Origin of the sequence: Massilia hydrophila (genome assembly GCF_020208145.1) — a bacterium.
GTDB lineage: Bacteria > Pseudomonadota > Gammaproteobacteria > Burkholderiales > Burkholderiaceae_D > Telluria > Telluria hydrophila.
Window position 1 is genome coordinate 171,527 of sequence record NZ_JAHYBX010000004.1, and the last position, 56,471, is coordinate 227,997.

49 protein-coding genes (2 of these 49 running past the window's edge) are annotated in these 56,471 nt (G+C 67.3%); 22 read left to right on the top strand and 27 right to left on the bottom strand.

Translation table 11 applies throughout. From position 1 onward, the window contains the following. Both LE190_RS12710 and LE190_RS12715 read left to right on the top strand, forming a co-directional pair. Window positions 1-171, top strand: partial view of a glutamine synthetase family protein gene (locus tag LE190_RS12710; RefSeq protein ID WP_225239049.1) — the end only. Its footprint begins 1,200 nt before the window's first position; only the last 171 of its 1,371 coding nucleotides appear in the window; its start codon lies off the left edge, out of view; it ends in the stop codon at window positions 169-171. A gap of 43 nt (window positions 172-214) precedes the next feature. Continuing rightward, entirely contained in the window at window positions 215-1,669 is a 1,455-nt protein-coding gene (locus tag LE190_RS12715) for an aspartate aminotransferase family protein (protein WP_225239050.1), read from the top strand. Window positions 1,670-1,686: 17 nt separating this feature from the next. On the opposite strand, the gene LE190_RS12720 is transcribed toward LE190_RS12715, so the two are convergent. From LE190_RS12720 to LE190_RS12730, 3 genes are all read right to left on the bottom strand, one after another. Beyond that, on the bottom strand, window positions 1,687-2,151 hold the full coding sequence (locus LE190_RS12720) for a hypothetical protein (protein ID WP_225239051.1): 465 nt from the start codon (window positions 2,149-2,151) through the stop codon (window positions 1,687-1,689). Between the two features lie 16 nt (window positions 2,152-2,167). Beyond that, a complete protein-coding gene (locus tag LE190_RS12725) occupies window positions 2,168-2,881 on the bottom strand; it encodes a hypothetical protein (protein ID WP_225239052.1) in 714 nt (237 codons plus the stop codon). Window positions 2,882-2,965: 84 nt separating this feature from the next. Next, window positions 2,966-4,426: a high affinity choline transporter 1 gene (locus tag LE190_RS12730; RefSeq protein WP_225239053.1), complete on the bottom strand. Its 1,461-nt coding sequence runs from the start codon at window positions 4,424-4,426 to the stop codon at window positions 2,966-2,968. 129 nt (window positions 4,427-4,555) lie between these two features. On the opposite strand from LE190_RS12730, the gene LE190_RS12735 reads away from it, so the two are divergent. The 5 genes from LE190_RS12735 (at window position 4,556) to LE190_RS12755 (ending at window position 12,975) form a co-directional block, all read left to right on the top strand. After that, window positions 4,556-6,043 (top strand): aldehyde dehydrogenase, encoded by a 1,488-nt coding sequence (locus tag LE190_RS12735; protein WP_225239054.1) that lies wholly within the window; start codon window positions 4,556-4,558, stop codon window positions 6,041-6,043. A 109-nt stretch (window positions 6,044-6,152) separates the two neighbouring features. Next, window positions 6,153-8,651 carry a PAS domain-containing protein gene (locus tag LE190_RS12740; protein WP_225239055.1) on the top strand — a complete coding sequence of 833 codons (2,499 nt, stop codon included), beginning with the start codon at window positions 6,153-6,155 and terminating at the stop codon, window positions 8,649-8,651. 14 nt (window positions 8,652-8,665) lie between these two features. Continuing rightward, the gene (locus tag LE190_RS12745) at window positions 8,666-9,154 is read left to right on the top strand and encodes a response regulator (RefSeq protein WP_225239056.1); all 489 of its coding nucleotides are present in this window, start codon (window positions 8,666-8,668) and stop codon (window positions 9,152-9,154) included. A gap of 10 nt (window positions 9,155-9,164) precedes the next feature. After that, a complete protein-coding gene (locus tag LE190_RS12750) occupies window positions 9,165-10,652 on the top strand; it encodes a sensor histidine kinase (protein ID WP_225239057.1) in 1,488 nt (495 codons plus the stop codon). Next, window positions 10,645-12,975: a hybrid sensor histidine kinase/response regulator gene (locus LE190_RS12755; protein WP_225239058.1), complete on the top strand. Its 2,331-nt coding sequence runs from the start codon at window positions 10,645-10,647 to the stop codon at window positions 12,973-12,975. The genes LE190_RS12750 and LE190_RS12755 overlap by 8 nt, the downstream gene beginning before the upstream one ends. A 17-nt stretch (window positions 12,976-12,992) precedes the next feature. On the opposite strand, the gene LE190_RS12760 is transcribed toward LE190_RS12755, so the two are convergent. From LE190_RS12760 to LE190_RS12770, 3 genes are read right to left on the bottom strand one after another with little or no spacing between them, the layout of a single operon-like run. Then, a complete protein-coding gene (locus LE190_RS12760; RefSeq protein ID WP_225239059.1) occupies window positions 12,993-13,748 on the bottom strand; it encodes a LytR/AlgR family response regulator transcription factor in 756 nt (251 codons plus the stop codon). A gap of 1 nt (window position 13,749) precedes the next feature. Beyond that, window positions 13,750-14,892, bottom strand: coding sequence for a sensor histidine kinase (locus LE190_RS12765; protein WP_225239060.1), 1,143 nt, complete (start codon window positions 14,890-14,892; stop codon window positions 13,750-13,752). A gap of 31 nt (window positions 14,893-14,923) precedes the next feature. Then, complete coding sequence (locus tag LE190_RS12770) at window positions 14,924-16,492, bottom strand: response regulator (protein WP_225239061.1); 1,569 nt, start codon at window positions 16,490-16,492, stop codon at window positions 14,924-14,926. A 164-nt stretch (window positions 16,493-16,656) separates the two neighbouring features. On the opposite strand from LE190_RS12770, the gene LE190_RS12775 reads away from it, so the two are divergent. Further along, entirely contained in the window at window positions 16,657-17,049 is a 393-nt protein-coding gene (locus tag LE190_RS12775; RefSeq protein ID WP_224947446.1) for a VOC family protein, read from the top strand. A 61-nt stretch (window positions 17,050-17,110) separates the two neighbouring features. Here the strand turns inward: LE190_RS12775 and LE190_RS12780 are convergent, their stop codons facing one another. The 9 genes from LE190_RS12780 to LE190_RS12820 all read right to left on the bottom strand — a co-directional run bounded on the left by LE190_RS12780 (window position 17,111) and on the right by LE190_RS12820 (window position 26,131). After that, entirely contained in the window at window positions 17,111-19,837 is a 2,727-nt protein-coding gene (locus LE190_RS12780) for a DUF4214 domain-containing protein (RefSeq protein ID WP_225239062.1), read from the bottom strand. A 187-nt stretch (window positions 19,838-20,024) separates the two neighbouring features. Continuing rightward, window positions 20,025-20,534, bottom strand: a complete 510-nt coding sequence (thpR, locus tag LE190_RS12785) for an RNA 2',3'-cyclic phosphodiesterase (protein ID WP_225239063.1) — start codon at window positions 20,532-20,534, stop codon at window positions 20,025-20,027. A 7-nt stretch (window positions 20,535-20,541) separates the two neighbouring features. Then, a complete protein-coding gene (panB, locus tag LE190_RS12790; RefSeq protein ID WP_225239064.1) occupies window positions 20,542-21,390 on the bottom strand; it encodes a 3-methyl-2-oxobutanoate hydroxymethyltransferase in 849 nt (282 codons plus the stop codon). Between the two features lie 65 nt (window positions 21,391-21,455). Next, complete coding sequence (locus LE190_RS12795; protein ID WP_225239065.1) at window positions 21,456-21,803, bottom strand: DMT family protein; 348 nt, start codon at window positions 21,801-21,803, stop codon at window positions 21,456-21,458. A 3-nt stretch (window positions 21,804-21,806) separates the two neighbouring features. Further along, window positions 21,807-22,280, bottom strand: coding sequence for a 2-amino-4-hydroxy-6-hydroxymethyldihydropteridine diphosphokinase (folK, locus tag LE190_RS12800; RefSeq protein WP_225239066.1), 474 nt, complete (start codon window positions 22,278-22,280; stop codon window positions 21,807-21,809). Continuing rightward, entirely contained in the window at window positions 22,277-23,668 is a 1,392-nt protein-coding gene (pcnB, locus tag LE190_RS12805; RefSeq protein ID WP_225239067.1) for a polynucleotide adenylyltransferase PcnB, read from the bottom strand. The genes folK and pcnB overlap by 4 nt, the downstream gene beginning before the upstream one ends. Then, window positions 23,661-24,335 (bottom strand): HAD family hydrolase, encoded by a 675-nt coding sequence (locus LE190_RS12810; RefSeq protein ID WP_225239068.1) that lies wholly within the window; start codon window positions 24,333-24,335, stop codon window positions 23,661-23,663. The genes pcnB and LE190_RS12810 overlap by 8 nt, the downstream gene beginning before the upstream one ends. Then, window positions 24,332-25,015 (bottom strand): DnaA regulatory inactivator Hda, encoded by a 684-nt coding sequence (hda, locus tag LE190_RS12815; RefSeq protein WP_224947439.1) that lies wholly within the window; start codon window positions 25,013-25,015, stop codon window positions 24,332-24,334. Before hda ends, LE190_RS12810 begins: the two co-directional genes overlap by 4 nt. A 33-nt stretch (window positions 25,016-25,048) precedes the next feature. Then, window positions 25,049-26,131 carry an AI-2E family transporter gene (locus tag LE190_RS12820; protein ID WP_225239069.1) on the bottom strand — a complete coding sequence of 361 codons (1,083 nt, stop codon included), beginning with the start codon at window positions 26,129-26,131 and terminating at the stop codon, window positions 25,049-25,051. Between the two features lie 128 nt (window positions 26,132-26,259). Here LE190_RS12820 and purM point away from each other — a divergent pair, with 128 nt between their 5' ends. Next, window positions 26,260-27,303, top strand: coding sequence for a phosphoribosylformylglycinamidine cyclo-ligase (gene purM, locus LE190_RS12825; RefSeq protein ID WP_225239070.1), 1,044 nt, complete (start codon window positions 26,260-26,262; stop codon window positions 27,301-27,303). 57 nt (window positions 27,304-27,360) lie between these two features. Here the strand turns inward: purM and LE190_RS12830 are convergent, their stop codons facing one another. From LE190_RS12830 to LE190_RS12860, 7 genes are all read right to left on the bottom strand, one after another. Further along, window positions 27,361-29,349: a S9 family peptidase gene (locus LE190_RS12830; RefSeq protein WP_225239071.1), complete on the bottom strand. Its 1,989-nt coding sequence runs from the start codon at window positions 29,347-29,349 to the stop codon at window positions 27,361-27,363. 78 nt (window positions 29,350-29,427) lie between these two features. Further along, window positions 29,428-31,455 carry a S9 family peptidase gene (locus LE190_RS12835; protein ID WP_225239072.1) on the bottom strand — a complete coding sequence of 676 codons (2,028 nt, stop codon included), beginning with the start codon at window positions 31,453-31,455 and terminating at the stop codon, window positions 29,428-29,430. 33 nt (window positions 31,456-31,488) lie between these two features. Next, the gene (locus LE190_RS12840) at window positions 31,489-33,564 is read right to left on the bottom strand and encodes a S9 family peptidase (RefSeq protein WP_225239073.1); all 2,076 of its coding nucleotides are present in this window, start codon (window positions 33,562-33,564) and stop codon (window positions 31,489-31,491) included. A gap of 138 nt (window positions 33,565-33,702) precedes the next feature. After that, window positions 33,703-35,763, bottom strand: coding sequence for a sodium:solute symporter family protein (locus LE190_RS12845; protein WP_225239074.1), 2,061 nt, complete (start codon window positions 35,761-35,763; stop codon window positions 33,703-33,705). Then, window positions 35,760-36,056 carry a DUF4212 domain-containing protein gene (locus LE190_RS12850; RefSeq protein WP_225239075.1) on the bottom strand — a complete coding sequence of 99 codons (297 nt, stop codon included), beginning with the start codon at window positions 36,054-36,056 and terminating at the stop codon, window positions 35,760-35,762. Before LE190_RS12850 ends, LE190_RS12845 begins: the two co-directional genes overlap by 4 nt. Continuing rightward, window positions 36,034-37,644 (bottom strand): sensor histidine kinase, encoded by a 1,611-nt coding sequence (locus LE190_RS12855; RefSeq protein ID WP_225239076.1) that lies wholly within the window; start codon window positions 37,642-37,644, stop codon window positions 36,034-36,036. Before LE190_RS12855 ends, LE190_RS12850 begins: the two co-directional genes overlap by 23 nt. Further along, the gene (locus LE190_RS12860) at window positions 37,641-38,342 is read right to left on the bottom strand and encodes a response regulator transcription factor (RefSeq protein ID WP_225239077.1); all 702 of its coding nucleotides are present in this window, start codon (window positions 38,340-38,342) and stop codon (window positions 37,641-37,643) included. Before LE190_RS12860 ends, LE190_RS12855 begins: the two co-directional genes overlap by 4 nt. Window positions 38,343-38,579: 237 nt before the next feature. Between LE190_RS12860 and recA the strand changes: the two genes are divergently transcribed. The 6 genes from recA (at window position 38,580) to LE190_RS12890 (ending at window position 44,092) form a co-directional block, all read left to right on the top strand. Beyond that, on the top strand, window positions 38,580-39,662 hold the full coding sequence (recA, locus tag LE190_RS12865; protein ID WP_225239078.1) for a recombinase RecA: 1,083 nt from the start codon (window positions 38,580-38,582) through the stop codon (window positions 39,660-39,662). 16 nt (window positions 39,663-39,678) lie between these two features. Next, window positions 39,679-40,137, top strand: a complete 459-nt coding sequence (gene recX / locus LE190_RS12870) for a recombination regulator RecX (protein WP_224946749.1) — start codon at window positions 39,679-39,681, stop codon at window positions 40,135-40,137. Window positions 40,138-40,596: 459 nt separating this feature from the next. After that, window positions 40,597-41,166 carry a DUF2889 domain-containing protein gene (locus tag LE190_RS12875; protein WP_224946748.1) on the top strand — a complete coding sequence of 190 codons (570 nt, stop codon included), beginning with the start codon at window positions 40,597-40,599 and terminating at the stop codon, window positions 41,164-41,166. A 72-nt stretch (window positions 41,167-41,238) separates the two neighbouring features. Beyond that, window positions 41,239-42,408, top strand: coding sequence for an ADP-forming succinate--CoA ligase subunit beta (gene sucC / locus LE190_RS12880; RefSeq protein WP_225239079.1), 1,170 nt, complete (start codon window positions 41,239-41,241; stop codon window positions 42,406-42,408). An 18-nt stretch (window positions 42,409-42,426) separates the two neighbouring features. Further along, window positions 42,427-43,308, top strand: coding sequence for a succinate--CoA ligase subunit alpha (sucD, locus tag LE190_RS12885; protein ID WP_027865436.1), 882 nt, complete (start codon window positions 42,427-42,429; stop codon window positions 43,306-43,308). 334 nt (window positions 43,309-43,642) lie between these two features. Beyond that, on the top strand, window positions 43,643-44,092 hold the full coding sequence (locus tag LE190_RS12890; protein WP_307727728.1) for a pilin: 450 nt from the start codon (window positions 43,643-43,645) through the stop codon (window positions 44,090-44,092). A gap of 73 nt (window positions 44,093-44,165) precedes the next feature. On the opposite strand, the gene LE190_RS12895 is transcribed toward LE190_RS12890, so the two are convergent. Further along, complete coding sequence (locus tag LE190_RS12895; protein WP_439847491.1) at window positions 44,166-46,217, bottom strand: S9 family peptidase; 2,052 nt, start codon at window positions 46,215-46,217, stop codon at window positions 44,166-44,168. 239 nt (window positions 46,218-46,456) lie between these two features. Between LE190_RS12895 and LE190_RS12900 the strand changes: the two genes are divergently transcribed. Beyond that, window positions 46,457-47,200, top strand: coding sequence for a DUF4386 domain-containing protein (locus LE190_RS12900; protein ID WP_225239080.1), 744 nt, complete (start codon window positions 46,457-46,459; stop codon window positions 47,198-47,200). On the opposite strand, the gene moaC is transcribed toward LE190_RS12900, so the two are convergent. Then, window positions 47,197-47,697 (bottom strand): cyclic pyranopterin monophosphate synthase MoaC, encoded by a 501-nt coding sequence (gene moaC, locus LE190_RS12905; RefSeq protein ID WP_225239081.1) that lies wholly within the window; start codon window positions 47,695-47,697, stop codon window positions 47,197-47,199. The two genes, LE190_RS12900 and moaC, sit on opposite strands and share 4 nt — an antisense overlap. A gap of 124 nt (window positions 47,698-47,821) precedes the next feature. On the opposite strand from moaC, the gene LE190_RS12910 reads away from it, so the two are divergent. Beyond that, window positions 47,822-49,363 carry a M48 family metalloprotease gene (locus LE190_RS12910; protein WP_225239082.1) on the top strand — a complete coding sequence of 514 codons (1,542 nt, stop codon included), beginning with the start codon at window positions 47,822-47,824 and terminating at the stop codon, window positions 49,361-49,363. A 171-nt stretch (window positions 49,364-49,534) separates the two neighbouring features. Here LE190_RS12910 and LE190_RS12915 read toward each other — a convergent pair whose 3' ends face one another. From LE190_RS12915 to LE190_RS12925, 3 genes are read right to left on the bottom strand one after another with little or no spacing between them, the layout of a single operon-like run. Further along, on the bottom strand, window positions 49,535-50,116 hold the full coding sequence (locus tag LE190_RS12915) for a DUF2946 family protein (protein ID WP_225239083.1): 582 nt from the start codon (window positions 50,114-50,116) through the stop codon (window positions 49,535-49,537). 4 nt (window positions 50,117-50,120) lie between these two features. Further along, window positions 50,121-51,101, bottom strand: a complete 981-nt coding sequence (locus tag LE190_RS12920) for a YheT family hydrolase (RefSeq protein WP_225239084.1) — start codon at window positions 51,099-51,101, stop codon at window positions 50,121-50,123. Window positions 51,102-51,146: 45 nt separating this feature from the next. After that, window positions 51,147-51,341 (bottom strand): zinc-finger domain-containing protein, encoded by a 195-nt coding sequence (locus LE190_RS12925; RefSeq protein WP_159700734.1) that lies wholly within the window; start codon window positions 51,339-51,341, stop codon window positions 51,147-51,149. A gap of 237 nt (window positions 51,342-51,578) precedes the next feature. Between LE190_RS12925 and LE190_RS12930 the strand changes: the two genes are divergently transcribed. The 5 genes from LE190_RS12930 to fba form a co-directional block, all read left to right on the top strand. Next, window positions 51,579-52,340, top strand: coding sequence for an AzlC family ABC transporter permease (locus LE190_RS12930; RefSeq protein ID WP_225239085.1), 762 nt, complete (start codon window positions 51,579-51,581; stop codon window positions 52,338-52,340). Beyond that, on the top strand, window positions 52,333-52,677 hold the full coding sequence (locus LE190_RS12935) for an AzlD domain-containing protein (RefSeq protein ID WP_225239086.1): 345 nt from the start codon (window positions 52,333-52,335) through the stop codon (window positions 52,675-52,677). Before LE190_RS12930 ends, LE190_RS12935 begins: the two co-directional genes overlap by 8 nt. A gap of 140 nt (window positions 52,678-52,817) precedes the next feature. After that, window positions 52,818-54,023, top strand: a complete 1,206-nt coding sequence (locus LE190_RS12940) for a phosphoglycerate kinase (RefSeq protein ID WP_225239087.1) — start codon at window positions 52,818-52,820, stop codon at window positions 54,021-54,023. An 81-nt stretch (window positions 54,024-54,104) separates the two neighbouring features. After that, window positions 54,105-55,565: a pyruvate kinase gene (gene pyk / locus LE190_RS12945; protein ID WP_225239158.1), complete on the top strand. Its 1,461-nt coding sequence runs from the start codon at window positions 54,105-54,107 to the stop codon at window positions 55,563-55,565. 19 nt (window positions 55,566-55,584) lie between these two features. Further along, on the top strand, window positions 55,585-56,471 hold the 5' portion of the coding sequence (gene fba / locus LE190_RS12950) for a class II fructose-bisphosphate aldolase (RefSeq protein ID WP_225239088.1). The gene runs 178 nt beyond the window's last position; 887 of the gene's 1,065 nt are visible here — the first part of the coding sequence; the start codon lies at window positions 55,585-55,587; its stop codon lies beyond the right edge, outside the window.

Below are 56,471 nucleotides of genomic sequence, written 5' to 3' on the forward strand. Positions count from 1 at the left end.
CCGCAGGGCCTGTCGGAGGCGATCACGCTGCTGCGCCGCGAGGACCGCCTGCGCGACGTGCTGGGCGAACGTTTCATCGACGTCTACTCCGCGGTGAAGGACCTCGAGCACCAGGAGTTCATGCGCGTGATCAGCCCGTGGGAGCGCGAGCACCTGCTGCTGCACGTTTGAGGAAAGGCGCCCGTTCCGGGCCACGCGAGAATGGGAGCCGATCATGAACATCACTACCCCGCTTGCTTCGCTGCGCACCGGCGCGCCGGAGACAGCCGCAGCGCCCGAGACCTTCGACACCCGCGAGCTGCAGCGGCTCGACAGTGCGCACTACCTGCATCCGTTCACCGACCACGCCGCGCTGCGTGCGCGCGGCGCGCGCGTGATCGTGCGCGGCGACGGCATCTACCTGTGGGATTCGGAGGGCAAGCGGATCATCGACGGCATGGCCGGCCTGTGGTGCGTGAACGTCGGCTACGGCCGTGCCAGCATCGCCGATGCCGTCCATGCGCAGCTGTTGCAGCTGCCCTTCTATAACAGCTTCTTCAACACCACCAACGTGCCGGCTTTGCGGCTGGCCGCGCTGCTGGCCGAACTGTCCCCGGGCGCCGCCTTCCAGCACGTGTTCTTCACCGGCAGCGGCTCGGAAGCGAACGACACCGTGCTGCGCATGGTGCGCCGCTACTGGCAGCTCGCCGGGCAGCCGCAGCGCGACATCCTGATCGGCCGCCGCAACGGCTACCACGGCTCCACCGTGGCCGCGGCTTCGCTTGGCGGCATGGCCGGCATGCATGCGCAGGGCGGCTTGCCGATTCCCGGCATCCACCACATCGGCCAGCCCAGCTATGCCGAGGGCGGGCGCGGCATGAGCGAGGCCGCCTTCGGCCTGGCGGCAGCCGGCTGGCTCGAGGACAAGATCCTGGAACTGGGACCGGAACGGGTGGCCGCCTTCATCGGCGAACCGGTGCAGGGCGCGGGCGGCGTGATCATCCCGCCCGCCACCTACTGGCCCGAAATCCGGCGCATCTGCGACAAGTATGGCATCTTGCTGGTATCGGACGAAGTGATCTGCGGCTTCGGGCGCCTGGGGCGCTGGTTCGGCTGCGAGCTGATGGGCTTCCAGCCGGACCTGATCGCGTTTGCCAAGGGCGTCACCTCGGGCTATGTCCCGCTGGGCGGGGTGCTGGTGGGGGCGCGCGTGGCGCAGCTGCTGGCCGAGCAGGGCGGCGAGTTCCAGCACGGCTTCACCTATTCCGGCCATCCGGCCGCCTGCGCGGCGGCGCTGGAGAACATCCGCATCCTGCGCGCCGAAGGCCTGGTGGAACGGGTGGCCCAGGAAACGGGACCTTACCTGAAGGCCTGCTTCGCGGCCCTGGCCACGCATCCGCTGGTGGGGCATGCCGAGACCTGCGGCCTGGCGGCGGCGCTGACCCTGGTGCGCGGCAAGGGCGCCGGCGTGCACGACTGCGCACCGTTCGCGCCGCAGCAGGCGGTGGGCATGCTGTGCCGGAAGCACATGTTCGAGAACGGCATCATCATGCGCGCGGTGGGCGAGCGCATGATCGTGGCGCCGCCGCTATCGATCACCACTGCGCAGATCGACGAGATGGCGGAGCGGATCCGCGCCTGCCTCGACCTGACCCTGGACGAGGTGACAGCGCGCGGCTGGATGGCCTGAGCCGGGCCGGGCCCGCGCTACGCTTGCGGCAGCGGGCGCCCGCGCAGCCGGAAACGCCTGCGCAGCCCGAAGGGCCGCGCTACCCCTTTCGGATCGCAGAAGGGCAGGGCCAGGGCGTCGTTCTCGAGCAGCTGCAGTTCCCAGGCGATGCCGCCGATGAAGGAAAAGCGCAGGCTGTCGGGCGGCGCCAGCACCAGGTCCGCGAAGTGGCCGGTACTGTACATGGCGCCCAGCCTGGCGCAGTCGAGCAGGCGCCAGCCGGCGTCGAACAGGTAGATGCGCAGGCTGTCCTCGAAGGGAATCGCATCGGTGACGAACAGCAGGAAGCAGCCCTTCCACTGCAGCGCCGCTTCCAGCACCTCGCCGGTCACGATCTGTCCGGTGTCGCGGCCACCGGCAAGGATGGCGCTGCGCGCGAGCCGCTGCTCCGACCACGGACTGGCCAGGCGCAGGGACACATCGGTGGCATCGAGCAGGTACACGGCGTGCGGATCTTTTTCAAAGAAGGCTGATGCCGAAGGCGCTCAGGGCGCCACCCACGAAGGCGCCCACGCTGACGCACACGGGCGCGCCGGGACCGCATGCCAGTCCGGCCAGCGCCCCGCCCGCGATGCCGCCGCCGATGCCGGCCCCGGTCAGGGCCAGTTCCCGCGTGGCGGTGGCCGTCCTGTCGGCGGAGGTGGCGATGCTGTAGGCGGACAGGGCCAGCGACAGCAGGAGCAGGCCGCGCCCCGCATACGACAGGCGCGCCATCGCGCGCGTCACCGCCGGATTCGACTTGCCGGCGGACGCCACGATATTCGCATAGATCGCGTTCTTCTGCGACGCGGGTAGCGTGGAAAACGTGGCGTGCGGGCCATGCAGGCGCCGGGTCTGGCTGGCGACCAGTTCGTTCAGCGAATACCCCTGCGACTTGAGCTGCTGGGCCATCGAGCGCCCCACGGGCGTGCTGCGGCTGCGTACCACTTCCATGATCAGGTTGCGCGTCTGCTGCGCTTCCTGGGCCGCCTGCTGCCAGGTGAGCTTGCCGGCCAGCGCCTCGCTGCGCAAGCCATCGGCCATCTTCCGGATTTCGCGGGCATAGGCCGCCCGCGCATGGGCATCGATGCCCAGGTGCGCGCCCAGGTTGGCAAGCTGCGCTTCCAGTGATTGGATCGCGGCTTCGAAGGCGATGCGATCCGCTGGGGCGGGGTGTCGGTCCGGCTGTGCCATGGCATGTCCTCGCGTAGGGTGGAGGCATGCAGCGTAGCCGAGGCCGCCGGACGGCGGCTTGCGCGGGCGTAAGCGCGCGCCGCGTCAGGCGCTCGCGGCGATGTGCCTGGTCGGCTCGCCGCCGTTCCTGAACAGCTGTGGCGCCAGCGAGCCGGCGAACATGCCGGCGAAGGCCGCCACCAGCCCCGCCAGCTGGCCCGGGAAGTGCTCGCCCCAGGTGGTCACGCCCTCGAAGAACAGCAGCCACACCACGATGCCCGCCGCGATCGAGACGATCGCGCCCTGGGTGGTGGCGCGCTTCCAGTACAGGCCCATCACCAGCGGCACGAAGGCGCCCACCAGCGTGACCTGGTAGGCGCTCGACACCAGCTCGTAGATCGAGGTGCCTTCCATGGCGATCGCATACAGCAGCACCATGGTCGCGAAGATCACGATGGTGATGCGCATCGCGAGCAGGCGCTGCCTGTCGTTCATGCCGGGCTTCAGGTTCTGCAGGATGTTCTCGACGAAGCTGGTCGACGGCGCCAGCAGGGTGGCCGAGGAGGTGCTCTTGATGGCCGACAGCAGGGCGCCGAAGAACAGGATCTGCATCACCAGCGGCATCTTGGTCATGATGAAGGTCGGCAGCAGGCGTTGGTAGTCGTTCTGGGCGATTTCCATCGCCGAATTGCCCATCACGACCACGGCCGCGGCGACGATGAACATCGGCACGAAGGCGAACAGGATGTAGCTGGCGCCGCCGATCACGGCGCCGGTGCGCGCGGTCGGGGCGTCCTTGGCCGACATCACGCGCTGGAACACGTCCTGCTGCGGGATGGAGCCGAACATCATGGTCACGGCCGCGCCCACGAAGAAGGCGATGTCGGTGAAGCTGGGCTCCGGCAGCACGCGCCACAGGTCGGCCTGCTGGGCCATCGCCAGTACCTTGTCGGCGCCGCCGGCCAAGTCGGCCGCGAACACGGCGATGATGCTCATGCCGACCACCAGCACGATCATCTGGACGAAGTCGGTGATCGCCACCGCCAGGAAGCCGCCCACCACCACGTAGATCAGCACGGCCAGGGTGCCGACCAGCATGCCCGTGGCGGGCGACATCGCGCCATTCGTCAGCACCGTGAACACCAGGCCCAGCGCGGTGATCTGCGCCGCCACCCAGCCCAGGTAGCTCAGGATGATCGCCAGCGAGCAGAAGATCTCGATGCCCTTGCCGTAGCGCTGGCGGTAGTAGTCGCCGATGGTGAGCAGATTGAGCTTGTAAAGCTTCGAGGCGAAGAACAGGCCGACGAGAATGAGGCACATGCCGGCCCCGAACGGATCCTCGATGATGGCGTTCAGGCCGCCCTGCACGAACTTGGCCGGCACGCCCATCACGGTCTCGGCGCCGAACCAGGTGGCGAAGGTGGTGGTGATCACCATGACGAGCGGCAGGCTGCGGCCGGCCACGGCGAAGTCGGCGGTATTCTTGATCCGCGTGCCCGCCCACATCCCCAGTGCCAGCGTGCCGAGCAGGTAAAGCGCGACGAAAACGATCAGGGTGGTATTCATGCGGTGGCGGCTCCGGGCAGGAAGAATTATCGGGCGGAAAATCCGCGATTATAAAGGCAGAATTCGACCGTTGGATCAACTTTGCTAGTATTTGGGGCCGAGTGTTGTTCAACAGGGAAGGAAACCGGTATGTCGACTCCATCATGGCATGAACGGGCCGCCAAACTGGCCATTGACGGCCGGGCGTTCATCGACGGATGTCGGGTCGATGCGCGTTCCGGCGCCCGTTTCGATTGTCTTTCTCCCATCGACGGCCGCCGGCTGGCCGAGGTCGCGCGCTGCGACGGCCAGGACGCCGACGCCGCCGTGGCAAGCGCCCGCAGGGCTTTCGAGGACGGCCGCTGGAGCGGCATGGCACCGGCCGCGCGCAAGCGGGTGCTGATCCGCTTCGCCGACCTGATGCTGGCGCACCGCGACGAGCTGGCCCTGCTGGAAACCCTCGACATGGGTAAACCCATCCGCTACAGCCTGAGCGTGGACGTGCAGCTGGCCCAGAACTGCATCCGCTGGTATGGCGAGGCGATCGACAAGATCTACGACCAGGTGGCTCCCACCGGCGCGGACAGCCTGGCCCTGGTCACGCGCGAACCGGTCGGCGTGGTCGCGGCGGTCATCCCCTGGAACTACCCGATGCTGATGGCGGCCTGGAAGATCGGCCCGGCATTAGCAAGCGGCAACAGCCTGGTCCTGAAGCCGTCGGAAAAGGCGCCCTTGAGCTGCCTGCGCCTGGCCGAGCTGGCGCTGGAGGCGGGCGTGCCGCCGGGCGTGTTCAACGTCCTGCCCGGCTATGGCAACGAGGCCGGCAGCGCGCTCGGCCTGCACCTGGACGTCGACTGCATCGCCTTCACCGGCTCGACCCGGGTCGGCAAGCAGATCGTGCAGATGGCGGGACAATCGAACCTGAAACGCGCCTGGACCGAACTGGGTGGCAAATCCGCCAACATCGTCTGCGCCGACTGTCCCGACCTCGATGCCGCGGTGGAAAGCGCGATCGGGTCGATCTACTTCAACCAGGGCGAGAGCTGCAACGCGCCCTCGCGCCTGTTCGTCGAAGCGTCGATCAACGAGGCGTTCCTGGAAAAAGCGCTGGCGCTGGTCCCGCGTTACGCCCCGGGCGACCCGCTGGACGAGCAAACCGTCATGGGCGCCATCGTCGACCCGGTCCAGATGAAGACGGTGCTCGGCTATATCGAAGACGGCAAGGCGGCCGGTGCGCGCCTGCTCGCGGGCGGCCGCGCGGCCAGGCAGGACAGCGGCGGCCTGTACATCGAGCCGACCCTGTTCGACGGCGTCGAGCCCGGGATGCGCATCGCGCGCGAGGAAATCTTCGGGCCGGTGCTGTCGGTGCTGTCGTTCACTGATCTCGACGAGGCCGTGCGGCAGGCCAACGCCACGCCCTACGGCCTGGCGGCGGCGGTGTGGACGGCCGACATCAGCAAGGCGATCCGCACCTCGCGCGCGCTGCGCGCCGGCACGGTGCACGTCAACCAGTACGACAACGACGACATCACGGTGCCCTTCGGCGGTTATAAACAGTCGGGCAACGGGCGCGACAAGTCGCTGCATGCGTTTGACAAGTACACGGAGCTCAAGACCACCTGGATCCAGGTGGGGTGAGCCATGCCTCTTCTGTAGCGCGGCCGGGCGGGCCGCTCGTGTATGCTAGCCTGAACGCCATCCCGTCACCGCCCGGCCGGACCAGCCTCACCGGCAGGGGATGTTTTCCATGAAAAAACTCAAGCTGCGCGGGCCCGTCACGATCGCCACCATCGTCAGCCTGCTGGTCCTGAACATCGCCCTCAGCGTGCTGGCCCGCGGCATCCAGAACCAGTCGGAGTCCTGGCGGTGGGTGGTCCATACCCGCGAAGTCCTGGAACACGTGCAGGCGGCCCTGACGCTGACCAGCGAAGCGGAAGCCGCCCAGCGCGGCTTCCTGCTGACCGGTAACGACAACTTCGTGGCCGGCTACCGGCAGGCCCGCGACGCCGTACTGCCCGAGGTCCAGGAATTGCGCGCACTGATTCTCGACAACCCGCGACAGCAGGTGGCGATGCGGTCTTTCGAGGACGCGGTGCGCAGGCGCCTGGACCTGCTCGAGCGTGTCATGCAGGAACGGCGCGCCGGGCGCCCGGTCGAGCTGGCGGCGCTGGAGTCGGGGCATGCGCTCAAGCAGCGGATCCTGGCGCAGGCGCAGCTGATCCGAACCGAGGAACAGCGCCTGCTGCAGGTGCGGCAGCGGCACGTGGAGGAGGGGCGCCGCGAGCTGATCACGGCCTTTGCGATCACCGCCGGCGTGGCCGGACTGCTGGTGGTCATGCTGTGGGTGATCTCGTCGCGGGACGCGGCGCGCCTGCTGGCCGAACGCGCGCGGCTCGACGCGACGCTGCGCAGTATCGGCGACGGCGTGATCGCGACCGACCCGCAGGGCAATGTCAGCCTGATGAACCGGGTGGCGGAAGAACTGACTGGCACGCCCGAGGCGCGCGGCGTCGGCATGCGGCTGGAGCAGGTGCTGCGCTTTCGCGACCGCGGCAGCGGCGGGCCGGTCGACCTGGACCAGGCCATCGCGGACGGCGGCGAACACGTGGTGCTGGCATCCGGCAACGGACGCGAATACGCCACCGAACTGAGTGCCGCGCCGATCGAACCGCAGGGAGACATGGCCGCGGGCGAGGTGCTGGTGTTGCGCGACGTCAGCGAGCGCAATGCGCGCGCCCGCGCCCTGGCCGAGTCGGAAGCCAACTACCGCTACACGATCGAGCTCAACCCGCAGATACCGTGGCGGGCCTCGCCCGGCGGCGCGTTCGAGCGCATTTCGGATCGCTGGCTGTCGCTCACGGGACAGGCGCGCGAGGCCGTCCTCGGCGCCGGCTGGTCGAGCGCCGTCGTCGACGAGGACCGTCCGGCGATGATGCAGGCCTGGGCGCATGCGGTGGACAGCGGGGAACCGTTCGACGTCGAGTTCCGCATCCGCGACGCCGCCAGGCAGGTGCGCTGGATGCGCTCGCGTGCCAACCCGCGCCGCGCCGACACGGGCGCCGTCGTGGCCTGGTACGGCCTGATCGAAGACATCCACGCGCGCAAGGAGTCCGAGCTGGCGCTCGGCAGCAGGCTGGCCCAGATCGAAACCATCTACCGCGCCGTTCCGGTCGGCCTCGGCCTGGTCGGCGCCGACCTGCGCCTGGCCGAACTCAACGATGCGCTGGCGGAAGTGAGCGGCATGTCCAAGAGCGCCATCGTGGGCCGGGCGCCGGCGGAGGTCTTGCCGGCGTCGATGGGAGAACGGGTCGGCCAGGTGCTGGAGCAGGTCCGGCGCGAGCGCCGCCAGGTCGCCGGCGTCGAGTTCGGCAGTCCGGGGACGGATGCGGCGGCGCAGCGCGACTGGCTGGCCAGCTGCTATCCGGTGCTGGATGGAAGCGCGCTGCAAGGCATCGTCGTCGCCCTGCTCGAAGTCACGCAGATCAAGGCCGCCCAGCGTGAGCTGATCGAAGCCAACCAGCTGCTCGAACAGCGGGTCGAGGAGCGCACCGAACGGATCGCCGAGGCCAATGCCGAGCTGCGCGCCTTCGCCCACACGGTGGCGCACGACCTGCGCGCGCCGCTGCGCAACGTCGAAGGATTCGCCACCGCCCTGCTCGAGGACGAGGGCGAGCGCATGTCCGCGGAGGGCAGGATGTTCGCGGACCGCATCGTGGCCGCCGTGGTGCGCATGGACCGCCTGATCACCGACCTGCTGGCCTACAGCCGCCTGTCGCGCGCCGAACTGCAGCTGGAGCGCGTCGACCTCGGGGCCGTCGTGAAAACCGCCCTGCGCGACCTGGAGGCCGAGATCGGCGCGAGCGGCGCACAGCTCGACATCGCCTGGCCGCTGCCGGCGGTGCGCGGGAATGCTACCATCCTGGCCCAGGTCGTCGGCAACCTCGTGTCGAACGCCATCAAGTTCGTCGACCGCGGCGTGGTGCCGCGCATCGAGATCGCGGGAAGGCGCGACGGTGCGGTAGCGCGCCTCTCGATCGGCGATAATGGCATCGGCATCGCGCCGGAACACCGCGAGCATGTGTTCGGGGTGTTCGAGCGCCTCCACGGCCACGAGCGCTATCCGGGCACCGGCATCGGCCTGGCGATCGTCAGGAAAGGCCTCGAACGCATGGACGGCAAGGTGGCGATCCTGGATCGGGAGGGCGGCGGGACCACCTTCGAGCTGGCCCTGCAGGCAGCCGACTGAACAAGGAGCATGGAATGGAAATCGTGAACCACGAGGACGACGGCGCCGGCCTGCCGCTGATCCTGCTGGTGGAAGACAACCCGGACGATGTGCTGCTGGCGCGCCGCGCCATCAAGAAGGCCGCGCTGGCGGTGGCGCTGCAGGTCGTCCACGACGGCGACGAAGCCGTGGCCTACCTCGACGGCAGCGGGCATTTCGGCGACCGCGGGCGCCATCCGCTCCCGGCCCTGGTGCTGCTCGACCTGAAACTGCCCAAGCGCTCCGGCCTGGCGGTCTTGCGCTGGATACGCAGCCAGCCCGCGCTGGCCACGACGCCCGTGGTCGTGCTGACCTCGTCGAGCGAGGACGAGGACATCCAGAAGGCCTATGCGCTGGGCGCCAATTCCTACCTCCTGAAGCCGGTGGCCTTCCACGGCCTGGTCCAGCTGCTCGGCGTGCTCGACCTGTACTGGTTCCGGAACAACCTGAGCGTGCCGCCGCCAGCCCTCGGCGCGTGGCAATGAAACACGTACCATGACACTGAACATACTGCTGCTCGACGATAACCCGGATGACCGCGCCCTGGCGCGCTGCGAGCTCGAACGCAACCTGCCGGGTTGCGCCATCGGCGAGGCCGGCGACCGTGCGGCCTGGGAGCGCGAGCTCCAGTCCGGCCTGCGCGTCGACATCGTGATCACCGATTTCCAGATGCGCTGGGTGACCGGCCTGGACATCCTCAAGCAAGTCAAGGCCTTCGATGCGCAACTGCCGGTCATCATGTTCACCGCCACCGGGACGCAGGAGATCGCGGTCGAGGCGATGAAGCTCGGGCTCGACGACTACGTCATCAAGAGCCCGCGCCACTATGCGCGCCTGCCGGTCGCGGTGCGCACCTGCCTGGACCGCAAGGAGATCCGGGCCCGCGCCATCCGCTCCGAAACCCGGCTGGCGGCCCTGCTGGAGAACATCCAGCTCGGCGTGTTCCGCATGTCGCTCGACGGCAGGCTCGAGGAAGCCAACCGCGCCTTCTGGACCATGCTCGGCGGCGATCCCAGCGCGCCGGACTCGCTGCGCCATCCGCTGCTGGACCAGGTCGCGGGCCGCTTGCCGCAGCTGCAGGCGGTGTCCGACGCCGCCGAACTGCAGGCCGAACTGGGCGCCAGCGACGAGGCCGGGCGCTTCTACGTCGTCAAGCTGGTGCGGGTGAAGGTCAACGGCCACGACGCCATCGACGGCATCGTCGAAGACGCCACGTCGCTGCGCCGCGCCGGCGCCGAGATCCACCGCCTCAACGCCGAGCTGGAACAGCGCATCGTCGAGCGCACCCGCCAGCTGCAGGAAGCCAACGAAGCCCTGGAGACCTTCGGCTTCTCGGTCTCGCACGACCTGCGCGAGCCGCTGCGCACCATCCAGGGCTACGCGGCGGCGCTGCGCCAGGACCTGTCGGCCCGGGACTTCGGCAACTTTGAGCAATACGTCGACCGGATCAACGCGATTGCCCGCCGCATCGACCTGATGGTGTCCGACCTGCTCGAGTTCGCGCGCCTGTCGCGCGCCGAGATCTGCACCGACCTCCTGCCGCTGCGCGACGTGGTGAACGATGCGGGCGCAAGCCTGCAGGGCGAGCCGGCCTACCAGGCGGCCGACATCCAGGTCGACGTCCCCGAGGACCTGATGGTGCGCGCCCACCGCGCGGTGCTGGTGCAGGCCCTCGCCAACCTGCTCGCCAATGCCGTCAAGTTCGTGCGGCCGGACACCCATGCCGCGGTGCAGGTCGTGGCGCGCGCCCATGGACGCACGGTGCGCATCGAGGTGCAGGACAACGGCATCGGCATGGCCGACGAGGCCAGGGCGCGCGTGTTCAACGTGTTCGAGCGCCTGCACGGCGAAGAGGAATACCCGGGCACCGGCATCGGCCTGGCGATCGTCAAGAAAGGCGTCGAGCGCATGAACGGCAGCGTCGGCGTCGAGGCCGCGCCGGGCGTCGGATCGAATTTCTGGATCGAGTTGCCCAATGCCTGAGCAAGTTTTCAACCCGGGGCCGTTGCGGGTCCTGCTCATCGACGACAATCCCGACGACCGCGCCCTGGTCGAGCGCGAGCTGCGGCTGCGCATCGAACAGGTCGAGGTGCGCCACATCAGCGACGCCGCGGCGCTGGCCGAGGCGCTCGCCGCCGGCGGCTTCGAGGTGGCGGTCACGGACTACCGGCTGCGCTGGACGGTCGGCACCGAGGTCCTGCGCGAGATCAAGGCGCGTTATCCGGAGGTGCCGGTCATCATGTTCACCGGCAGCGGCAACGAGGAAGTCGCCGTCGATGCCATGAAAGAGGGCCTGGACGACTACATCACCAAGACGCCCAAGCACTATCCGCGCGTGCCGTTCGCCGTGCTGGCCTGCTTCGAGCGGGTGAGCAACCGCGCCAGGCTGCAGGCATCATGGGCGCGCGAATCGCTGGCCAAGGCGCGCCTCGAGGTCGCGCTGCAGTCCGCGGGCATGGCGACCTGGCAGGCCGACCTGGCCAGCGGACAGCTGTCCTGCTCCGACGACGCGGGCCCGATGTTCGGCCACCCGCCCGGCTTCGTGCATGCCGACCCGGCGCAGGCGTTGGCCCAGGTGCATCCCGAGGACGTCGCCCGGCTGCACGCCCTCTGGGACAGCGTCCTGGACGGGACCAGCCGCGTCGCCGCCGAGTTCCGTGTGCTCGGCGCGGACGGCGAGCTGCGCTGGCTCGCCGGCAGCGCCAAGCTGCTGCAGCATGACGGCAGCCGGGCGCGCCTGGTCATCGGCACGCTGCGCGACGTGACCGCCGAGGTGATGGCGAAGGAGGCGCAGCGCAAGCAGCGCGAAGAGCTGCAGACCATCATCGACGTGCTGCCGGTCGGTATCGCGATCAGCCGCGACGCCGCGGCGCAGAACATCGCCATCACGCCGTACTTTTCCGCGCTGCTCGGCGTCGGCCACGGCAACGGATACGACCGGATCGACACGGGCGAGCGCCCCTACCGCTACCTGCGCGCCGGGCAAGCCCTCGAGCCGGCCGACTGGCCGATGCGGGTGGCGGCGCGGCTCGGCAAACCGGTGCGCGGCGAGGAGCTCGACGTGCAGTTCCACGACGGACGTTCGCTCACCATGCTGGTCAATGCGGCGCCGCTGTTCGACGCGCAGGGACGCGTGCGCGGGGCGGTCGCGGCGGTCATGGACGTCACCGGGCTGAAGGACGTCCAGCGCGAACTGGAGAAAGCGAACCGCCAGAAAAGCGAGTTCCTGTCGGTGCTGGCGCACGAGCTGCGCAATCCGATGGCCGCGATCGGCTACTCGGTCGAGATGCTGCGTCATGCGAGCGCGCCGGCCGCCATCGGCAAGGCGCGCGAGGTCATCACGCGCCAGACCCGCCACATGAGCCGCCTGCTCGACGACCTGCTCGACCTGAGCCGCATCACCCTCAACCGCGTCGTGCTCGACAGCCATCCGGTCGACTTGCGGCGCAGCATCGAGCTGGCCCATGAAAGCACGCGGGCGCTGATCGAGTCGCTCGGCCACGACATCCGGTTCGAGCTGCCGGGCGCGGCCATCATGGTGCAGGGCGACGAGGTCCGGCTGACCCAGGTGATCAGCAATGTCCTCAACAATGCCGCCAAGTTCACGCCCCCACGCGGCACCATCACGGTGCGTGCCGCCAGCGAGGAAGGGCGGGCGGTGGTCGTGGTCAGCGACACCGGCGCCGGGATCGCGCAGGACCAGCTCGATGCCGTGTTCGACATGTTCTCGCAGGGGAAATCGAAGGTCAGCGGCGGCACCGAAGGACTGGGCATCGGCCTGGCGGTGGTGCGCAAGCTGGTCGACCTGCACGGTGGCACGGTGCTGGTCTCCAGCGAAGGCAGCGGACGCGGCACCACGGTGCGCATCGAACTGCCGTGCATCGGCCCCGGCCCCGCCGAGGAGCAGCCCCCAGCCGGCGCCGGCGTGGCGGCCAACACGCACCTGCGGCTGCTGGTTGCCGACGACAACGTCGACGCCGCCGACCTGCTGGGCGAGGTGCTGCGCCTGGAGGGATACACGGTCCAGGTGGCCTATGACGGCAGGCAGGCCATGCAGATGGCCGAGCAATGGCGGCCGGACGCGCTGGTGCTCGATATCGGCATGCCGCACGCGAACGGCATCGAGGTGGCGCGCTGGGTGCGGGCGCAGGACTGGGGCGGGAAGGTGGCGCTGGTCGCCGTGACGGGCTGGGGCCAGCAGCAGGACCGCAGCGCCACGCTGGAGGCGGGTTTCGACGACCACCTGGTCAAACCGGTCAGCCCGCAGGACGTCGTGGCGGCCGTCGGCAGGCACCTGGCCCGCTGAGGGCGCGTCCGCGCCGTTCAGATCGCCATATCGCGCAAGACTTTCGAGGCGTCGCGGTTCGCGCCCAGCACCGTCCCGTCGCGCATGTGGATCTGCAGCTGCGACTGCTCGTCGGCCCGCATCGAGTCCACGAAATCGAGGTTGACCAGGGCCGAGCGGTGGATGCGCACGAAGCGCGCCGGGTCGAGCTGGACTTCGAGTTCGGAGATGCCGATGCGCACCAGGAAGGTCTGGCCGCGCGCCACGATCACCGTGTACTTGGAATCGGCCTTCATGTATTCGATCTCGCCGGCCGCGAGCGGGAAGATGCGGCCGCGGTCGCGCACCAGGATGCGTTCCAGCCGCGCCGGCGCCCCGTTCCTGCCGGCCGCCTGCGCCAGCGCGCCGTCGAGGGTGTCGCGGGCATGGACCGGACCGTCGAGCAGGCGCGCCACCGCCGCCGCGAAGCGCGCCCCGGTGAAGGGCTTGAGCAGGTAGTCCACCGCGTGCAGTTCGAAGGCCGTCACCGCGTACTGGTCGTAGGCGGTGGTGAACACGATCCTGGGCAGGTAGTCGAGGCGGCGCAGCACCTCGAGGCCGGTCATCTCGGGCATCTGGATGTCCATGAACACTACCTCGGGCCGCAGGCGCGTGATCCGCTCCAGCGCTTCGGCGCCGTTGGCCGCCTCGCCCACCAGGCGCAGTCCGGGATTGGCGTAGATGGCGTCGCGCAGCAGGTCGCGCGCCAGCGGTTCGTCTTCGGCAAAGAAGGCGGTTTTCAGGCTCGTGTTCATGTTATGCGTAGCTCTCTTCGCGGACCGCGGGAATGGTGACCGACACGCTGAAACCCCCGCCGGGCACGCTGTTGACCCGCAGCGCGGCGCGGCTGCCATAGTCCAGCTGCAGGCGCCGCTCGATGGTGCGCAGGCCGAGTCCGGAGGAGGCGGCGATCGCGGCCGGATCGGCGCCCGGGCCGGTATCGCGCACCGTCATGGTCAGCGCGCCGCTTGCCGGGTCGCGCCACGTGCGGATCTGCAGGATGCCCGGACGGCTGTGCGGGTTGAAGGCGTGCTTGATGCTGTTCTCGACCAGCGGCTGCAGCGACAGGGCCGGCAGCGGATGGTCGCCGGCGTCCTGGTCGAGATCCCAGTCCACGTGCAGGCGCTCGCCCAGGCGCAGCTGCTCCAGCTCCAGGTAGTCGCGCACGAAATCCAGTTCCGCATCGAGGGTCACGCGGTCGCTGCCGCTGCGCTCGGTGTCGAGCACGTAGCGCAGCATGTCGGAAAACTGGAACAGCGCGGTTTCGGCGGCGGCCGGATTGCGCTGCGTCAGCGCGATGATCGAGTGCAGGGTGTTGAACAGGAAGTGCGGATTGAGCTTGTTGCGCAGCGCGCTCAGTTCCGAGCTGACCAGGAGGTTCTGTGCCTCCTTCATCGCCAGCGCCTGGCGGTGCGCCCGTTCGCTGGCGCGGATCAGGTGGAAGATGCCGGCGCCGAGCAGGTAGGTCATCACGTGGTACAACAGCGGCCAGACGTACCAGCTCATCGGCTTGCTGTTGTGGAAGCTCATCCAGAAGGGCGTCTGCGACAGCACCGAGAACACGAAGGCGGTCGGGATGTGGATGCCGATGATGGTCGCCAGGCGGTAGCCGCGGCGCTCGAAGAAGCCGGTCAGGGGCCAGGCCAGGGCCAGCAGGATGGCGGAGGGCAGCAGGCTGAAGATGGTCAGCAGCCAGCGCCGGCCGTCGAAACGGCCGGCCGCAAGCAGGTCGACCTGGTCGGCGAAGGAAATGAAGACCCCGTACACCAGCCAGCCCGCCATGTAGCAGAGCCACATGCTGCGGGGGCGGATCAGCCTGGAAGAAAATGTGTGCATGTGCCGAGTATCGCCGCTGGCGGCGCGCGGCGCCCCGGCCATGTCGCGAATTGCGGGATTCATGCGCCGAAATGCGGGAATGCGGCGTGGCGCTTCACGGGCAGGGCAGGGTGACGGTGAGGCGCGTGCGCCCGTGACCGGTCTCCATGTTCACGCTGCCGCCCTGCACCTCGGCCATCAGGCGGATCGAATAGGTGCCCAGGCCGTTGCCGCCGACCTTGCTCGACGCCGCGTATTTCTCGAAGAAACTCTCGCGTGCCGCCTGCGGCACTTCGCCGGCATTGTCGACCGTGACGTGCAGTTCGCCATAGCCGGGCGCGATGCACACGCTCACCCTGCCGTCCTCGGGCGAGGCTTCGATCGCGTTCTTCAGCACATTGCTGAACAGCGAATAGCACAGCAGCGGCTCGCCCAGGCACATCAGGTCTTCCGGCTGGTCGAAGGCCACCGTGACGTCGCCGCCGTCGACGCTGTGGCGGGCCTGGCGGCAAACCTTGCCCAGCAGGTCGCCCAGGTCGAACACCTGCAGCGTGGGCTGGTAGCTGCCCTGTTCCATGCGGTAGACGTCGAGGCTGCGGTTGACCATCTCGAGCGCGTTCTCGGCGGCCGTCTCGATCATGCCGGCCTGCTCGCGCTGGGACGGGGTGAGCTGGCTGGCGAGCAGCGCCTGGCTGCCGTGCAGCGCGACCGCGATCGGGCTTTTCAGGTCGTGGCGCGTGATGCGCTCGACGTCTTCGCGCAGGCGCGCGTTCTCGATCAGGAGTTCGTTCTGGCGCTTGATGTCCTGCATGGCGGTGGCCAGCAGCAGGTGCGCCGACAGGCGCGCCTTCAGGATGGTCGGGTCGGCCGGCTTGGACACGTAGTCCACCGCGCCCAGGCGCAGGCCGGCCACCACGTCTTCGCTGCCGTCGCGCGCCGACAGGAAGATGATCGGGATGTGCGCCGTCTTCGGGTTGGCCTTGAGCAGGCGGCAGGTCTCGAAGCCGTCCATCACCGGCATCATGATGTCGAGCAGGATCAGGTCGAGGTGGAAGGCGTCGGCGATTTCCAGCGCCTTCCTGCCGCTGATCGCGACCTTGATCGCATACTCGTCCTTCAGCACCCCGGCCAGCACCTCGATATTGGTCGGGATGTCGTCCACGATCAGCACCGTGGATTTCTTCACCCGCTCGCCGATCGGCGCATCCAGGCCGATCACGTTCGATTCCGGCAGCACGGCGGGCGCCGCCGGCACCGAAGGCGCAAGCGCGTTCTCGCGCGCGGACGGCGCCGGGGCGGCATCCGCCGGCACCCCCAGCATGCCCATGAACTTGCAGGCGAAGCTGTGCACCGTGAAGGGCTTGATCATGTAGGCGTTCACGCCGGCCTGCAGCGCGGTGCGCACCGACTGCGGGTTCGCTTCCGCGGTCAGCATCATGAACGGCGTGTTCGCGTAGCGGTGGTCGGTCCGCATCCACTTGAGCAGGTCGATCCCGCTCATCACAGGCATGCCCCAGTCGCCGATCACGATGTCGATCTGCTGCTTGCGCATGAGTTCCTGCGCGGCCTTGCCGTTATCGGCCTGGTACACGTTCAGGAAACCGAGATCGGCCAGCACCTGGCGCACATGGGTACGGATCAGGAGGTAGTCGTCGACGACGAGGATGGAGGCGGACTTGTCCATGGTAGTCTCTTGCTTTGGTTGTGCAAGTGTAGCAACTTCCGGTGAGTCCGCCTATGCTGGCGATGCCGCGCTTGTTGTATTCATGACTACGCCCGGACCGCGTCAACTGCGCCGGCCGGCGGCACGCCATGCAGGATTTATCCACCATGAATAAGGAGCCAGGGATGTTCAGTCACGTGATGGTTGGTTCGAACGATATCGCACGGTCGAAAGCCTTTTATGACGCGGTGCTGGGAACGCTGGGCGTGGGCGCGCCCTTCGAAAATACGGCCCCGACGGGGCAGGCGCGCCTGTTCTACCGCCACGAAGGCGGCAATTTCTGCGTCTCCGAACCGATCGACGGCGCAGCGGCCAGCTGCGCCAACGGCGGCACCATCGGCTTCAGGTGCAGTTCGCCGGAACAGGTGCACCAGTTCCACGACGCCGCCATCGCCCACGGCGGCAGCAGCTGCGAGGACCCGCCCGGCCTGCGCGAGGGCAGCCTGGGCAAGCTGTACCTGGCCTATGTGCGCGACCCGGACGGCAACAAGCTGTGCGCCATGCACCGGCCGAAATAAGCGCTGGCGGGCAGGAACACGGCCCCTCCACCCGGTGCAGGGGCCGCCAGGAAAAGCCCGGTCAGAAGATGAAGTCGCTCATCACCGGGATGTTGGTGTTGCCGTACATGCTGAAGATCATGTCGACGTCGCTCGTGTAGTCGCCGTCGCCGTTCACGTCGACCAGCATCCAGCCATCGTCCACGCCGTACATCGCGAAGGCGATCGAGCGCATGGTGCCGTTGTCGTTGAACACGCCGACGCCATCCTTCAGCGTCGATTGCAGGATGTGATCGGTGTTCGACACCAGCTTGATGGTCGCGAAGCCGTCCAGGTTGGCGCCGTGCGCCAGGTGCAGGGCCGACAGGTCGATCTTGTCCACGCCGGTCTGGAAGTCATAGATCGTGTCGTAGGCATTGACCTGCTTGTTGTTCCCGCTGGCCCAGATCAGCTGCGAGTCGCTGGCCTTGTTGAACTTGATGACATCCTTGACCTGCTCGTAGCGGTACAGCAGCACCGTGTCCTTGCCATCGTTCCCCTGGAACACCACGCCGCCCTTGGTGGCCGTGTAGTAGTCGGTGCCCTTGCTGCCGAGGTAGTTCAGGGCGGTGTCGGCGACGCCGGCCTTGCGGGTGGCGCCGTTGAAGGACACGTTGCCGGTCGAGGCCGAGGCGTCGAAGGTGGTCAGGGTGTCCGAGTAGGCCGTCATCAGGCGCAAGCTCGCGTCGCCGGTCACCACGATGGTCTTGCTGCCCTGCGCGTACAGGTAGGAGAAGCCGTTGACGTAGTCGGCCGCGACGCGCGCCTCGTTGGTGCCGGTGGCCGGGTTGTCCGGCTCGAGCTTGTTGGCGGTCGAGTGCAGGGTAATGGTCTCGATGCCGCTGGTCTCGATGATGTTGCCCTCGACCAGGCCGTTGGTGCGGTTGTCGACCCGTGCGTCGTTGGCGGTCATGCTGATGGTCAGCTTGTCGTTGGCGCCCGACGAATCCTTCATCGTGAACTTCACGGTCTGGCCGATGACGTGCTGCTCGGCGACGTTGCCGTACAGGTCGAGATTGGTATCGCGGCTGACGAACTCGATGCGCGAATCGGCGCGGCCGTTGATGAACTCGACGGTTTCACGCAGGCGCGCACTGCTGTGCAGGGTGGTGACGCTGCCGACGCGGTCGAGGTCATACACCCCTTTGCCGTTGCTGAAGTCGAGCACCTCGAAGTTGTTGTACACCAGGTTGCTGGTCGGCGCGAGCAGGGCGGCGTCGTTGATGACGATGGTGTCGATGCCGGCGCCGCCGTCCACTTTCGATCCGCTCAGCGCGGCGCGCGAGAATTCGTAGCGGTCGTTGCCGGCGCCCAGGTCCACCAACGCGGTGCCGGCCAGGTTGCCGCTCATGGTGAGCAGGTCCACGCCCGAGCCGCCCTTGACCAGCAGGTTGGCGGTGCTGGCCACGCTCAGGGTATTGGTGCCGCTCGACTGCGAACCGTCGAAGGTCTTGAGGGAGGCGATGCCGGAGAGGTCGGCGCCGAAGCTGCCCGCGCCCTTCAGGCTCATTGTGACTAGCTTGTCGTCCGCGGCCAGCGCGGTGGTGTCCAGCTGGAACTTGGCGGCGCTGTCGATGTTGAGGGTGGTGGCGCGGGCGGCCGCCAGGTTGATGTGTGAGCCGCTGCCGTTCTGCGCTGCCAGCACCTGCAGGTTGATGGTCCTGGCGTTGGCGTCGGTGACGGTGGCGCCGTTGCCCACCTCGAGCAGGCGCAGGGCCAGGTCGTGGTCCACCGTGCCATTGACGATGTTGGCGGCCTGGCTAGTATTGGCCAGGCTGACCGAGGCAAGCGCATTGCCGCTCAGGTTGGCCACGCCGGTATTGCCCGACACCGCAACCGAACGGCCGCCGCTGGTGGTGACGGCGCCGGCGCCCGTGCGGATGTTCAGATCCACCGTGTCGGCCACCTTCGCGTTCACGGCGCCGCCGGCGCGGATGTCGACCTGCTCCAGGCCTGCGAAGCCCGACATGTCGTAGGCGGCGGCATTGCCGACGCCACCCTTGGTGTTGAGGGTGAGGTGCTGGATATTGGTCAGCGTGGCCTGGGCCGGCGCGCCGGTGGCCAGGGCGCTGCCGTCGTCGACCACGAACATGGTGTTGACACCGCCGCCGCCGTGGATCTTGTCGCCGGCCGTGAAGGTGGCGGCGGTCGCGTTATAGATGTCGTTGCCGCCGCCGCCCTGGAACGCGGCGCCGGTGTCGGCGCCCGCGCTCAGGGTGAAGGTGATCGGCGCCTTGCTGGCGGCGACGAAGGCGACGGTGGAAGCCGGGATGTTGGCGGTAGCGGTGGCCAGCGAGGCGTCGGTGGTGACGGCGGAAGTCAGCCCCTTGGCAAAGGCCAGCGCCTCGTTGCCGTTGTAGGCGGCCTGCTCGGGATGCAGGTCGAGCGCGCCGGTAAAGCTGATCGCGAACTTGACCTTGTTGTTGAAGGCGATCAGGTCGTTGTTCTGGGCGCCGCTGGCGATCGCGGTGACGACGCCGTCGACCGTGATCAGCCCCTTGTCGAGCGCGTTCGCCCAGTAATCGAGGCCGGCCGGTTCGCCGTCGCGCCCGAACAGGTTGCGGTACACGGTGTTGACCACGGTGCGGTTGTCCTTGCCGCCGTAGACCGAGACGTATTCGGCCGAGGAGGCGAAGGCGGCGGAGACGGCGGACAGGTCGCCGGCCTGGCCGTCGACGATGCCCTTCCAGAACGCCAGGCCGGCCGGGTCGGCGGGACGGTTGTAGTAGGCGACGTACAGTTGTTGGATCGCGGTTTCGGTATTTGCCATGATGTGCTCCAGATTCGTTCGATTCATCCAGGAGCGACTGTCTCATGCAGTCGCCCGATGAGAAACATTCTGGCATGGGGGATGGGAGAATACCGCCCCCTCCCGAGGGGGAAACGAAAGCACGGACATATGCACATCCCTTGCGCCGGAGAAGGCGCATGCCAGGCAGGCAGGATGGGCGCTTGGTTCAGCCGTAGCGGCGCAGCACGCTGTACACGCCGTCCTTCGACTCCACCAGCGCGTAGCCGTCCACGTCCCACGCCACCTGCGGACGCCCGGGTGGGGGGATGGCGCCGGTGGCCCGGCGCGCCATCGTCACGTGCGGCCGGTAGCGGCGCGTTTCCGGCTGCAGGCCGAGGGTCGCCAGTGCTTCCGACAGGCGCGCATGCAGGGCGGCCAGTTCGGGCGGCGTGGCCGCCGGTTCGAGCACGGCGATCCCGTTATGCCAGACGGTGGCAAGTGCCAGGTCCAGGCGGAAGGGGGTGAACGGTACCCTGAAACCCTCCAGCAGCGCGGGCAGGCGCTCGCGCGGCAGGCCGCCGAGGAAGTGCAGGGTCAGGTGCAGCTTGTCGGCATGCACGGGAGACGCGCCGCGCGGCCAGCTCCAGGCGTCGCGCCACCCGGAGAGCAGGTGGCGCACGGCGGGATCCGGCCACAGGGCCAGGAACAGACGGGCATGCGAGGAAGACCCGTCCATGTCCGCCTCAGAAGCAGTGTTCCGGCGCCGGGAAGCTGCCGTCCTTCACGGCGGCCACGTAGCTTGTCACGGCCGCGTCGATGCTGGTCTGGCCATCCATGAAGTTGCGCACGAAGCGTGCCTTGCGGCCCGGGAAGACGCCCAGCAGGTCGTGCATCACCAGCACCTGGCCCGAGCAGTCGGGGCCAGCGCCGATGCCGATGGTCGGAATCGACAGCAGTTCGGTGACTTCCTTGCCCAGCGCCGCGGGAATCGCTTCCACCACCACCAGCGAGGCCCCGGCCGCCTGCAGCGCCAGGCCGTCGGCCTTCAGCTGCTCTGCCGCGGCGTCGGTCTTGCCCTGCACCTTGAAGCCGCCGAAGGCATGCACGAACTGCGGGGTCAGGCCGATATGGGCGCACACGGGAATGCCGCGCTCGACCAGGAAGCGCACGGTCTCGGCCAGCCAGGCGCCGCCTTCGATCTTGACCATCTCGGCGCCGGCGCGCATCAGGGTCACGGCATTGTTATAGGCTTCGACCGGCGTGGTGTAGCTGCCGAAGGGCATGTCGGCCAGTACCAGGGCCAGCTTGGTGCCGCGCGCCACCGACGCCGTGTGGTAGGCCACATCGAGTACCGTCACCGGCAGCGTCGAATCGTGGCCGGCGCAGACCATGCCCAGCGAATCGCCGATCAGGAGCACGTCCACGCCGCAGCGGTCCATCAGCGAGGCGAAGCTGGCGTCGTAGGCGGTCAGCATGGCGATCTTGTCGCCGGCGGCGCGCATGGCCAGCAGCGAGGGCGCGGTCACGGCCTTGCGGACGGGTTTCGGGGCATCGTTGGCGGCCGGATCCTGACCCTGCAGGTAAGCGCTCATGGAAATCCTTTAAGACGGTCGTTCGGAAACGCGTAGTGTAATGCGCCGGCAGCAAACCTGCAGGCTCAGGACCGGAAGATGAAGTACACCGCGCCCACCAAGCACAGCGCCGCCCACACGTAGTCGAGCTTGAATGGTTCGTTCATGTAGAGCATGGCGAAGGGCACGAACACGGAGAGGGTGATCGCTTCCTGCATGATCTTCAGCTGCGCCAGGCTGAATTGGGTATGGCCGATGCGGTTGGCCGGCACCTGCAACAGGTATTCGAACAGCGCGATGCCCCAGCTGACCAGGGCGGCAAGGTACCAGGCGCGGTTGTTCAGGTTCTTCAGGTGGCCGTACCAGGCGAAGGTCATGAAGATGTTCGACAGCACCAGCAGGCCGGCGGTCTGGAACCAGACAGGAAGCTGCATGGGCTACCCGATCTTCTGGACCGCCTGGCGGGCCACCAGCGGCAGGTAATCGTGGACCGGGCCGACTCCGGGAATGACGAGGTCCGGCGCCAGCTCGGCCAGCGGGGCCAGCACGAAGCCGCGTTCGTGCATGCGCGGATGCGGCAGCGTCAGGGTTTCGGTGGCGATCCGCTGGTCGCCGTACAGCAGCAGGTCGAGGTCGAGCGTGCGCGGCGCGTTGCGGTAGGGGCGCTCGCGGCCGTGCGCCGCTTCGATGTCCTGCAGCGCGGTCAGCAGCTCGAAGGGATCGAAGCTGGTGTCGATGCAGGCCACCGCGTTGATGTAGTCGGGGCCGCTCGAATCGACCGGCGCCGTGCGGTACAGGCCCGAGGTTTCGATGACCGCCGTGCCGTCCAGCAGGGCCAGGCGGCGCAGCGCATCGAGCACGTTGGCCTGGGCGTCGCCCAGGTTGGCGCCGATGCCGACGTAGGCGATCATTCCTCGCCGCCGCCCGCTGCCCGCGGCTGCGCGCCATCGCCGCCGCCCGCGTTGCCACGGCGCGGGCCGCGGCGCGGCGGACGCTTGCGCTTCTGGCCAGCTTCGCCCCGATCACGCTGGTTCGCCGCCGCCAGCAGCGCTTCGCGCTCGCCGCCTTCGGCCGCGTAGAAGGCGGTCCACCATTCGCCGACCTCGCCCGGCAGCTCGCCCGATTCGCAGCGCAGCAGCAGGAAGTCGTAGCCGGCGCGGAAGCGCGGGTGCTCCAGCAGTTTATAAGGGGCTTTGCCGGTGCGGCGCTCGAAGCGCGGCTGCATGGCCCAGATGTCGCGCATGTCGGTGGCGATGCGGCGCTGCAGGGCCAGGTTCTCGGTCTGCGTGTCGAGCACGTCGTCGGCCGCCAGGTGCAGGGCGGGAATCGGCGCTTCGCCCGCGGCGCGGTAGGCGTTCCACTTCTCCAGCACCTGGTGCCACAGCAGGGACGCGAACAGGAAGCCGGGCGAGACGCCCTTGCCGGCCTTCACGCGGCCGTCGGTCGATTCCAGCGCCAGGGTCACGAACTTCATGCCGATCGGCTGTTCGAGTACCACGTCCAGCAGCGGCAGCAAACCGTGGTGCAGGCCGGCCGAGCGCAGCTCCTTCAGGCAGGCCAGCGCGTGGCCGGACAGCAGGAGCTTGAGCATCTCGTCGAACACGCGCGCGGCCGGCACGTTGTCGATCAACGGGGCCATCACGGGGATCGGGGCGCGTGTGGTCGGCTCGATGGTGAAGCCGAGTTTCGCGGCGAAGCGCACCACGCGCAGCATGCGCACCGGGTCTTCGCGGTAGCGCGCTTCCGGCACGCCGATGATGCGGAGCAGCTTGGCGCGGATGTCCTCGATGCCGCCGTGGTAGTCCAGCACGGTCTGGGTGGCCGGATCGTAGTACATGGCGTTGATGGTGAAGTCGCGCCGCGCCGCGTCCTCGTGCTGGGGACCGAAATTGTTGTCGCGCAGGACGCGGCCATGCTCGTCCTTCGGCGCGTTGTCGCTGCCGTTGCCGCGGAAGGTGGTCACTTCCAGCAGGTCCTGGCCGAACATCACGTGCACGATCTGGAAGCGGCGCCCGATGATGAAGGCGCGCCGGAACAGCTTCTTCACCTGTTCGGGCGTGGCGTCGGTGGCGATGTCGAAGTCCTTCGGCTTCACACCCAGCAGCAGGTCGCGCACGGCGCCGCCGACGACAAAGGCCTTGAAGCCGGCGTCCTGCAGGGTCTGGGTGACCGTGATCGCGTTGCGCGATACCAGGCGCGGGTCGATCTTGTGTTCGTCGGGGCCGAGGGTGACGGGCTGGGTCGGGTCGCGGCCGTCGTCTTTCACGCCGAGGATCTTGCGGATGAATTTCTTAATCATTGAAGAGATGAAGTGTTGGCCAACCCTGCGCCTGCGCGTGGGCGGCGAGCTTGGCGCTCGGGTTGGTGGCGACCGGGTGGCTGACGATCGACAGCAGCGGCAGGTCGTTGTGCGAGTCGCTGTAGAAGTGGCAGCGCCCGAAGTCCTCGAAGCGGGTGCCGAGCCGTTCGAGCCAGGCGTGCATGTGGGTGATCTTGCCCGGGCCCGAGGTCGGGGTGCCGACTAGCCTGCCGGTGAGCTTGCCGGCGGCATCGACTTCCGGCATGGCACCAATGTGGTGCTCGACGCCGAAGCGCGCCGCGATCGGCGCCGTGATGTAGTGGTTGGTAGCGGTGATGATGGCCACCAGGTCGCCGGCTTCCTGGTGCTCGCGCACAAGCTTCAGGGCCTGCGGCTTGATGGCCGGATCGATGACTTCCGCCATGTAGCGCGCCAGCAGGGCGTCCAGCTCGGCGCGCGGGAAACTGGCCAGGGTGCCAAGGGCGAACTCGAGGTATTCCACCGGGTCGAGGATGCCGGCCTGGTACTGGGCGAAGAATTCATCGTTGCGGCGGCGGAAGGCGGTTTCGTCCACCGCGCCAATGCGGACCAGGAACTCGCCCCATTCGTAGTCCGAATCGATCGGCAGCAGGGTGTGGTCGAGGTCGAACAGCGCAAGGTTTTTCATTCTTTGGTTTCCGGCTGCTGGTTTTCTTGCAGCAATAAATCACGCAGCAGCGGCAGGGTGACCGGGCGCTGGGTCTCGAGCGAATACTGGTCGAGGGCGTCCAGCATCGTCGCCAGCGATCGCATGTCGCGTTTGAAGTGAGACAACAAATAGGGTAACACGCTGGCCGACAGCGTCAAACCGCGCGCTTCCGCGGCCTGGGTCAGCGCCGCGATCTTCTCGTCGTCCGACAGGCCCTTGATCTGGTACACCAGGCCCCAGCCCATGCGCGTGCGCAGGTCTTCGCGCAGCCCCAGCACCGCCGGCGGCACCGGGCCGGTGCTGACCATGTAGGCGCCGTGCTCGCGGATCTGGTTGAACAGGGCAAACGCGTCGATCTGGCGCTGCGGCGAGAGGCGGTCGCAGTCGTCCAGCAGATACAGGGTCACGTCTTCGGTGTGCACGAACTGGTCGGCCGGGGCGTCGAAGGGAATGTAGCGCGAGGCCGGGCTGGCCGCCAGCGCCTGCAGCAGGTGGGTCTTGCCGGCGCCGCTGTCGCCCCACAGGTAGGCGAAATGCTCGCGCGAAGCACGCTGCGCGAACTGGTGCATCAGGTGCGCCAGTTCGGCATTCTCGCCCACCTGGAAGGTGTCGAGGCTGTGCGCCGGCTCGGCGCCTAAATCGAGCACCAGCTGTTTCATGGCGTCGGACTCATCATAGTAGGCTCATGTGCGTCAGGCATTATAAAAGCTGCTGCGCAAATAGTGGGCACGCATGTGCCGGAAGCCCACCATCAGCACCGCCGACACGGGCAGGGCCAGCAGCACCCCGGCGAAGCCGAACAGTTCGCCGAAGGCCATCAGGGCGAAGATCACGGCCAGCGGATGCAGGCCGATGCGCTCGCCCACCAGGCGCGGCGTGAGGATGAAGCTTTCGATCAGCTGGCCCGCGGTGTAGATCGCCACCACCCAGGCCAGGCCCACCCAGCCGGGGAACTGCAGCACCGCCGCCACCAGGGCCAGCAGCATGCCGAGCCCGAAGCCGAGGTAGGGCACGAAGCCCAGTACGCCGGTCAGCACGCCGACCGGCAGCGCCACGTCCAGCCCGAGGATGGCCAGGGCCGCCGAATAGTACACGGCCAGCACGATCATCACCAGCAGCTGGCCGCGCAGGTACTGGGCCAGCAGCGCGTCGGCTTCGAGCGCCATGCCGGTTGCCTGCGGCGCCCAGCGGCGCGGGATGGCGCCGCCGATGCGCGCCACCAGCTGGTGCCAGTCGAGCAGCAGGTAGAACAGCACCACCGGCACCAGGGTCAGGGTGGCGATCCAGCCCAGCACTGCGCTGCCGCCTACCCGCACCTTGGCCAGCACCGAGGTCCACAGGTCGTCGCCGCTGGCGGCCACCTGCTGCTGCAGCAGGTCGCGCAGGCCGGCGCTGTCGAGCTTGACGTGAATGCCGTAGCCGGCCAGCCAGGGCGCGACATAGCTGTCGAGCCAGGTGAAGAAGGCGGGGATCTTGGCCTGCAGCAGGGGAATCTCGGCGCGCAGCACCGGCACCACGGTCAGGAACAGGGCCACCACGGCGATGCAGAAGGCCAGCAGCACCAGCGACACGGCCAGCACGCGCGGCATGCGGCGCCGGCCCAGGCGCGCGCGCGCCAGGCGGTCGACGGCGCCATTGAGCATGTAGGCGAGGATGGCGGCCGCGATGAAGGGAGAAAGGATGGGGCCGAGGGTATACAGGAGCAGCGCCGCCGCCAGCCAGAGCGCCAACCAGAACGTGGATTGTTTCTGTTCGGGGGTCAGGAAAAAGGGCATGCCGTTATTGTTGTTTTAGTAAGCAGTTTGGAAACCAGGTTTGGACAGGGGACGTTTTGCTAAAATAGCGGATTGACCAAGCCTACGGTCTGTCGCCTTCTATTTTACCGCCTTCGCTGCCAAATACCATGAGCCAACCATCTAATGTTTCTCTCTCTTATCGTGACGCCGGTGTCGATATCGACGCGGGCGACGCCCTGGTCGAAGCGATCAAGCCTTTCGCCAAGCGCACCATGCGCGAAGGCGTCCTGGGCGGCATCGGCGGTTTCGGCGGCCTGTTCGAGATCAGCAAGAAGTTCAAGGAGCCGGTGCTGGTGTCCGGCACCGACGGCGTCGGCACCAAGCTGAAACTGGCCTTCGAGCTGAACCGCCACGACACGGTCGGCATCGACCTGGTGGCCATGAGCGTGAACGACATCCTGGTGCAGGGCGCCGAGCCGCTGTTCTTCCTCGACTATTTCGCATGCGGCAAGCTGGACGTACCGACCGCCACCGCCGTGGTCAAGGGCATCGCCCAGGGCTGCGAGCAGTCCGGCTGCGCGCTGCTGGGTGGCGAGACCGCCGAGATGCCGGGCATGTACCCGGACGGCGAATACGACCTGGCCGGCTTCGCGGTCGGCGCGGTGGAAAAATCGCAGCTGATCGACGGCAGCAAGATCACCCCGGGTGACGTGGTGCTGGGCCTGGCTTCGTCGGGCATCCACTCGAACGGCTACTCGCTGGTGCGCAAGATCATCTCGGTGGCCAAGCCGGACCTGGAAGCCGACTTCCATGGCCGCAAGCTGGCCGATGTCCTGATGGCGCCGACCCGCATCTACGTCAAGCCGCTGCTGGCCCTGATGGGGGCGATGGAAGTGAAGGGCATGGTGCACATCACCGGCGGCGGCCTGGTCGAGAACATCCCGCGCGTGCTGGCCGAGAACCTGACCGCTGTGCTGGATTCCAAATCGTGGCAGATGCCGCCGCTGTTCGGGTGGCTGCAGCAGCACGGCGGCGTGCTTGATGCCGAGATGCACCGCGTGTTCAACTGCGGCATCGGCATGACCGTGATCGTGGCGAAGGAAAACGCGGATGCCGCCATGGCGCAATTGCAGGCGGCCGGCGAGACCGTGTACCGCATTGGCGAGATCCGCGCGCGCGAAGAAGGACAGGCGCAGACCGTCGTGCTGTAAGCGGCACCTGGTACGGCTTGAGGACGGGCGCTGCGGCGCCCGTCTGCGTTTGCGTGCCTACTTCTGCACGGTGCCCGGCCCGATCTGGCGCGCCAGGAAGGCGTCGACCTTGCTCCAGAAATCGACCCTGGTCTTGTCCTGCTGCCAGGCGTGGTCCTCGCCCGGATATTCGGCCCATTCGACCGACGGGTTGGTCAGGCGCAGCGCGTCGCGAAAGCGCGTGCTGTCGTAGAAAGGCACGTAGCGGTCGTCATTTCCGTGCGCCAGCAGCACCGGCTGCGTGATGCGGGCCGCCTGCGCCAGCGGCGCGGCCAGCTTGCCCGGGTCGCCCACCAGGTCGCGGATGGCGTAGGCCTTGCTGTCCTCCAGCGTCTCGCGGAAGAAGTCGCCATTCCGGCCCGACAGCAGGCCGGGATTGGTGACGGCGTTCCAGGCGATGCCGCACTTGTACAGGCCCGGGTCCTGCGCCAGGCCGATCAGGGTGGCGTAGCCGCCATAGCCGGCGCCGGCGATGCAGATGCGCTTCGGATCGGCGATGCCCTGGGCGATGGCCCAGCGCGCGGCATCGGCCAGGTCGTCCTGCATCGCCAGGCCCCACTGGTTCCAGCCGGCCTGGAAGTGCGCCTGGCCGTAGCCGGTGCTGCCGCGGTAGTCCGGTTCCAGCACGGCGTAGCCGCGCGTGGCCAGGAACTGCTGTTCCGCGCTCCAGCCCCAGTGGTTGCCGCGCGAGTAGGGCCAATCGTGCACCAGCAGCACCAGCGGCAGGTTCTTTTTCGCGCCGCCGGCCGGCAGGGTCAGCATGGCCGGGATCTCGCGTCCGTCGCGCGCCGTGTAGCGCAGCGGCTCCTGGCGCCCCATGGCGGCCGGATCGATGCCGTCGCGGCTGTTGCCGACCGGTTTCAGCTTGCCCGTAGCGCGGTTGTAGAGGCGGTAGACCGGCGGCTGCAGGTCCGAGAAGGATTGCACCAGCACCCACGGCGCATCGGGCCGCGCCGCCACCGACAGCAGGTTGGCGCCGCCCGACAGCAGGGCGTCGATGGTTTGCTGGAGCGCCGCCATGTCCTTATCGAACCAGGCCTGTGCCGGTGCATCGGTTTCGACCGAGACGCCGAGCAGCTTGCCGCCACCCTCGACCAGCTTGCCGCTGAAATCGTAGCCCGGCAGGACCAGCACCGGGTTGGCGCCCAGCTTGCCCGTCGCCAGATCCAGGGTATACAGCGCGGTGGTGTCCTTGCCCGCGTTGCTGCGCACGTAGAGCTTGCCGTCGGGGCCGAAGCCGAGCGGCAGGATGGCGTTGCGGTCGCCGGCTTGCGTGTCGTATTCGGCCAGCGCGCGCCATTTGCCGCTGGCCGGATCGAGATAGTGGATGCTGGTGCGGGTGCCCGACGAATACGTCGCCAGGCGCGGCTCGCCCGCATGGTCGAGCAGCCAGCTGTCCACCCGGCCCGGGCGCGGCACGCTGCGCGTCTTGCCGGTCACCGTGTTCAGGCGCAGCAGCTCGGCGTTCTGCTGGCGGTCGGCGTAGGTGTAGTCGAGGTTGACCACATACACTTCGTCGGAATCCTGGGCCCCGCGCTGGCGCAGCAGGTAGGTATGGTGGGGCAGCATGTCGCGCGTTTCTTCCGCGCCCTTGGCGCGCCGGCTGGCCAGCTGGCGCAGGCCGGTGCCGTCGCGGTTCACCGCGAACAGGCCGGCCCGGCTGTTGCCGCCGCCCATGCTGGCGCCCTTGTCGCGCACGTTGAACAGCAGGCGATTGTCGTTCACCCATTCGAACTGGTGGATGTCGATGTTGTCGTAGCCGGCCACCAGCTGCGCCTTGTTTTCCTGGAGGTCGACCACCATCAGCTTGTCGCGCCCGCCGGCCGCGCCAGAGAGGGCGGCCAGGTAGCGCCCGCTGGGCGAGAGCTCGGCGTCGGCCAGCAGCGCTCGCGAGAAGAAGGCGGTGGCGGGCGGCGGCGCCGGCTCGGCATGGAGTGGGGCGGCGAAGGGCGCGCCGAGCGCCAGCACGCACAGCAGGCGCGCATACAGGTGGGGGAGCTTATGCATTGTTCTTTCTTTTCTTGTCTTGTCCTGGGATGCCGGCACGCCGCCAGCATCGGTTGATGGGGCTAGGCGCGGCGGCGCTTACTGCTTGACGGCGCCCGGGCCGATGTGCCGGCCCAGGAAGGCTTCTACCCGCTTCCAGAAATCGAAGCGGTTCTGCGGCTTGGTCCAGCCATGGCCTTCGTCCTGGTACACGACCCACTCCACCTGCCGGTTGTGCGCCTGCACCGCGTCGCGGAACTTGTTGCCGTGGTAGAGCGGCACGCGGCGGTCCACCGCGCCATAGGCCAGCAGCAGCGGCTGGCTGATCTTCGCCGCCTGCTCGATCGGCGAGGTGGCCTTGAACTGGGCGGCGTCCTTCACCGGGTCGCCGATCATCATGGGCATGCCGTGGGTCTTCCAGTCGTCCGTCAGGTCGGAATCGAAGCTCCAGTGGCCGTTGAACAGCAGGCCGATGTCGGTGACCCCGACCCAGTTGATGCCGCACTTGTACAGGTCCGGATCGTTCACCAGGCCCATCAGCGTGGCATAGCCGCCGTAGCTGGCGCCCGCGATGCAGATCCGCTTCGGGTCGGCGATGCCCTGGGCGATGGCCCAGCGCGCGCCGTCGGCGATGTCGTTCTGCATCGCCAATCCCCACTGCTTGAAGCCGGCCCGCAGGTGCGCGCTGCCGTAGCCGCGGCTGCCGCGGAAGTCCGGCTCCAGCACGGCGTAGCCGCGCGAAGCCAGGAACTGGGTGTCGCTGTCCCAGCCCCAGTGGTTGCCGCGTACATAAGGGCCGCCGTGCACCAGCACCACCAGCGGCAGGTTCTTCTTCGCATTGGCCGGCACCGTGAGCAGGGCCGGGATCTCGCGCCCGTCGCGCGCCTTGTAGCGCACCGGGTCCTGGCGGCCGCCCCGGGCCGGATCGAGCCCTTCGCGGCTGCTGCCCACCGGGTTCAGCTTGCCGCTGCCCGGGCTGTACAGGTAGTAGGCCATCGGGCGCTGGTCCGAGATCGAGCGCACCAGCACCCAGGGTGCGTCCGGGCTGGCGGCCACCGAGAGGATGTTGGCGGCGCCCGGCAGCAGGCGGTCCACGGCCTGCTGGATTGCCTGCATGTCCTTGTCGAACCAGACGTGGCCCGGCGCGTCGGTCTCGATGACGGCGCCCAGCAGCTTGCCGCGCCGGCTGACCAGGCCGCCGTCGAAGTCGTAGCCCGGCATCACCACCACGCCTTGCGGATCGACCTTGCCGGTGGCCAGGTCGAGCGTGTGCAGGGCGGCCGCGTCCTTGCCGGCCTGGGCGCGCACGTACAGCTTGCCGTCGGCGCCGAAACCGAGCGGCGAGAAGCCGCCCTTGTTGCTGCCGTAGGTCGAGAATTCGCCGACGCTGCGCCACTTGCCGTCGGCCGGTTCGCGGTAGTGGATGGTGGTCTTGCCGCCGGAGGCATTCAGCGCCAGGCGCGGCTCGCCGGCGTTGTCCAGCACCCAGCTGTCCACCGGTCCGGGACGCTGCACGGCCTGGGCCCGTCCGGTCACCGTGTTCAGGCGCAGCAGGTTGGTGGTGCGCAGCTTCTCGTCCTGGTCGGGGTCGCTGCTCAGCACGTACACCTCGTCGGAATCCTGGGCGCCGCGCTGGCCCAGCATGAAGGTATGCCAGGGCAGCATCACCTGGGCGATCTGCGATCCGGCTTCGGCCAGGCCGCCGCCGCGCCGGCTGGCCAGCTGGCGCATGCCGCCGCCGTCGCGGTTCACCGCATACAGGCCGCTGGCCAGGTAGCGCCCGCCGGGGCCGATCTGCTTGTCGCTGACGTTGAACAGCAGGCGGCCGTCGTTCACCCACTGGAACTGCAGGATGTCGGCATCCTTGTAGCCGGCCACCAGGTTGGCCTTGTTTTCCTGCAGGTCGACCACGACCAGCATGTCGCGCCGGCCGGGCGCGCCCGACACGGCCGCCAGGTAGCGCCCGCTGGGCGAGAGCTCGGCATCGGCCAGCAGCGGATTGGAGAAGAACAGCTCGACCGGCGGCAGCGCAGGTTCGGCACTGGCGGCGTGGGCGTCGGCCGCGAAGGAGGCGCCAAGGGCGCATGCGAGCAGGACGCGCGCGCACAGGGAAGTCAATGGAGGCATGGGTGGTATCGTATTCGGTTGCAGGAGGGTGGGTCAGGGCGTGGCCGCGGCGCGGCCGATGTGACGGTTCAGGAAGCGCTCGACCCGGCCCCAGAAGTCGATGCTGTTCTTCTCCAGCGCCCAGCCGTGGCCTTCTTCCGGATACTCGACCCATTCGACGTCGGGGTTGGTAGCGGCCAGGGCATCGCGCAGCTGGGTCCCGTGGTTGATCGGCACGCGCCGGTCGGCGCCGCCGTAGGCCAGCAGTACCGGCCGCGTGATGCGGGCGGCCTGCGCCAGCGGCGAGGTGGCCTTGAAGCGGGCGGCATCCTTCACCGGGTCGCCGATCATCTGGGGCATGCCGTAGGCCTTGTACTCGTCCGAGGTGTCGTTGGTGAAGGTCCAGCCGCCGTTGTACAGCAGGCCGATGTCGGTGACCCCGACCCAGTTGATGCCGCACTTGTACAGGTCCGGATCCTTCACCAGTCCCATCATGGCGGCGTAGCCGCCGTAGCTGGCGCCGGCGATGCAGACCCGGGCGCCGTCGGCGATGCCCTTGGCGACCGCCCAGCGCACGCCGTCCGCGAGGTCGTCCTGCATCGCCAGGCCCCATTGGCGGAAGCCGGCCTTGAAGTGCCTGATGCCGAAGCCCAGGCTGCCGCGGAATTCCGGCTCCAGCACGGCGTAGCCGCGCGAGGCCAGGAACTGGGTGCCGGCATCCCAGCCCCAGGCGGCGCCGCGCACATACGGACCGCCATGCACCAGCACCACCAGCGGCAGGCCGCTACGCTTGCCGCCAGGCGGCAGCGTCAGCAGCGCGGGAATCTCCAGGCCGTCGCGCGCCTGGTAGCGCACGAACTGCTGGCGGCCCATCTGCGCCGGCTGGATCGCGGGCCGCAGGTCGGCCACCTTGCTCAGCTGGCCGGTGCGGTGGTTGTAGAGCGCATAGCTGCCCGGCATGGTGTCGGAATACGAGCGCACCAGCATCCACGGAGCGTCGGCCTGGGCCGGCACGGAAAGCAGGTTGATGGTGGCCGGCAGCAGCTTGTCGACTGCCGCCTGGGCCGCCTTCATGGTCGGGTCGAACCACTCGTTCGACAGCGCATCGGTGCGAAACAGCACGCCCAGCACCCGCTCGCGGTTGGCGACCAGGCTGCCGTCGAAGTCGTAGCCGGTGGTGACGAATACCGGCTCCGGCTCGATCTTGCCGCTGGCGATGTCGAAGCGGTGCAGCGCGGTCGTGTCGCGTCCGCCGCTGCGGGCCAGCACGAACAGCTTGCCTTCGCCGGCGAAGCCGACCGGCTGCAGCGCACCGGCGCCGTCGCCGAAGGCGGGATAGGAGGCCAGCACGCGCCAGGCGCCACTGGCCGGGTCGCGGTAGTGCAGGCTGAGGGTGTCGCGTTCGAGCGTGGTGGCCAGGCGCGGCTCGCCGCGGGTGTCGAGCGTCCAGCTGCGCACGCTGCCGGCCGGGCGCGGCACGGTCTGGGTGGCACCGGTGAGGGTGTTCAGGCGTAGCAGGTCGACGCTGCGCAGCTCTCCGGCGGCGTCGACGTTGGCGCTGGTAACGTAGACGGATGCCGAATCCTGCGCTCCTTCCTGGTCCAGCATGTAGGTGTGCCAGGGCAGCAGCTTGCGTACGATGCGGGTGCCGGTGGAGAACGGACGGCCGGTGCGGTCGGCCAATTCCACGAAGCGGCTGCCGTCGCGGTTGACCGCGTACAGGCCGGGCGCGAAGCGCGCATCGCCCGGGCCGACGCCCTTTTCGCGGGTGTCGAACAGCAGGCGCTCGTTGCTGATCCACTGGAAGCGGCCGACGTCGGCGTCCCCGTAGGACGCGACTACCGTCGCGCTGTTGGATTGCAGGTCGACTACCGCCAGGAAGTCGCGCTTGCCAGGCGCGCCGGAGCGCACCGCGAGGAAGCGACCGTCGGGCGAGAGCTTGGCGCCGCCGAAAGCGGTGTTGGCAAAGAAGCTGGCGATCGGCGGCAGGGCCGTGGCCGGCGCGGCTGCAGTCTGCGCAGGCGCTTGTGCCTGCGCAGACTGCAGCGCCCCCGGAAGGCTGGCCAGCAGGCCGGCGCAGGCGGCGGACAGGGTGGCGCCGCGCAGCACGCGGCGGAAGGATGGTGGCATGTCACTCTCTCGAAAGTCGGGCCCCGGCGGGGCGACCCAACAATACCAGTACTCGGAGTCCGGCAGAAGCCCCGCGGGGCTTGCGCTCCCATAACGATGCGCCATGCATATGCCTTGTCGCGCCGCGGCACGCCCACGCTAGGGGCCATCGCGTTCCGGGGCGCGGATATAGTCCGCCATGCCCAGGCTGCTGCGGCTCGGCGGGGCGCTCAGCAGGCTGCCAAGGGCAGTGGCCAGCAGCCCGGCCGGCACCCCGAACACGCCGGCCGCCAGCGGCTGGATGCCGAGCCAGGAGGCATCCAGGCTGCCGCCCAGGGTCGGGCTGGCGCGCAGCATGTACCACAGGCAGACCAGGAAGCCGGTGAGCATGCCGGCGATCGCCCCGGTGTGGTTGGCGCGCTTCCAGAACACGCCCAGTACCAGCACCGGAAAAAGCGTAGAACCAGCAAGTGAGAAGGCCGCGCCAACCAATGAGAGGATGTCGGCCGGCTTCTGCGAGGCCGCATAGGCCGCGATGAAGGCCACCGCGAGCAGCAGCAGCTTGGAGATCGTGACCCGCTTCTGGGTCGAGGCGCCCGGATCGACCATCTTGTAGTACACGTCGTGCGAGAGCGCGTTCGAGATCGCCAGCAGCAGGCCGTCGGCGGTGGACAGGGCGGCCGCCAGGCCGCCGGCCGCCACCAGGCCCGAGATCACATAGGGCAGGCCGCCGATCTCCGGCGTGGCCAGCACCAGCACGTCGGCGTCGATCGCGATCTCGGCCAGCTGCACCACGCCGTCGCCGTTGATGTCGGCGATGCTGAGCAGGGGCTTGACCTTGTCGACGTTGGCCCAGTACGAGACCCAGGTCGGCAGCGAGGCATAGTCGCTGCCGACCAGCGAGGTATAGATGTCGTACTTGGCCAGCACTGCCAGCGCGGGAATGGTCAGGTAGATCAGCAGGATGAAGAACAGGGTCCAGAACACCGAGACCCGGGTCTCGTCGACCGAGGGCGTGGTGTAGGCGCGCATCAGGATATGGGGCAGGGCGGCGGTGCCGAACATCAGGCAGAACACCACGGCCAGGAAGTTGTTGCGGCGCTTGTCCGATTCTTCCTCGGTAGCGCCGGGGAAGGGCACGCCGTGCGGCACCGGCGGCCGGGCGCGCGCGCGGTTGGCGTCGCGCTGCTCGCGCCACAGCGCCTGCGCTTCGTCGGGCGAGCCGGGATAGGTATTGAAGGCGCGCTCGGCCTGGCGCACCTCGCCCAGCGAGGCATTGCTGGCGCGGACTTCGGCCAGGCGGCGCTGGGCTTCCAGCTTGCCCGCTTTCCAGGATTCGGGCAGGGCAGCCAGGCGCGCCTCGTAGTTCTCGGCGCGGCGCTGGAATTCGGCGCGCACCTGGGTTTCGCGCGGGTCCTGCTTCAGCTGCTGCTCGCGTACGGCGATCTTCGGCAGCAGCGAGCCGTAGGCCAGCTGCGGCACCGGGTTGTCGGCGTGCTTCGCGGCCAGCCAGATGCTCGGGATCAGGAAGGCGACCAGCAGGATGATGTACTGCGCCACCTGGGTCCAGGTGATGCCGCGCATCCCGCCCAGGAAGGAGCACACCAGGATCGAGGCCAGGCCGAGGAAGATCCCGACCGAGAAGTCGACCCCGGTGAAGCGCGAGGCGATCAGGCCGACCGCGTAGATCTGTGCCACCACGTAGGTGAAGGAGACCAGGATGGTGGCGCCCACCGCCAGCGCCCGCACCGGCCCGCCGCGCCCGCCCGCGCCGCCGCCGTAGCGTGCCGCCAGGAAGTCGGGGATGGTGTACTGCCCGAACTTGCGCAGGTAGGGCGCGATGAGCAGGGCCACCAGCACGAAGCCGCCGGTCCAGCCCATGATGTAGGCCAGGCCGTCGAAGCCGTACAGGTACAGTCCCCCCGCCAGGCTGATGAAGCTGGCCGCCGAGATCCAGTCGGCGGCGGTGGCCATGCCGTTGAACAGGGCCGGCACGCGCCGTCCGGCCACGTAGTATTCCGTGACGTTCGAGGTGCGCGCCACCACCCCGATGGTGGCGTACAGGGCGATGGTGGCGAACATGAAGATATAGCCGATCCACAGGCGCGGCATGCCTTCCTGCTCGAGCAGGGCCAGCGCCACCAGGAACAGGGCGAAGCAGGCCGTGTACCAGAGGTAGTAGCGCGACAGCTTGCGGAAGTAGGGCGGCTTCGCGCTCATGCCCGGCCCCCGGCCATGCGGTCGAGCCGGCGCATGCGCCAGGCGTAGAACGCGATGATCGCGAGCGACACCAGCGAAGCGCCCTGGGCCGCCATGTAGAAGGACAGCGGCCAGCCGAACAGGGAAAAGCGCGCCAGCTCGCGCGCGAAATAGACGGTGCCGAAGCTGGTGCACAGCCACAGGGCCAGCAGGACCAGGGTCAGGCGGCGCGTGGCCTGCCAGTGCCTGGCCTGGGCATGCGCCTCGTCCTGCGGGCGGGAAGGGAGGGGGTCAGTCGGCGTCGTCGGGCTCATGGGCGGGAGGCGGGAAGGTCAGGCGGAACAGGCAGCCGGGAAAGCGCGGCGCGTGGCTGCGCGGATTGTTGAAGATGTCGATCTCGGCGCCATGCTGCTGGGCGATCTCGCGCACGATCGCCAGTCCCAGGCCGCTACCCTGCACGTTGCTGCCCAGGATGCGGTAGAAGCGCTCGAACACGTGGGCGCGTTCGCTTGGTGCGATGCCGGGGCCGGTGTCCTCGACCTCGAGCAGCGCGTGCTCGCCGTCGCGCCGCACGCGCACCGTGACACTGCCGCCCGGCGGCGTGTAGCGCAGCGCGTTGTCGATCAGGTTCGACAGCAGCTCGCGCAGCATCAGCGCGTTGCCGGCGATGTGCAGGGGGGCGGCAGAGGCGCCCTCGGGCGGCTCGTAGCCGAGGTCGATGCCGTGCGTGAACGAGGCCTGGACCCAGTCCTGCACGGTGGCGCGCGCCAGCTGGCCCAGGTCGATCTGCTCGAAGGCCAGGCCGGCGTGCGGCTGGTTCTCGGCGCGGGCCAGGGCCAGCAGCTGGTTCACCAGGCGCGTGGCCGATTCCGAACTCTTGGCCAGCTGCTCGAGCGAGCGGTGGATCTCGCCCGGATCGTGCTGGCGCAGCGCCAGCTCGGACTGCATGCGCATCCCGGCCAGCGGGGTCTTCATCTGGTGCGCGGCATCGGCGATGAAGCGCTTTTGCATCTCGACGGTCTGGGCCAGGCGTTCCAGCATGTCGTTGAAGGAGCCGACCAGGGGCGAAATCTCTTCCGGCACCTGGCGCGGGTCGATCGGCGACAGGTCGTCCTGGGGCCGGGCGCGGATGCGCTCCTGCAGCTCGGCCAGCGGCGACAGGCCGCGCGACAGCGCGAACCAGACCAGGGCCAGGATCACCGGCAGGATGATGAACTGGGGCAGGATCACACCCCTGATGATCTCGTTGGCCAGGTGGGCGCGCTTGTCCAGGGTCTCGGCCACCTGGACCAGGGCCTGCACGGCGCGCTGTTCCGCTTGTTCCGCATGTTCGGCCTTGCCCGCCTGCCCCGGTTCCGGGCCGCGTTCGCGCAGCGGATCGAGGCCGACCCAGGAATAGGCCACGCGCACCGGCGTGCCATGGATCGTATCGTTGCGAAACAGGACCGCGCTGCCGTGGACGGGTTCGGTGCCATTGCCGGAACGCGGGCGCGGCAGGTCGCGGTCGCCGTCGATGTGGGCGCCGTCCGGACCGCTGATCTGGAAATAGACGCTGTCCACGTCGTCCGCACGCAGCACGTCGCGCGCGCTGGCCGGCAGCTGCACCACCGGCTGGCCGGCCACGGTGCGGATCTGCTGCGACAGCACGGTGACGCGGTCTTCCAGCGCGTCGTCGAAGGGCTGGTTGGCGATCGACTTCGCCACCAGGTAGGTGATGGCGATGCTCATCGGCCATAGCAGCAGCAGCGGGGCCAGCATCCAGTCGAGGATCTCGCCGAACAGCGAGTGGCGGATGTTCTCGTCCGGCTCGGGATTGGGCGGCACGTAGGGCGCGAACCCGGCCTCGTCCGCGCCCCGGTCCGGAGGCGGCGGATCGGCCAGTCCGGCGTCGCGCTCGTTCACTTGGGCTCGGGCGCCGCGCCGCGCGGGGCGTCGGAGAATTTCTCGAGGCAGTAGCCGAGGCCGCGCACGGTGGCGATGCGCACGCCGCCGACCTCGATCTTCTTGCGCAAGCGGTGCACGTAGACCTCGATGGCGTTGTTCGAGACTTCCTCGCCCCATTCGCACAGGTGGTCGACCAGCTGCTCCTTGGAGACCAGGCGCCCGGTGCGCGCCAGCAGCACCTCGAGCAGGCCGAGCTCGCGCGCCGACAGGTCGAGCATCTGGTCGTTGATGTAGGCGCTGCGGCCGACCTGGTCGTACACCAGCGGGCCATGGCGCACCACGGCCGGGCCGCCGCCGGCGCCGCGCCGGGTCAGGGCGCGCACCCGCGCCTCCAGCTCGGACAGGGCGAAGGGCTTGGCCATGTAGTCGTCGGCACCCAGGTCAAGGCCCTCGACCCGCTGTTCGACCGAATCGGCGGCGGTGAGGATCAAGACCGGCAGCAGCGAGGAGCGGGCGCGCAGGCGGCGCAGCACCTCGAGCCCGGACAGCTTGGGCAGGCCGAGGTCGAGGATCAGGAGGTCGAACTCCTGGGTGGACAGGGCCGTGTCGGCATCCTGGCCGTTCTTGACGCAATCGATCGCATACCCGGACTGGCGCAGGGAACGGGTCAGTCCATCGGCAAGTACGCTATCATCTTCGGCGAGCAGAATTCGCATGGGGCCACCTTGGTATTCGTTAGTGCTTCAACAGGCCCTATTGTGTTTGATTTATCGCAACAATGCGAGCCTCGCAGATAACAACAGGGCGACTTTTTTCGCTTGCCTAAACCACTGGATTTATATACAGTAGTGGCTTGATTTTGCTGGTTCGAACAACTGGATTTATATACAGTAGTTCTCTTGATTTTAGCGGTAGCGACCCTACCTTGCCTACTCCACAGCTGAAAGTACACCATGGACGACAAAAAACTCGCAGTAAACGCCGCTGAAAAGGGCAAGGCGCTCGCAGCCGCCCTGGCGCAGATTGAAAAGCAGTTCGGCAAGGGCTCGGTGATGCGCATGGACACCAATGCGCCGGTCGAGGAAGTGCAGACTGTTTCCACTGGCTCGCTGGGCCTGGACATCGCGCTGGGCGTCGGTGGCCTGCCGCGCGGCCGTATCGTCGAGATCTACGGTCCGGAATCGTCGGGTAAAACCACCCTGACGCTGCAGACCATCGCCCAGATGCAGAAGCTGGGCGGCACCTGCGCCTTTATCGACGCCGAGCACGCGCTCGACGTGACCTACGCGCAGAAGCTGGGCATCAAGCTGGACGAGCTGCTGATCTCGCAGCCGGACACCGGCGAACAGGCCCTTGAAATCACCGACGCCCTGGTGCGTTCGGGTTCGGTCGACCTGGTGGTCATCGACTCGGTGGCGGCACTGACCCCGCGCGCCGAGATCGAAGGCGACATGGGCGACTCGCTCCCGGGCCTGCAGGCGCGACTGATGTCGCAGGCGCTGCGCAAGCTGACCGGTTCGATCAACCGTACCAACACCCTGGTCATCTTCATCAACCAGATCCGCATGAAGATCGGCGTGATGTTCGGCAGCCCGGAAACCACGACCGGCGGTAATGCGCTGAAGTTCTACGCTTCCGTGCGCCTGGACATCCGCCGTACCGGTTCGATCAAGTCGGGTGACGAGGTGATCGGTAACGAAACCAAGGTCAAGGTCGTCAAGAACAAGATCGCGCCGCCGTTCAAGGAAGCCCACTTCGACATCCTGTACGGAGAAGGCACCTCGCGCGAAGGCGAAATCCTGGACCTGGGCGCCGACAACAAGATCGTCGAGAAGTCGGGTTCGTGGTACAGCTATAACGGCGAACGCATCGGCCAAGGCAAGGACAACGCCCGCCAGTTCCTGAAAGACCGTCCGGTTCTGGCACGGGAAATCGAAAACAAGGTCCGTGCTGCGCTGGGCGTGCGCGAACTGCCGCCGGTGCTGGCTGCTGTCGAAGACAGCGGCAAGGACAAGCTGAAGGCAGTCGGCGAGTAATCGCTGATGCGTGTTCATGCCTGCACCCCAGCTTAGCCTCAAAGCGCGCGCGCTTCGCTACCTGTCGATGCGCGAGCACAGTCGGCTCGAGCTGGGGCGCAAGCTGGCCCGTTATGCCGAGGAGGGCGACGACGTCGAAGCCCTCCTCGACTTCCTTGAAAAAAATAACTGGCTGTCGCAGGAACGCTTCGCCGAATCGCTGATCAACCGGCGGGCGGCGCGTTTCGGCAACAGCCGCGTGATGGCCGAGCTGCAAAGCCACGGTCTCAAAGGTGAAGCGCTGGAAGACATCAAAGCCTCGCTTGCCGATAGCGAAACAGCGCGCGCCATCGACGTGTGGCAGCGCAAGTTCGGTACCGTCGCCGTCGATGCGGCCGAGCGTGCCAAGCAGATGCGCTTCCTGCTGCAGCGTGGTTTCTCCCAACGCGCTGCACGGACCGCGATGCAGGGCGCTCCCGACGACGACGCGCTGTAGCAGGCACGCCTGTCTGCTGCGATCCGGAACCGGCCTGGCCCCAGGCCTGTTCCGACGATATGCCAGGCTCGGCCGCATGCCTGCTGTATCACCCCGTGTTTCATTTGCCTCTTCTATATAGAAGGTCGTTCCGGCGCCAGCGTGGAGCGTCATCTCCGATATGCCCTGCGGTATATTCCTCAACGGACGATGGCGCTGCACGCTGGCGCTGTGCATTCCGCCTCGCCTGTATCCAAAGTCCACACCAGGCAAGCTTGACTAGTCGGCAAGAATCCGCGCTTCTTATCGCTGCAGTGCGGCAAAAAGACTTCTGTTGCAGTGCAACCGACAACGCGCTGTGCTAAACTTTCACGGTTTAAGCAGCGCCGCATGAGCGGTTGTTGTCGTAGAAGCTACGTCAACGTGCATGAAGCACACTGGCTGCACCACTAACCGCCGCGCAAGCGGCATTTGGTTTTTATGCCCCTGTCTCCTCCCGTCTCGCGCTCGCTCCGGCATACGCGCGCCATCACCGTCGACGTCTTCGCACGCGACGATGGCCTGTGGGACCTGGATGCCAGTATCCGCGACATCAAGACGCGCGAGATCGCGCTCGCATCCGGCACCCGCCCGGCCGGCAGCCCGGTCCACGACCTCAAGCTGCGCGTCACCATCGACCGCGCGCTGAACATCGTGGACGCCGAAGCCGCGTCCGATGCCGTTCCGTATCCCGGTTTCTGTGAGACGATAGGCCCTGCTTACAAGAAGCTGATCGGCCTGTCGCTGATGAACCATTTCCGGCTGCACCTGAAAGACCGCCTCTCGGGCGTGCTCGGCTGCACCCACCTGACCGAATTGGCCCAGGTGCTGCCGACCGCAGCGCTGCAAGCCTTTGCCGACGACGAGTTCGACACCCGCGCCGACGCGCAGGTCAAGCCTGCTTCGGCCGAACGGCCATTCGAGCTCGACCGTTGCCATGCCCTGCGCAGCGACGGACCGGCCGTGGCCAACTACTATCCGCGCTGGGCGATCAAGGCCGTGTCGGGTTAGGATTCGATGTTTGTCATTTTTGTCATTCAACCGCATTACTCATTCAGTACATAGAAAAGAAGGGAAGCCAGCATGAAAATCCATGAGTACCAGGGCAAAGAAATTCTCCGAAAATTCGGAGTGACCGTTCCGCGCGGTATTCCGTGCATGAGCGTGGAAGAAGCGGTCAAGGCCGCTGAAGAGCTGGGCGGCCCGGTCTGGGTCGTCAAGGCGCAGATCCACGCCGGCGGCCGCGGTAAAGGTGGCGGTGTCAAGGTTGCCAAGTCGCTGGAACAGGTCAAGGAATACGCCGACCAGATCATGGGCATGCAGCTGATCACGCACCAGACCAGCCCGGAAGGCCAGAAAGTGCGCCGCCTGCTGATCGAAGAAGGCGCCGACATCAAGAAGGAACTGTACGTCTCGCTGGTCACCGACCGCGTCACCCAGAAAGTCGTGCTGATGGCCTCGTCGGAAGGCGGCATGGACATCGAGGAAGTCGCGCACAGCAACCCGGAAAAGATCCACAACGTCGTGATCGAGCCGTCGATCGGCCTGACCGATGAGCAAGCTGACGACATCGCCCGCAAGATCGGCGTGCCGGAAGCGTCGATCGTCGATGCCCGCACCAACCTGCAAGGCCTGTACAAAGCCTACTGGGAAACCGACGCATCGCTGGCCGAAATCAACCCGCTGATCCTGACCGGCTCGGGTAAGGTCATTGCGCTGGACGCCAAGTTCAACTTCGACTCGAACGCCCTGTTCCGTCACCCGGAAATCGTCGCCTACCGCGACCTGGACGAAGAAGATCCGGCTGAAGTCGAAGCATCGAAGTTCGACCTGGCCTACATTTCGCTCGACGGCAACATCGGCTGCCTGGTGAACGGCGCCGGCCTGGCCATGGCCACCATGGACACCATCAAGCTGTTCGGCGGCGAGCCGGCCAACTTCCTGGACGTGGGCGGCGGTGCAACCGCAGAAAAGGTTACCGAAGCATTCAAGATCATGCTGAAGAACCCGGGCCTGAAAGCCATCCTGGTCAACATCTTCGGCGGCATCATGCGCTGCGACGTGATCGCCGAAGGCGTGATCACCGCATCGAAGGCCGTGTCGCTGCAGGTGCCGCTGGTCGTGCGCATGAAGGGCACCAACGAAGACCTGGGCAAGAAGATGCTGGCCGATTCGGGCCTGCCGATCATCTCCGCCGACACCATGGAAGACGCAGCGAAGCAGGTCGTTGCCGCTGCCGCTGGCCAAGCCTAATTCGCGAAGGAAATAAAAATGTCGATTCTGATTAACAAAGACACCAAAGTCATCACCCAAGGTATCACCGGCAAGACCGGCCAGTTCCACACCCGCATGTGCCGCGACTACGCGAACGGCCGTGAAGCCTTCGTGGCAGGCGTGAACCCGAAGAAAGCCGGCGAAGATTTCGAAGGCATCCCGATCTACGCATCGGTCAAGGAAGCCAAGTCGGAAACCGGCGCCACCGTGTCGGTCATCTACGTTCCGCCGGCAGGCGCAGCCGCCGCGATCTGGGAAGCCGTCGAAGCTGAACTCGACCTGGCAATCTGCATCACTGAAGGCATCCCTGTCCGTGACATGATGGAAGTCAAGGACCGTATGGCCAAGGCCGGTTCGAAGACCCTGCTGCTGGGCCCGAACTGCCCAGGCCTGATTACCCCGGACGAGATCAAGATCGGCATCATGCCGGGTCACATCCACAAGAAGGGCCGCATCGGTGTCGTGTCGCGCTCGGGCACCCTGACCTATGAAGCAGTCGGCCAGCTGACCGCGCTGGGCCTGGGCCAGTCGTCGGCAGTCGGCATCGGCGGCGACCCGATCAACGGCCTGAAGCACATCGACGTGATGCGCATGTTCAACGACGATCCGGACACCGACGCCGTCATCATGATCGGCGAGATCGGCGGCCCGGACGAGGCGAACGCTGCTCAGTGGATCAAGGACAACATGAAGAAGCCGGTCGTCGGCTTCATCGCTGGCGTCACCGCGCCTCCGGGCAAGCGCATGGGCCACGCCGGCGCGCTGATCTCGGGCGGCGCCGATACCGCGCAAGCCAAGCTGGAAATCATGGAAGCCTGCGGCATCACCGTTACCAAGAACCCGTCGGAAATGGCTCGCCTGCTGAAGGCCATGCTGTAATCCTGACCAGTTGGTAAAACAAAGGGGAGCGCGAGCTCCCCTTTTTTTCGTCTCCGGCATCACGCGCTGCTCCCACGCAGGTCAACCGGGCTGGCATGCCAGCCATGCCCCAGGCATGACAAATTGCGGCACAGAAAGTGTTCGATAACAAAATTTGTCCGGCATCTATGACAAATTTTGTCACAGCTCAAGCCAAAACCTGGCTAAACAGGCCGTTTCGTTAGCTCGTCGCTAATAAAATCGGGGTATTTAGGGCTGGCACACCGATTGCATATAGTAATGCGTGGCAACAAGCAGTAACCCAATTACCTGAAACACCACCCTGGAGAGAAAAATGAACATCAAGCAAATGCAAACCAAAAAAGCTGAAGGCGGTTTCACCCTGATCGAACTGATGATCGTCGTCGCGATCATCGGTATCCTGGCTGCCGTGGCGATCCCGGCTTACCAGAACTACGTCGCCAAGTCGAAATTCGCTGCTGCGCTGGGTGAAGTCTCGGCAGGCAAGACCGGCTTCGACGTGAAGCTGAACCAGGGCGAAGAAATCGACGCACCGGAAGACGCCGGCCTGGCCGCTGCTGACAAGCCGACCGCCAACTGCACCTTCGGCGCCAGCAGCACCACGCTGACCTGCGAAGTGATGGACGGCCCGGCCAAGGTCAAGGGCAAGGTCATCACCCTGACCCGTGACGACAACGGCGCCTGGGCTTGCACCACCGACGTGCTTGCTGCAGACCAGAGCGATGTGATCGGCTCGGAAGGCACCTGCAAAGCAGAAGGCTAATACCGACATGACGTAGCCGGCAACGGCTACCCAACAAAAAACCCGGGATCTCCCGGGTTTTTTGTTTTCTACCTTACTGCTTCAGGTAGCGGTCCAGCCAGTTGACCACCGTATGGTGCCACTGCACCGAGTTCGCCGGTTTCAGCACCCAGTGGTTCTCGTCCGGGAACACCAGCAGCTGGCTGTCGATGCCCTTGCGCTGCAGGGCGGTAAACGTGCCCAGCGCCTGCGCGGTCGGAATGCGGAAGTCCAGGTCGCCCTGGATCACCAGCATCGGCGTCTTCCACTTGTTCACGTGGTGGACCGGGTTGAACTTCTCATGCTTGTCCGGCACCGAGAAATACGGGCCGCCGTTTTCCCAGTCGGTGAACCACTGTTCCTCGGTCGAGTAAGCCATGCCGCGCGAATCGAACACGCCGTCGTGGTTCACCAGGCAGCGGAAGCCGTCGTTCCAGTTCCCCGCGATCCAGTTCATCATGTAGCCGCCATAGGAGGCGCCAAGCGCGCAGCTGCGGCCGCGGTCGAGCCAGGGGAACTTCTTCACCGCCGCGTCCAGGCCCTTTTTCAAATCCTCGAGCGGCTTGCCGCCCCAGTCGCCGCTGATCGAATCGGTGAACTTCTGGCCATAGCCGGTGGAGCCGTGGAAGTCGATGAACACGGTGGCGTAGCCCGCGCCGGCATACACCTGCGGATTCCAGCGGTAGCTCCAGCCATTGCCGAAGCTGCCTTGCGGACCGCCGTGCACCAGGAAGGCGACCGGGTATTTCTTGCCCGGCTCGGCGTTCCAGGGCTGCATCACGTGGCCATACACGGTATCGCCGTTTGCACCCTTGAAGCTGAACTGCTCGTAGCGGCCCCAGCGCACATCCGCCAGGCGCTCGGCATTCAGCTCCGTCAGCTGGACCGGCGCGCCGCCCAGTTTCATCGCGAACAGCTGGGCGCCGGACGCCAGGTTGGCCTGGGTGTAGGCGAGCGTGTCGCCGCGCAGGTCGAAGGCGCCGACCGCGCCCTTGTCGGTGAGCGCGCTGACCTTGCCGCTGGCGACGTCAATCGAGAACAGGCGGTGCTGGCCCAGGTCTTCGGCGTCGACGACCAGCGCCTTGCCGTCGGCGCGCCATTGCAGGCTGCCGGCCGAGCGGTCCCAGTCGGCCGCCAGCTTGCGCTTCGCGCCGGTGGCCACGTCCATCAGCATCACCTGGTAGCGGTCGGCCTCGAAGCCAGGGCGCGCCATCGCCAGGTAGGCCAGGGTGCGGCCGTCGGGCGAGAACACACCCTTGGTATCCCAGGCCGGGTTGTCGGCGGTGAGGTTGCGCGGCGCGGCGCCACCGGCGGCGGGCACCGTGTACAGGTCGAAATTGGTGGACCAGGCTTCGGTCTTGCCGGCAATGCGGGCGGCGAACACGATGGTCTTGCCGTCCGGGCTGAAACGGAATTCCTCACGGTCGCCGAAGGGTTTCGAGGGCACGTCGCCGTCGAGCGTGCCGGACAGGCTGACTGGAGCGGCGCTCAGCTTGCCGCTGGCGTCGAGCGGAGCCGAGAACAGCACGTTGTTGCGCTGGTCGCCCCAGGTGTCCCAGTGGCGCACGAACAGGCGGTCGTACAGCTTGCCGCTGGCCTTGTCTTGCGCCTTGGCATCCTGCCTGTTCTTGGTGCAGGCCAGGTCGGCGCAGTCGCGGAAGACAGACAGGCTCATCGCCACCCGGTCGCCCTTCGGCGACACGCGGAAGCTCTCGACGTCGAGCGGCAGGCTGCTGACCTGCACCGGCTCGCCACCCGCGGCCGGCACGCGCCAGACCTGGGAGGAACCGGAGCGGCTCGACAGGAAATACACGGCGTCGCCTGCGGCCGACCATTCTGGCTCGCTGCTGCTCGCGGCGTGATGCGTCAGGCGCTGCGGCACTGGCTTGGCGGCGCGCAGGTCGACCATCCACAGTTCGGTGTGGCCGCGGTTCTTGACCATGTCCGTGCTGCGCACGGTGTACACGACGCGGCTGGCATCAGGCGACACGGCCGGGCTGCCGACCCGCTCCATGTTCACCAGGTCTTCCACGGTAAAGCCGCGCGGCGCGGCCATGGCGGTGGTGGCGGCCAGGGTGGCGGCCGCAATCGGCAGCATTGGCAGCATCTTCAACAAGCGCAATCTCATTCTCCATCCTTGTGATCATGTCGGCGCAGGGCGGACGCCTTGCGTACAGGTCAGCAATTTACCATGTGACATAAACAGCGCGGAGAAGGGAAGGCTTGCGGCGAGCGCATGCGCCACGCATCGTTTTTGCGGCAGGACGCCGGCGCGGCACGAAAACGTTGACCATCCATACACTCTTCCCTATGCTCGGCCGTATTGCACAGCATGGGCGAGGACATATGCCGCAACAGGATGGGCTTCAATCCGGCCAGGACCGGATCCAGTTGGGCGCGCGCAGCGCCGGACTGCTGTACCTGTTCATCATCGTGCTCGGGCTGTTCGGCGAAGCCTATGTGCGGGCCAGCCTGGTCGTGCCGGGCAACCCTGCCGCCACCGCGCAGCGCATCCTGGACGGCGCTTTCCTGTGGCGGCTCGAGATCGCCGGGCAGCTGGTCTTGCTGGTGTGCGCCGTGGCGCTGACCTCGCTGTGGTATGTGCTGCTGCGGCCGGTGCACCGGAACCTGGCCGTGGCCGTGGCCTGCTTCGGCCTGGTATCGCTGGCCGTCGAAAGCCTGTGCGTGCTCCAGCTGCAGGCGGCGCTCGATCCGCTCGTCAACGGGGGACTGGCCAGGGTTGCCAGTGCCGAACAGCGCCAGGCAGCGAGCTACGCGGCCGTGATCGCCCACGCCAACACCTTCGGGGTGGCGCTGGTGTTCTTCGGCGTGCAGTGCCTACTGGTAGGACACCTGATCAGGAAGTCCACCTACCTTCCGGCGCTGCTCGGCCTTGCCATGCAAGTCGTTGGCGCCTGCTATCTCGTCAACAGCTTCGCCAAGTTTATCCATCCGCCCCTGCAGGACCTGCTGTTCCCGGCCATCCTGCTGCCGGCCTTTCTGGGAGAAAGCGCAGTCTGCCTGTGGCTCCTGTTCAAGGGAGTGGACGAGACGGGATGGCGGGGAGCACGTTCCCTGCAGGCGGCCTAGTACTGCGCCGTCCAGTCCCCGCTTTTTCCCCCGTGTTTTTCCAGGACCCGCACATTCGTCATGACCATGCCGCGATCGACCGCCTTGCACATGTCATAAATCGTCAGCAGGCCCACTTGCACCGCCGTCAGCGCCTCCATCTCGACGCCGGTCTTGCCGATGGTTTCCACCTGTGCCCGGCAGTGCACGCTGCAAGCGGGCGCGTCAATCTCGAAATCCACCGTCACCCGCGTGATCGGCAGCGGGTGGCAAAGGGGTACCAGGTCGCCCGTGCGCTTCGACGCCATGATGGCCGCAATGCGGGCGATGCCGATCACGTCGCCCTTTTTTGCGTTGCCGGACTGGATCAGCGCCAGTGTCTCCGGCTGCATGCGGATGGTGCCGGCGGCGACCGCGATGCGGTGGGTGTCCTGCTTGGCGCCGACATCGACCATGTGGGCCTGGCCGCTGGCGTCGAAGTGGGTGAGGTGGTCGGAGGTGGGGTGGGATGTGCTCATTGCCATGTGAATAAGGTAGTCAACAAAGCGTGCCGCCATACAGCAAGGTGGCCGCGGATGGGGTTATCATAGCATTGTGAAATACGCTCCCAGCCCAGCATCCGCGCGCCGCTGGCGCCCTGCGTTGACCGCCCTTGCCCTGTGCACGGCGGCCGCTTTCGCCATTGCCGCGCCCGCCGAGTCCCTGCAGAAACCGGACACGTCGCGCCTGCCCACCCTGGGCGACACCGCGCGCCAGGATCTTTCGCCCATCCTCGAACGCAAGCTGGGCGAGGAGATCATGCGCGACGTGCGGCGCGACCCGGCCTATCTCGACGACGACCCGATCATCGAATACCTGAACAACCTCGGCAATGCGATGGTCGCGAGCGTGCCGGGTACGCGTGGCGAGACGGGCGCCGACTTTTCCTTCTTCGCCATGCGCGATGCGAACTTGAACGCGTTTGCGCTGCCGGGCGGCTTCATCGCTGCGCACACGGGCCTGATCGTGGCCGCGCAGAACGAATCCGAGCTGGCGGGGGTGATGGCGCACGAGATCGGCCACGTGTCGCAGCGCCACATTGCGCGCGCGCTGGGGCAGCAGAAACAGGACGTGCTGCTGCCGCTGGCCGCGATGATCCTGGCCGCGCTCGCGTCCAAGGCCAGTCCGGATGCGGCGATGGGCGTGCTGCTGGGCGGGCAGGGCCTGGCCGTGCAGCGCCAGCTCAACTTCAGCCGCGACGCCGAGCGCGAGGCCGACCGGGTGGGCTTCCAGATCATGGCCGCCGGCGGCTACGACGTCACCGGCATGGCCGGCTTCTTCAAGCGCCTGCAGAGCGCGAGCAAGCTGTATGGCGACATCCCGGCCCAGCTGGCCCACCTGAGCAGCCACCCGCTGACGGCGGAACGCCTGGTCGACATGCAGGCGCGCATCCGCGAGATCCCGAAGAAGGCGCGGGTGGACAACCTCGACTTCCAGCTGGTGCGCGCGCGCGCCCGCGTGCTGCAGGACGAGAGCGTCAGCGGCCGGCGCGACACCAGGAACGTGCTGGAAGCCCAGATCAAGGAGCAGCACCGTCACCTGCAGGCCGGCGCCCAGTACGGGCTGGCCGTGCTTTCGCTGCGCCAGGGGAAGCTGGCCGAGGCCCAGTCCTGGCTCGACAAGGCGCGCGCCACCGTCAAGCCGAAGGAGGGCGTGCTGTCGGTGGAATCGCAGGCGGGCGACGGGGCGGTGATGTTCGCCGGGCTGTCGATCGAGATCAAGCTGGCGCCGGGCCAGCCGCCGTCCGCAGCCGACGAGGCGGTCAGGGAGGCGGACGCGGCGCGCCAGCGCTATCCCTTGTCGCGCGCCCTCGCGCACCAGTATGGCGAAGCGCTGATCGCTGCGGCCAGGTACGACGACGCCACCCGCTACCTGCGCGACCAGGCCCAGCTCTACCGCGAGGACGCCAGGCTGCACGACATGCTGGCGCGCGCCTATTCGAAACAGGGCCGGATCGCCCTGCAGCACATGGCGCTGGCGGAATCCTATGTGGTGGCCGGCGCGCTGCCGGCGGCCGTGGCCCAGCTCGAGCTGGCGCGCAAGGCGGGCGATGTGTCCTTCTACGACCAGGCGGTCATCGATGCGCGCGAGCGTGAACTGAAGGCGCGCCAGAAGGCCGAGAAGGAAGAGGAAAAAGAACGGTAGGGTGGGCGGCTGTGCCCGGGGCGTGGTGCCGATGCAGCGTTGGCGCCGCCCACGCGGTCGGCGCAGGCTTGCATGGCATTGGGCTGGCGTATCGGCGGTGCGGGGGCTGGCTGAACGCGTGGGCGGCGGCTGGACCGGCGAACGGCATGCACCGGCGTGGAGCCGCCCACCCTACGCGGGATTCTGCACGTAGCCGAAGCGGCGGGGAAGGCTGTCGGCGGCAATGCGTTCGACCGGGAGGCGGCGCTCGTCCACGCGCAGCGCCAGGGTGCCGGCGCCGTTCTCGAGCCAGGCCATGAGCGCCTCGGGCGAGGCCGGGCGGCCATCGAGTTCCATGCGCGCCAGCGCCTGTTCGAGGTCGCGGTCGTCGAGCTGGGCGAGCGCCTCGCCGGCCTGCAGGACCAGCGCGCCGGCCCCGGTCAGGTAGGCCGCCTGGGGGAGCAGGGCCTCGCCGGTCTGCAGCAGGAAACCCTGGGTCGGATCGGTGCGCGCGATAAAGGGCGTCGCTTCCAGGTTCACGTACACGCGCTGCGGACCGTTCTGGAAATACCAGCGGCCTTCCTCGTCGTGCGCGTAGTTGCGGTTGATGAAGCCGACCAGGGCCGCGTTGGCCAGCTTGTCGCCGGGCGCACCGGCGCGCTGCGCGGCCTCGTCGCGCATGCGCCAGTTGCCGCGCGCATCCAGTGCCAGCCAGCCGAAGCAGTGCGGCACGTTCGGCCATTTGGCCATTGCCTGTTTTACGATGTCGTCCATGGCCTCAAGCTTCGCATGGTTCGGGGGACACGGGCGCGCGCATGGCCGGCGCGCCGTCGAAGAAGTGCAGGATGCGTTGCGGCAGCCAGTCGATCCGTCCCGGCAGCGGCCCCACCGTGAAGCCGACGTGGCCGCCTTCCGCGGGATAGTCCAGCGTCACCGCCGGCGCCGCCGTGGATGGCAGGTAGCGCCCCGGCAGGAAGGGATCGTTGCGGGCATTCAGTACCAGGGTCGGCACGCGGATCGCGTCCAGCACGTGGCGCGCGCTGGCGCGGTGCCAGTAGTCGTCGGTGTCGCGGTAGCCGTGCAGCGGCGCCGTCACCACGTTGTCGAACGCGTACAGGTCGCGCGCCGCGAGCAGGGCGGCGCGGTCGAACAGGCCGGGGTAGCGCTCCAGCTTGGCCAGGCATTTCGGCTTCAGGGTCTGCAGGAACATGCGGGTGTAGAGCAGGTTGAAGCCGGAGGATAGCGCCGCGCCGCCGCGCGCCAGGTCGAGCGGGGCCGAGATGGCGCAGGCGGCATCCACGATGCCGGCGCCCTGTCCTGATTCGCCCAGCCAGCGCAGCAGCGCATTGCCGCCCAGCGAGACGCCGGCGGCGTACAGCGGTCCGGTGGCGCGCGCATGCAGGCGGCGCACGATCCAGTCGATTTCCTGCGCATCGCCGGAGTGGTAGAAGCGCGGCAGCAGGTTGGCTTCGCCCGAGCAGCCGCGGAAATGCGGCACCGCGCCCGACCAGCCGCGTGCCTGCAGGGCCGCCATCAGGCTGCGTGCGTAATGGCTGCTTGAGGAGCCTTCCAGACCGTGGAACAGCACCACCAGCGGCTTGCCCGGCTGGCCGTCGACGATGTCGACATCGATGAAGTCGCCATCGGCGCAGGTCCAGCGCTCGCGCCGGTAGCGCACGGGCGGCTTCGGCCTGCAGGTTGCCGGATAGATGGTCTGGAGGTGGCCGCCAGGCAGCCAGGCAGGAGCGCGGTAATGCATGGAGGAGGGATGCCGGCGCGGCCGCGAAGGCCGCGGCCGTGCCGGTCAGTGGTGCTTGAGCTCGACGCCCGGCGCCAGGCGGTACTGGGTGCCGCAGTACGGGCATTTGGCATCGCCGTGGTGGTCGAAGTCGAGGAAGACGCGCGGGTGCGAGGACCACAGCGGCATTGCCGGATTCGGGCAATGGGCCGGCAGGTCTTTGGCCTCGAGTTCCACCACGGGCATCGTGTTTTGGGTCATCTGGTTCTCCGTCAAGCGAATTGTTGGACAAATAGTGTCAGGCAAAGACAGGATTCTACCGGATTCACCCTGCATGCCGAAATGATCGGTAAAATGCATGCTGAGTTAGAAATTGATCATAAACGAGCCCGGAGCGCATGTTGTGCCAGCCCGGCGCCACATCCACATGCGTTTCATGCCCGACCGTTTCACCTCCGTCGCCGCACCCGCCCGCCTCGGCCGTTGCAGGAAAGCCACATGAACAAGCCCCTGCCTCCGGGCCAGCCCTCGGCCGCCCTCATGGAAGCCGGGGAGGCCCACGACCCGCAAGCCTGGCGCGCGGGCTTCAAGACCGGCCTGCCGACCCTGTTCGGCATCGGCGCATGGGGGCTGGTGGTCGGCATCGCCATGGTCAAGAGTGGCTTGAGCGCGGTGCAGGCGGTGGGCATGACCCTGCTGGTGTTTGCCGGTTCCGCCCAGCTCGCGTCGCTGCCGCTGATCGTTGCCGCGGCGCCGATCTGGGTCATTTTCGCCACCGCGCTGGTCGTGAACCTGCGCTTCGTGATTTTTTCCGCCCTGCTGGGGCCGCACTTCGCGCACCTGCATTGGCGCCAGCGCTTCCTGCTCGGCTATGTCTCCGGGGACCTGACCGTGGCGATGTTCCTGCAGCGCTATCCAAGCGCGGAACGGGTCGCCGGCAAGCTGTCCTATCTAAAAGGGCTGATGTACCCGAACTGGTTCGCCTGGCAGATCGGTTCGCTGGTCGGCATCTTCCTGGGCAGCGCGATTCCCGCCGAATGGGGACTGGGCTTTGCCGGCACCCTGGCCATCCTGTGCATCACCGTGCCCCTGATTATCAACAACGCCGCCCTGTGCGGGGTGCTGGTGGCGGGCGCGGTCTCGGTGCTGGCCTACGGTCTGCCTTACAAGCTCGGCCTGTTGCTGGCGGTGCTGGTCGGCATGGTCACGGCGATGGCGGTCGAGGAGACCCTCGCCAGGCGAAAGGGCGGCGATGTCTGACTGGGAAATCTGGGCCACCATCGGCGTGCTGTGCGTCGCCACCGCGGCCACCCGCAGTTCCTTCTGGCTGATTGGCCACCGCGTGAGCATCCCGCCCCGGGTGCAGGAAATGCTGCGCTATGCGCCTGCCTGCGCGCTGGCGGCCATCATCGGCCCCGACCTGCTGGTCGATACCCAGGGCGAGGCACAGTTCACCCTGGCTAATCCGAAGCTGCTGGCAGCCCTGGCCGCGCTCGTCTTTTATCTATGGCGGCGCAGCATGCTGATGACGATCATTTTCGGGATGGCGGTATTTACGCTGCTGCGCGTGCTGGACATCGCCGGCCCGGCTTTGTAGCCTGGCTGGCAAGGTCCTGGCGGGCGCCGATGGCGCCGCCGCCCATGCGTCATGCGTGGCGCCACGACAGCCACCAACAAGGGAATTTTGAGGTTCCCTCATGTACAATGACGTTTTTTCACTATCCACTGTTCTAGCCAATGGACGACGTTCTCCGTTTCACCCGTTTGCAAGACCTGATCGACCGTGACGCGTTGAAAAACAAGCGCGTCTTCATCCGCGCCGACCTGAACGTGCCGCAGGATGATGCCGGCAATATCACCGAAGACACCCGCATCCGCGCCTCCGTGCCGGCGATCCAGGCTGCCCTGAAGGCCGGCGCCGCCGTGATGGTCACCTCGCACCTGGGCCGTCCCACCGAGGGCGAGTTCAAGCCGGAGGACAGCCTGGCGCCGGTTGCCGCGCGCCTGTCCGAGTTGCTCGGCCAAGCGGTGGAACTCAAGCAGAACTGGGTCGACGGCGTGGATGTCGCGCCGGGCCAGGTGGTGCTGCTGGAAAACTGCCGCGTCAACAAGGGTGAAAAGAAGAACAGCGACGAGCTGGCCGAAAAGATGGCCAAGCTGTGCGACGTCTACGTCAACGACGCCTTCGGCACCGCGCACCGCGCCGAAGCCACCACCCACGGCATCGCCAAGTTCGCACCGGTGGCCGTGGCCGGCCCTCTCTTGGGGGCCGAACTCGATGCGCTGGGCAAGGCCTTGGGACAGCCGGCCCGTCCGCTGCTGGCCATCGTGGCCGGCTCGAAGGTGTCGAGCAAGCTGACCATCCTGCAGAGCCTGGCGGGGAAGGTGGACAACTTGATCGTCGGCGGCGGCATCGCCAACACCTTCATGAAGGCCGTCGGCCTGAATATCGGCAAGTCGCTGGTCGAGAACGACCTGGTTGGCGAAGCAAAACAGATCATCGACATGATGGCTGCGCGCGGCGCCCAGGTGCCGATTCCGGTCGACGTGGTCTGCGCCAAGGAATTCAGCCCGACCGCTGCCGCCACGGTGAAGGACGTGGCCGACGTGCTCGATGACGACATGATCCTCGACATCGGCCCGAAGACTGCCGCCATGCTGGCCGAGCAGGTGGCCAAGGCCGGCACCATTGTCTGGAACGGCCCGGTGGGCGTGTTCGAGTTCGACCAGTTTGCCGAGGGTACCAAGACCCTGGCGCTGGCGATCGCCGGCTCGAACGGCTTCTCGGTCGCCGGCGGCGGCGATACCCTGGCCGCCATCGCCAAGTACGACATCGGCGACCGGATCGGCTATATCTCGACCGGCGGCGGCGCTTTCCTCGAGTTCCTCGAAGGCAAGACCCTGCCGGCAGTCGAGATCCTGCTCCAGCGTAACGCACACTAAGTAGCAACGGTACCAGCGCAGCCTCGAAGGCTGCGCTTCTCTTTCAGAACCAAGGATTCACACATGCAAGCTGTGCGCCCCATGTACAACGCCACCAAGATCGTCGCCACGATCGGCCCGGCATCGACCGATTTCGACATCCTCGTGAAGATGATCCGTGCCGGCGTCGACGTCGTGCGCCTGAACTTCTCGCACGGCAAGGCGCAGGACCACATCGACCGCGCCGCCCTGGTGCGCCGCGCGGCCGCCGAATGCGGCGTCGAAGTGGCGATCATGGCCGACATGCAGGGGCCGAAGATCCGCGTCGGTAAGTTTGAAGCAGGCAAGATCTTCCTGAACAATGGCGACAAGTTCATTCTGGACGCCAAGTGGGGCGAGAATGGCGAACTGGGCAACCAGGAACGCGTCGGCCTCGACTACAAGGCCCTGCCGCGCGACGTCAAGCCGGGCGACAAGCTGCTGCTGAACGACGGCCTGATCGTGCTGGTCGTCGACAAGGTCGTGGGCCACGAGATCTTCACCACCGTCAAGGTAGGCGGGGAGCTGTCCAACAACAAGGGCATCAACCGCCAGGGCGGCGGCCTGACCGCGCCGGCCCTGACCTCGAAGGACATGGAAGACATCAAGACCGCGATGAGCTTCCAGGCCGACTATCTCGCCATCTCCTTCCCGAAGAACGCCACCGACATGGAAATGGCGCGCCAGCTGGCCAACATCGCCGGCGAACCCTACGGCCACAAGCCGATGATGATCGCCAAGATCGAGCGCGCCGAAGCGATTCCCGTGCTGCAGGAAATCCTGGACGCATCCGACGGCATCATGGTCGCGCGCGGCGACCTGGCCGTCGAGGTGGGCAATGCCGCCGTGCCGGCGCTGCAAAAGCGCATGATCAGGATGGCGCGCGCCTCGAACAAGCTGGCCATCACCGCGACCCAGATGATGGAGTCGATGATCGTCAACGCCGTGCCGACCCGCGCCGAAGTCTCGGACGTGGCGAACGCCGTGCTGGACGGCACCGACGCCGTGATGACCTCGGCCGAGACCGCATCGGGCAAGTACCCGGTGGAGACGGTCGAGATGATGGCCGCCATCTGCCTCGAAGCGGAACAATCCGAATACAACAAGCAGGACGCCGATTTCCTGAACGTCCAGTTCACCCGCATCGACCAGTCGATCGCGAACGCCACCCTGTTCACGGCCCACCACCTGAAGGTGAAGGCGATCGTGGCCCTGACCGAATCGGGCTCGACCGCGCTGTGGATGAGCCGGCATTCGATCGACACCCCGATCTTCGCCCTGACCCCGCTGCAGACGACGCAGCGCAAGGCTTCGCTGTACCGCAACGTGCGGGCATTCCACCTGCTGCAGGAAGGCGGCAGCCATGCCGTGCTGCGCAAGGCCGAAGAGGTCCTGATCAACGAAGACATGGTGCGCAAGGGCGACCTGATCGTCGTGACCTGGGGCTCGCCGATGGGGCAGGCCGGCGGAACCAATGCGCTCAAGATCGTGCGCGTGGGCGAGCTGGACGAAATAGTTTCTTAATTGTTTGGAGTAAACCACCATGGCACTCGTATCGCTGCGCCAACTGCTGGACCATGCCGCTGAACACGGCTACGGCCTGCCGGCATTCAACGTCAACAACCTGGAACAGGTGCAGGCCATCATGGCCGCCGCCGACGCGGTGGGCGCGCCGGTGATCATGCAGGCCTCGGCCGGCGCCCGCAAATATGCAGGCGAAGCCTTCCTGCGCCACCTGATCGACGCCGCCGTCGAAGCCTATCCGCACATCCCGGTCGTCATGCACCAGGACCACGGCCAGTCGCCGGCGGTCTGCATGGCCGCGATCCGTTCGGGCTTCTCGTCGGTGATGATGGACGGTTCGCTGGAAGCCGACGGCAAGTCGGTCGCTTCCTATGAATACAACGTCGAAGTGTCGAAGGAAGTCGTGAAGTTCGCGCACTCGATCGGCGTGACGGTGGAAGCGGAACTGGGCGTGCTCGGTTCGCTGGAAACCATGAAGGGCGACAAGGAAGACGGCCACGGCGCCGACGGCACCATGACCCGCGAGCAGCTGCTGACCGACGTCGACCAGGCCGCCGACTTCGTCGCCAAGACGCAATGCGACGCGCTGGCGATCGCGATCGGCACCTCGCACGGCGCCTACAAGTTCACCCGCAAGCCGACCGGCGACATCCTGGCGATCGACCGCATCAAGGAAATCCATGCGCGCATCCCGAACACCCACCTGGTGATGCACGGTTCCTCGTCGGTGCCGCAGGAACTGCTGGCCATCATCCGCGAATTCGGCGGCGACATGAAAGAGACCTACGGCGTGCCGGTCGAAGAGATCCAGGAAGGCATCAAGCACGGTGTCCGCAAGATCAACATCGACACCGACATCCGCCTGGCCATGACCGCTGCGATCCGCAAGTACATGTTCCAGAACCC

What these genes read in the sequence shown, in the direction of transcription:
- LE190_RS12875 (WP_224946748.1), top strand. Translation starts at nt 40,597, where the DNA reads ATGCCCCTGTCTCCTCCCGTCTCGCGCTCGCTCCGGCATACGCGCGCC.
- LE190_RS12915 (WP_225239083.1), bottom strand. Translation starts at nt 50,116, where the DNA reads ATGGACGACATCGTAAAACAGGCAATGGCCAAATGGCCGAACGTGCCG.
- LE190_RS12760 (WP_225239059.1), bottom strand. Translation starts at nt 13,748, where the DNA reads ATGAACACGAGCCTGAAAACCGCCTTCTTTGCCGAAGACGAACCGCTG.
- LE190_RS12810 (WP_225239068.1), bottom strand. Translation starts at nt 24,335, where the DNA reads ATGAAAAACCTTGCGCTGTTCGACCTCGACCACACCCTGCTGCCGATC.
- LE190_RS12935 (WP_225239086.1), top strand. Translation starts at nt 52,333, where the DNA reads ATGTCTGACTGGGAAATCTGGGCCACCATCGGCGTGCTGTGCGTCGCC.
- LE190_RS12925 (WP_159700734.1), bottom strand. Translation starts at nt 51,341, where the DNA reads ATGACCCAAAACACGATGCCCGTGGTGGAACTCGAGGCCAAAGACCTG.
- pyk (WP_225239158.1), top strand. Translation starts at nt 54,105, where the DNA reads ATGTACAACGCCACCAAGATCGTCGCCACGATCGGCCCGGCATCGACC.
- LE190_RS12750 (WP_225239057.1), top strand. Translation starts at nt 9,165, where the DNA reads ATGACACTGAACATACTGCTGCTCGACGATAACCCGGATGACCGCGCC.
- purM (WP_225239070.1), top strand. Translation starts at nt 26,260, where the DNA reads ATGAGCCAACCATCTAATGTTTCTCTCTCTTATCGTGACGCCGGTGTC.
- LE190_RS12740 (WP_225239055.1), top strand. Translation starts at nt 6,153, where the DNA reads ATGAAAAAACTCAAGCTGCGCGGGCCCGTCACGATCGCCACCATCGTC.
- LE190_RS12850 (WP_225239075.1), bottom strand. Translation starts at nt 36,056, where the DNA reads ATGAGCCCGACGACGCCGACTGACCCCCTCCCTTCCCGCCCGCAGGAC.
- panB (WP_225239064.1), bottom strand. Translation starts at nt 21,390, where the DNA reads ATGAGCGCTTACCTGCAGGGTCAGGATCCGGCCGCCAACGATGCCCCG.
- recX (WP_224946749.1), top strand. Translation starts at nt 39,679, where the DNA reads ATGCCTGCACCCCAGCTTAGCCTCAAAGCGCGCGCGCTTCGCTACCTG.
- LE190_RS12840 (WP_225239073.1), bottom strand. Translation starts at nt 33,564, where the DNA reads ATGCCACCATCCTTCCGCCGCGTGCTGCGCGGCGCCACCCTGTCCGCC.
- LE190_RS12920 (WP_225239084.1), bottom strand. Translation starts at nt 51,101, where the DNA reads ATGCATTACCGCGCTCCTGCCTGGCTGCCTGGCGGCCACCTCCAGACC.
- folK (WP_225239066.1), bottom strand. Translation starts at nt 22,280, where the DNA reads ATGATCGCCTACGTCGGCATCGGCGCCAACCTGGGCGACGCCCAGGCC.
- sucD (WP_027865436.1), top strand. Translation starts at nt 42,427, where the DNA reads ATGTCGATTCTGATTAACAAAGACACCAAAGTCATCACCCAAGGTATC.
- LE190_RS12940 (WP_225239087.1), top strand. Translation starts at nt 52,818, where the DNA reads ATGGACGACGTTCTCCGTTTCACCCGTTTGCAAGACCTGATCGACCGT.
- LE190_RS12730 (WP_225239053.1), bottom strand. Translation starts at nt 4,426, where the DNA reads ATGAATACCACCCTGATCGTTTTCGTCGCGCTTTACCTGCTCGGCACG.
- LE190_RS12845 (WP_225239074.1), bottom strand. Translation starts at nt 35,763, where the DNA reads ATGAGCGCGAAGCCGCCCTACTTCCGCAAGCTGTCGCGCTACTACCTC.
- moaC (WP_225239081.1), bottom strand. Translation starts at nt 47,697, where the DNA reads ATGAGCACATCCCACCCCACCTCCGACCACCTCACCCACTTCGACGCC.
- LE190_RS12930 (WP_225239085.1), top strand. Translation starts at nt 51,579, where the DNA reads ATGAACAAGCCCCTGCCTCCGGGCCAGCCCTCGGCCGCCCTCATGGAA.
- recA (WP_225239078.1), top strand. Translation starts at nt 38,580, where the DNA reads ATGGACGACAAAAAACTCGCAGTAAACGCCGCTGAAAAGGGCAAGGCG.
- LE190_RS12715 (WP_225239050.1), top strand. Translation starts at nt 215, where the DNA reads ATGAACATCACTACCCCGCTTGCTTCGCTGCGCACCGGCGCGCCGGAG.
- LE190_RS12775 (WP_224947446.1), top strand. Translation starts at nt 16,657, where the DNA reads ATGTTCAGTCACGTGATGGTTGGTTCGAACGATATCGCACGGTCGAAA.
- sucC (WP_225239079.1), top strand. Translation starts at nt 41,239, where the DNA reads ATGAAAATCCATGAGTACCAGGGCAAAGAAATTCTCCGAAAATTCGGA.
- LE190_RS12735 (WP_225239054.1), top strand. Translation starts at nt 4,556, where the DNA reads ATGTCGACTCCATCATGGCATGAACGGGCCGCCAAACTGGCCATTGAC.
- hda (WP_224947439.1), bottom strand. Translation starts at nt 25,015, where the DNA reads ATGAAACAGCTGGTGCTCGATTTAGGCGCCGAGCCGGCGCACAGCCTC.
- LE190_RS12900 (WP_225239080.1), top strand. Translation starts at nt 46,457, where the DNA reads ATGCCGCAACAGGATGGGCTTCAATCCGGCCAGGACCGGATCCAGTTG.
- LE190_RS12820 (WP_225239069.1), bottom strand. Translation starts at nt 26,131, where the DNA reads ATGCCCTTTTTCCTGACCCCCGAACAGAAACAATCCACGTTCTGGTTG.
- LE190_RS12890 (WP_307727728.1), top strand. Translation starts at nt 43,643, where the DNA reads ATGAACATCAAGCAAATGCAAACCAAAAAAGCTGAAGGCGGTTTCACC.
- LE190_RS12795 (WP_225239065.1), bottom strand. Translation starts at nt 21,803, where the DNA reads ATGCAGCTTCCTGTCTGGTTCCAGACCGCCGGCCTGCTGGTGCTGTCG.
- pcnB (WP_225239067.1), bottom strand. Translation starts at nt 23,668, where the DNA reads ATGATTAAGAAATTCATCCGCAAGATCCTCGGCGTGAAAGACGACGGC.
- LE190_RS12895 (WP_439847491.1), bottom strand. Translation starts at nt 46,217, where the DNA reads ATGCTGCCAATGCTGCCGATTGCGGCCGCCACCCTGGCCGCCACCACC.
- LE190_RS12765 (WP_225239060.1), bottom strand. Translation starts at nt 14,892, where the DNA reads ATGAATCCCGCAATTCGCGACATGGCCGGGGCGCCGCGCGCCGCCAGC.
- LE190_RS12745 (WP_225239056.1), top strand. Translation starts at nt 8,666, where the DNA reads ATGGAAATCGTGAACCACGAGGACGACGGCGCCGGCCTGCCGCTGATC.
- LE190_RS12725 (WP_225239052.1), bottom strand. Translation starts at nt 2,881, where the DNA reads ATGGCACAGCCGGACCGACACCCCGCCCCAGCGGATCGCATCGCCTTC.
- LE190_RS12780 (WP_225239062.1), bottom strand. Translation starts at nt 19,837, where the DNA reads ATGGCAAATACCGAAACCGCGATCCAACAACTGTACGTCGCCTACTAC.
- thpR (WP_225239063.1), bottom strand. Translation starts at nt 20,534, where the DNA reads ATGGACGGGTCTTCCTCGCATGCCCGTCTGTTCCTGGCCCTGTGGCCG.
- LE190_RS12835 (WP_225239072.1), bottom strand. Translation starts at nt 31,455, where the DNA reads ATGCCTCCATTGACTTCCCTGTGCGCGCGCGTCCTGCTCGCATGCGCC.
- LE190_RS12860 (WP_225239077.1), bottom strand. Translation starts at nt 38,342, where the DNA reads ATGCGAATTCTGCTCGCCGAAGATGATAGCGTACTTGCCGATGGACTG.
- LE190_RS12770 (WP_225239061.1), bottom strand. Translation starts at nt 16,492, where the DNA reads ATGGACAAGTCCGCCTCCATCCTCGTCGTCGACGACTACCTCCTGATC.
- LE190_RS12830 (WP_225239071.1), bottom strand. Translation starts at nt 29,349, where the DNA reads ATGCATAAGCTCCCCCACCTGTATGCGCGCCTGCTGTGCGTGCTGGCG.
- LE190_RS12755 (WP_225239058.1), top strand. Translation starts at nt 10,645, where the DNA reads ATGCCTGAGCAAGTTTTCAACCCGGGGCCGTTGCGGGTCCTGCTCATC.